This window comes from Fibrobacter sp., assembly GCA_024399065.1.
Taxonomy (GTDB): Bacteria; Fibrobacterota; Fibrobacteria; order Fibrobacterales; family Fibrobacteraceae; genus Fibrobacter.
Genome location: JAKSIB010000019.1, coordinates 1 through 57,671 on the forward strand (window position 1 = coordinate 1; position 57,671 = coordinate 57,671).

At 47.0% G+C, this 57,671-nt stretch carries 42 protein-coding genes (1 of these 42 running past the window's edge); 19 read left to right on the forward strand and 23 right to left on the reverse strand.

Annotated features, from left to right (window positions below; genetic code table 11):
* Positions 1-183: 183 nt before the first annotated feature.
* Entirely contained in the window at positions 184-1,845 is a 1,662-nt protein-coding gene (locus tag MJZ25_10175; protein ID MCQ2124538.1) for a glutamine--tRNA ligase/YqeY domain fusion protein, read from the reverse strand.
* A 109-nt stretch (positions 1,846-1,954) separates the two neighbouring features.
* On the reverse strand, positions 1,955-2,875 hold the full coding sequence (gene cysK / locus MJZ25_10180; protein MCQ2124539.1) for a cysteine synthase A: 921 nt from the start codon (positions 2,873-2,875) through the stop codon (positions 1,955-1,957).
* Between the two features lie 77 nt (positions 2,876-2,952).
* Here cysK and MJZ25_10185 point away from each other — a divergent pair, with 77 nt between their 5' ends.
* From MJZ25_10185 to MJZ25_10220, 8 genes are all read left to right on the forward strand, one after another.
* Positions 2,953-4,689: an AAA family ATPase gene (locus tag MJZ25_10185; protein ID MCQ2124540.1), complete on the forward strand. Its 1,737-nt coding sequence runs from the start codon at positions 2,953-2,955 to the stop codon at positions 4,687-4,689.
* Positions 4,690-4,718: 29 nt separating this feature from the next.
* Positions 4,719-6,089 carry a hypothetical protein gene (locus MJZ25_10190; protein MCQ2124541.1) on the forward strand — a complete coding sequence of 457 codons (1,371 nt, stop codon included), beginning with the start codon at positions 4,719-4,721 and terminating at the stop codon, positions 6,087-6,089.
* A 31-nt stretch (positions 6,090-6,120) separates the two neighbouring features.
* Positions 6,121-7,290, forward strand: coding sequence for a LysM peptidoglycan-binding domain-containing protein (locus tag MJZ25_10195; GenBank protein MCQ2124542.1), 1,170 nt, complete (start codon positions 6,121-6,123; stop codon positions 7,288-7,290).
* A 179-nt stretch (positions 7,291-7,469) separates the two neighbouring features.
* Entirely contained in the window at positions 7,470-9,470 is a 2,001-nt protein-coding gene (locus tag MJZ25_10200; protein ID MCQ2124543.1) for a HAMP domain-containing histidine kinase, read from the forward strand.
* Between the two features lies 1 nt (position 9,471).
* A complete protein-coding gene (locus tag MJZ25_10205; GenBank protein MCQ2124544.1) occupies positions 9,472-10,185 on the forward strand; it encodes a response regulator transcription factor in 714 nt (237 codons plus the stop codon).
* A gap of 40 nt (positions 10,186-10,225) precedes the next feature.
* Entirely contained in the window at positions 10,226-12,703 is a 2,478-nt protein-coding gene (locus MJZ25_10210; GenBank protein MCQ2124545.1) for a hypothetical protein, read from the forward strand.
* Positions 12,704-12,913: 210 nt separating this feature from the next.
* Positions 12,914-14,584 (forward strand): ABC transporter substrate-binding protein, encoded by a 1,671-nt coding sequence (locus MJZ25_10215; protein MCQ2124546.1) that lies wholly within the window; start codon positions 12,914-12,916, stop codon positions 14,582-14,584.
* A gap of 111 nt (positions 14,585-14,695) precedes the next feature.
* The gene (locus tag MJZ25_10220; GenBank protein MCQ2124547.1) at positions 14,696-15,502 is read left to right on the forward strand and encodes a CDP-alcohol phosphatidyltransferase family protein; all 807 of its coding nucleotides are present in this window, start codon (positions 14,696-14,698) and stop codon (positions 15,500-15,502) included.
* 87 nt (positions 15,503-15,589) lie between these two features.
* Here MJZ25_10220 and mpaA read toward each other — a convergent pair whose 3' ends face one another.
* Genes mpaA through ruvC form a run of 3 tightly spaced genes read right to left on the reverse strand, consistent with a single transcriptional unit; the run spans position 15,590 to position 17,569 of the window.
* Positions 15,590-16,294 carry a murein tripeptide amidase MpaA gene (gene mpaA, locus MJZ25_10225; protein ID MCQ2124548.1) on the reverse strand — a complete coding sequence of 235 codons (705 nt, stop codon included), beginning with the start codon at positions 16,292-16,294 and terminating at the stop codon, positions 15,590-15,592.
* A 7-nt stretch (positions 16,295-16,301) separates the two neighbouring features.
* Positions 16,302-16,985: a M15 family metallopeptidase gene (locus MJZ25_10230; GenBank protein MCQ2124549.1), complete on the reverse strand. Its 684-nt coding sequence runs from the start codon at positions 16,983-16,985 to the stop codon at positions 16,302-16,304.
* Positions 16,982-17,569 (reverse strand): crossover junction endodeoxyribonuclease RuvC, encoded by a 588-nt coding sequence (gene ruvC / locus MJZ25_10235; protein MCQ2124550.1) that lies wholly within the window; start codon positions 17,567-17,569, stop codon positions 16,982-16,984. The genes MJZ25_10230 and ruvC overlap by 4 nt, the downstream gene beginning before the upstream one ends.
* A 53-nt stretch (positions 17,570-17,622) precedes the next feature.
* Between ruvC and MJZ25_10240 the strand changes: the two genes are divergently transcribed.
* Genes MJZ25_10240 through MJZ25_10250 form a run of 3 tightly spaced genes read left to right on the forward strand, consistent with a single transcriptional unit; the run spans position 17,623 to position 21,038 of the window.
* Entirely contained in the window at positions 17,623-19,509 is a 1,887-nt protein-coding gene (locus MJZ25_10240; protein MCQ2124551.1) for a CHC2 zinc finger domain-containing protein, read from the forward strand.
* A gap of 24 nt (positions 19,510-19,533) precedes the next feature.
* Positions 19,534-20,718 carry a glycosyltransferase gene (locus MJZ25_10245; protein ID MCQ2124552.1) on the forward strand — a complete coding sequence of 395 codons (1,185 nt, stop codon included), beginning with the start codon at positions 19,534-19,536 and terminating at the stop codon, positions 20,716-20,718.
* A gap of 2 nt (positions 20,719-20,720) precedes the next feature.
* Positions 20,721-21,038, forward strand: coding sequence for a Dabb family protein (locus tag MJZ25_10250; protein ID MCQ2124553.1), 318 nt, complete (start codon positions 20,721-20,723; stop codon positions 21,036-21,038).
* A 117-nt stretch (positions 21,039-21,155) separates the two neighbouring features.
* Here the strand turns inward: MJZ25_10250 and MJZ25_10255 are convergent, their stop codons facing one another.
* From MJZ25_10255 to MJZ25_10280, 6 genes are all read right to left on the reverse strand, one after another.
* Positions 21,156-23,744, reverse strand: coding sequence for an MMPL family transporter (locus MJZ25_10255; GenBank protein ID MCQ2124554.1), 2,589 nt, complete (start codon positions 23,742-23,744; stop codon positions 21,156-21,158).
* Between the two features lie 4 nt (positions 23,745-23,748).
* Positions 23,749-24,906: a glycosyltransferase gene (locus MJZ25_10260; protein MCQ2124555.1), complete on the reverse strand. Its 1,158-nt coding sequence runs from the start codon at positions 24,904-24,906 to the stop codon at positions 23,749-23,751.
* Positions 24,903-25,910: a hypothetical protein gene (locus MJZ25_10265; protein ID MCQ2124556.1), complete on the reverse strand. Its 1,008-nt coding sequence runs from the start codon at positions 25,908-25,910 to the stop codon at positions 24,903-24,905. Before MJZ25_10265 ends, MJZ25_10260 begins: the two co-directional genes overlap by 4 nt.
* Before the next feature lie 8 nt (positions 25,911-25,918).
* Positions 25,919-26,722, reverse strand: coding sequence for a LicD family protein (locus MJZ25_10270; GenBank protein ID MCQ2124557.1), 804 nt, complete (start codon positions 26,720-26,722; stop codon positions 25,919-25,921).
* Positions 26,719-27,153, reverse strand: coding sequence for an adenylyltransferase/cytidyltransferase family protein (locus tag MJZ25_10275; protein MCQ2124558.1), 435 nt, complete (start codon positions 27,151-27,153; stop codon positions 26,719-26,721). Before MJZ25_10275 ends, MJZ25_10270 begins: the two co-directional genes overlap by 4 nt.
* A 119-nt stretch (positions 27,154-27,272) precedes the next feature.
* Entirely contained in the window at positions 27,273-28,709 is a 1,437-nt protein-coding gene (locus MJZ25_10280; GenBank protein ID MCQ2124559.1) for a polysaccharide biosynthesis protein, read from the reverse strand.
* A gap of 114 nt (positions 28,710-28,823) precedes the next feature.
* On the opposite strand from MJZ25_10280, the gene MJZ25_10285 reads away from it, so the two are divergent.
* Genes MJZ25_10285 through MJZ25_10295 form a run of 3 tightly spaced genes read left to right on the forward strand, consistent with a single transcriptional unit; the run spans position 28,824 to position 32,779 of the window.
* A complete protein-coding gene (locus MJZ25_10285; protein ID MCQ2124560.1) occupies positions 28,824-29,243 on the forward strand; it encodes a hypothetical protein in 420 nt (139 codons plus the stop codon).
* Between the two features lie 24 nt (positions 29,244-29,267).
* Positions 29,268-31,136: a UbiD family decarboxylase gene (locus MJZ25_10290; GenBank protein MCQ2124561.1), complete on the forward strand. Its 1,869-nt coding sequence runs from the start codon at positions 29,268-29,270 to the stop codon at positions 31,134-31,136.
* A 2-nt stretch (positions 31,137-31,138) separates the two neighbouring features.
* Positions 31,139-32,779 (forward strand): hypothetical protein, encoded by a 1,641-nt coding sequence (locus MJZ25_10295; GenBank protein MCQ2124562.1) that lies wholly within the window; start codon positions 31,139-31,141, stop codon positions 32,777-32,779.
* A gap of 8 nt (positions 32,780-32,787) precedes the next feature.
* Here MJZ25_10295 and MJZ25_10300 read toward each other — a convergent pair whose 3' ends face one another.
* Genes MJZ25_10300 through MJZ25_10315 form a run of 4 tightly spaced genes read right to left on the reverse strand, consistent with a single transcriptional unit; the run spans position 32,788 to position 38,314 of the window.
* Entirely contained in the window at positions 32,788-34,389 is a 1,602-nt protein-coding gene (locus MJZ25_10300) for a DUF1957 domain-containing protein (GenBank protein ID MCQ2124563.1), read from the reverse strand.
* 9 nt (positions 34,390-34,398) lie between these two features.
* The gene (locus MJZ25_10305) at positions 34,399-35,664 is read right to left on the reverse strand and encodes a DUF4912 domain-containing protein (protein ID MCQ2124564.1); all 1,266 of its coding nucleotides are present in this window, start codon (positions 35,662-35,664) and stop codon (positions 34,399-34,401) included.
* A 23-nt stretch (positions 35,665-35,687) separates the two neighbouring features.
* Positions 35,688-36,923: a hypothetical protein gene (locus tag MJZ25_10310; GenBank protein MCQ2124565.1), complete on the reverse strand. Its 1,236-nt coding sequence runs from the start codon at positions 36,921-36,923 to the stop codon at positions 35,688-35,690.
* Entirely contained in the window at positions 36,923-38,314 is a 1,392-nt protein-coding gene (locus tag MJZ25_10315; protein ID MCQ2124566.1) for a hypothetical protein, read from the reverse strand. Before MJZ25_10315 ends, MJZ25_10310 begins: the two co-directional genes overlap by 1 nt.
* A 237-nt stretch (positions 38,315-38,551) precedes the next feature.
* Here MJZ25_10315 and thrC point away from each other — a divergent pair, with 237 nt between their 5' ends.
* Complete coding sequence (thrC, locus tag MJZ25_10320) at positions 38,552-39,892, forward strand: threonine synthase (protein MCQ2124567.1); 1,341 nt, start codon at positions 38,552-38,554, stop codon at positions 39,890-39,892.
* Between the two features lie 110 nt (positions 39,893-40,002).
* Here the strand turns inward: thrC and MJZ25_10325 are convergent, their stop codons facing one another.
* A complete protein-coding gene (locus MJZ25_10325) occupies positions 40,003-40,650 on the reverse strand; it encodes a hypothetical protein (GenBank protein ID MCQ2124568.1) in 648 nt (215 codons plus the stop codon).
* A 294-nt stretch (positions 40,651-40,944) separates the two neighbouring features.
* A complete protein-coding gene (locus MJZ25_10330) occupies positions 40,945-42,219 on the reverse strand; it encodes a hypothetical protein (protein MCQ2124569.1) in 1,275 nt (424 codons plus the stop codon).
* A 132-nt stretch (positions 42,220-42,351) separates the two neighbouring features.
* On the opposite strand from MJZ25_10330, the gene mutL reads away from it, so the two are divergent.
* Complete coding sequence (gene mutL / locus MJZ25_10335; GenBank protein ID MCQ2124570.1) at positions 42,352-44,262, forward strand: DNA mismatch repair endonuclease MutL; 1,911 nt, start codon at positions 42,352-42,354, stop codon at positions 44,260-44,262.
* On the opposite strand, the gene MJZ25_10340 is transcribed toward mutL, so the two are convergent.
* The 3 genes from MJZ25_10340 to MJZ25_10350 all read right to left on the reverse strand — a co-directional run bounded on the left by MJZ25_10340 (position 44,230) and on the right by MJZ25_10350 (position 50,885).
* Entirely contained in the window at positions 44,230-45,399 is a 1,170-nt protein-coding gene (locus MJZ25_10340) for a lipid-A-disaccharide synthase (GenBank protein MCQ2124571.1), read from the reverse strand. The two genes, mutL and MJZ25_10340, sit on opposite strands and share 33 nt — an antisense overlap.
* On the reverse strand, positions 45,386-49,249 hold the full coding sequence (dnaE, locus tag MJZ25_10345) for a DNA polymerase III subunit alpha (GenBank protein ID MCQ2124572.1): 3,864 nt from the start codon (positions 49,247-49,249) through the stop codon (positions 45,386-45,388). Before dnaE ends, MJZ25_10340 begins: the two co-directional genes overlap by 14 nt.
* 112 nt (positions 49,250-49,361) lie before the next feature.
* Positions 49,362-50,885: a LamG domain-containing protein gene (locus tag MJZ25_10350; protein MCQ2124573.1), complete on the reverse strand. Its 1,524-nt coding sequence runs from the start codon at positions 50,883-50,885 to the stop codon at positions 49,362-49,364.
* Between the two features lie 186 nt (positions 50,886-51,071).
* Here MJZ25_10350 and MJZ25_10355 point away from each other — a divergent pair, with 186 nt between their 5' ends.
* Together MJZ25_10355 and MJZ25_10360 are read left to right on the forward strand one after the other, a co-directional pair.
* Positions 51,072-52,124 carry a glycosyltransferase family 4 protein gene (locus MJZ25_10355; protein ID MCQ2124574.1) on the forward strand — a complete coding sequence of 351 codons (1,053 nt, stop codon included), beginning with the start codon at positions 51,072-51,074 and terminating at the stop codon, positions 52,122-52,124.
* 3 nt (positions 52,125-52,127) lie between these two features.
* Positions 52,128-53,069, forward strand: a complete 942-nt coding sequence (locus tag MJZ25_10360) for a flippase-like domain-containing protein (protein ID MCQ2124575.1) — start codon at positions 52,128-52,130, stop codon at positions 53,067-53,069.
* An 81-nt stretch (positions 53,070-53,150) separates the two neighbouring features.
* Here MJZ25_10360 and MJZ25_10365 read toward each other — a convergent pair whose 3' ends face one another.
* From MJZ25_10365 to der, 3 genes are all read right to left on the reverse strand, one after another.
* Positions 53,151-54,164, reverse strand: a complete 1,014-nt coding sequence (locus tag MJZ25_10365; protein MCQ2124576.1) for an NAD(P)-dependent glycerol-3-phosphate dehydrogenase — start codon at positions 54,162-54,164, stop codon at positions 53,151-53,153.
* Between the two features lie 63 nt (positions 54,165-54,227).
* Positions 54,228-54,908, reverse strand: a complete 681-nt coding sequence (gene plsY / locus MJZ25_10370) for a glycerol-3-phosphate 1-O-acyltransferase PlsY (protein MCQ2124577.1) — start codon at positions 54,906-54,908, stop codon at positions 54,228-54,230.
* Positions 54,847-56,283, reverse strand: a complete 1,437-nt coding sequence (der, locus tag MJZ25_10375; protein ID MCQ2124578.1) for a ribosome biogenesis GTPase Der — start codon at positions 56,281-56,283, stop codon at positions 54,847-54,849. The genes plsY and der overlap by 62 nt, the downstream gene beginning before the upstream one ends.
* Before the next feature lie 319 nt (positions 56,284-56,602).
* Between der and MJZ25_10380 the strand changes: the two genes are divergently transcribed.
* Positions 56,603-57,671: the start of a hypothetical protein gene (locus MJZ25_10380; protein MCQ2124579.1), read on the forward strand. Its footprint extends 1,304 nt past the window's final position; 1,069 of the gene's 2,373 nt are visible here — the first part of the coding sequence; its start codon is at positions 56,603-56,605; its stop codon lies beyond the right edge, outside the window.

The following is a 57,671-nucleotide window of genomic DNA, read 5'->3' on the forward strand; positions in this document are numbered from 1 at the left end:
AATGGAAAAATGTTGTCTAAATAAATTCTACACATAATCCCAAAAACAAAAAAAGTTCCCTGGAGAAATCCAGGGAACCTTTTTTAATTTCAAGCACGTTCGCTAATTACTCGTGGCGCAAGCGCCAAGACCATCGCCTCACCTATGCAGGAGTGCAAACACTCCTGCGCAGGCTTCGGCTCGTTACTTGTTGAAGGAGTCCTTCAGGCCGACGGTGCGGTTGAACACCAGGTGGCCCGGCTTGGAATCGTCGGAATCCAGGCAGAAGTAGCCGAGACGCAGGAACTGGAAGCGGTCTTCCATCTTGGCGTCAGCCAGGCTGGGTTCCAGCTTAGCCTGCTTGATGACCATGGATTCAGGATTCAGGTAGCTGTGCCAATCTTCGCCTTCGGGAACATTGGACGGATCTTCCAGTGTGAACAAATTATCGATGAGGCGGACTTCGGCGTCCACAGCGTGAGCGGCGCTCACCCAATGGATGGTTCCCTTGACCTTGCGGCCATCCGGAGATTCACCACCCTTGGAAGCGGGATCGTATTCGCAGTGGATTACAGTCACCTTGCCGTCAGCATCCTTTTCAACGCTCTTGCAGGTAACGAAATATGCGCCCTTCAAACGGACTTCGCCTTCCGGCTTCAAGCGGAAGTATTTCTTGGGAGGTTCTTCCATGAAGTCGTCAGCTTCAATGTAGAGTTCCTTGCCAAACGGTACCATGCGGGTGCCGGCATTGGGATCGTTGGGGTTGTTTTCAACTTCAACCATTTCCACCTTGCCATCTTCCCAGTTGTCGATGACAACCTTCACCGGATCGATGACAGCCATAACGCGCTTAGCGCTCTGGTTCAATTCTTCACGGATGCAGAAGTAGAGCAAGTTGACGTCCACCATGGATTCAGCCTTGGAGACACCGATACGGCTGCAGAATTCGCGGATGGAGCTAGGAGTAAAGCCACGACGACGGAAGCCGCAGACCGTAGGCATACGGGGGTCATTCCAACCAAGAACAGCCTTGGTTTCCACCAATTCAAGAAGCTTACGCTTACTCATCATGGTGTAGGTCAAGTTCAGGCGGGAGAATTCAATCTGCTGCGGGCGGTTTTCCAAACCAAGTTCGATGAGGAACCAGTCGTACAGCGGACGATGAGCTTCAAATTCCAAAGTACAGATGGAATGGGTAATACCTTCAATCCAGTCGCTAATGGGATGAGCGAAGTCGTACATCGGGTAGATGCACCACTTGTCGCCAGTGCGATGGTGAGCGCAGTGCTTGGTACGGTAGATCACCGGGTCGCGCATGTTCATGTTGGGGCTAGCCAAATCAACTTTTGCACGGAGGCACTTTTCACCGTCAGCATACTTGCCGTCACGCATTTCGCGGAACAGCTTCATATTTTCTTCAACGCTACGATCGCGATACGGAGACGGCTTGGATGGCTTACCAGCGTCGTTACCACGGTATTCCTGCATTTCGTCACGGGTCAGGTCTTCAACGTAAGCCTTGCCCATTTCGATCATCTTTTCTGCAAATGCGTAAATTTGATCGTAGTAGTCGCTAGCGAAGAATTCTTCCTTCCACTGGAAGCCGAGCCACTTCACATCTTCACGGATGGAGTCAACGTATTCAACGTCTTCCTTAGTGGGATTGGTATCATCGAAGCGGAGGTTGGTAAAACCACCAAACTTCTGGGCGGTACCGAAGTTCAGGCAGATAGACTTGGCATGGCCGATGTGGATGTAACCGTTCGGTTCCGGCGGGAAACGAGTAAGCACCTTGTTGCGCTTGCCGGTCTGCAAGTCGTTCACGATAATGTCTTGAATAAAATTCGAAGATTCAGGAATATCCATTTTTTAACCTTTGGCTTTCGGCCTTAATTTTACGCAAGAAATGTAGAAAAATCCCAAATAAAAAGGCCTCCGACGTTCATCGGAGGCCAGCAAAAAGTCTGTTTGCGGACTATTCGTTCCAGAGCCAGGTACTGAGGTAACGTTCTCCTGTATCCGGAAGCAGGGCTACAATACGTTTGCCCTTGTTTTCGGGACGCTTTGCCACGGTAAGCGCACACTCCAAAGCAGCACCGGAAGAAATACCCACAAAAATTCCTTCTTCCGCAGCAGCGGCACGAGCGGCAGTTCCTGCCTTTTCCGTGCTGGTCAGGTAGACTTCATCAATGACCTTCGGATCGTAAATCTTCGGGACAAAGTTTGCACCAATGCCCTGGATCTTATGGGGGCCAGAAACGCCCTTGGAAATCATGGGAGAGTCGTCCGGTTCAATAGCGATTACATACAAATTAGGGTTCTTTTCCTTCAAGTATTTTGCAGTTCCGCTAACGGTGCCGCCAGTACCTGCTGTAGCAATGAAAATATCCACCTTACCATCGGTATCACGCCAAATTTCAGGGCCTGTGGTCTTGTAGTGTGCTTCAGGATTTGCAGGATTCTCAAACTGCTGTGGAATAAAGCTACCCGGATTTGCAGCGGCGATTTCATTAGCCTTTTCAATGCAGCCTGCCATGCCCTTTGCGCCTTCAGTAAGTACAACTTCTGCACCCAGAGACTTAAGCAACATACGACGTTCCATGCTCATGGAGTCCGGCATGGTAAGCACCACCTTGTACCCCTTAACGGCGCCAACATAGGCAAGACCAACACCGGTGTTTCCGCTGGTGGGTTCGATAATCAGGGCGCCAGGTTTCAGCTTACCTTCTTTTTCTGCAGATTCAATCATTTCAAGGGCAACACGATCCTTGGCGCTGCCCAGCGGATTGAACATTTCCAATTTGACATAAACTTCAGCATCACTCTTGTTCATCTTATTGATGCGAACAAGAGGGGTATTTCCAATAGTTTCAAGAATGTTATTATAAATCGGCATAAAAAGTCCTCTGAGGGAAAAATAATAACAATAAATAAGCTACATTACAGGGGTATAAGCTAGGAAGGGATTATTCCATGGAAAGTGCAAGAAAAACAATTAACCAGTTTCTAAAGAATAGCTACACCGAAAAGGAATTGAAATCCGAACTTTTCAAAGCCGGTGTTGCCGCTATGGAAGAAGGCTGGACCTTCATGGACGCAAGTTTCCAACTTGGTGGAAAAGCCAAAGACGAAGGTATGGATCCGGACGAAGTCGAACAGACTCTTCGTCGTGCTTTCGCAGCAGAAAAACGTTCTGAAAGACCTGAACCCGCACCTTCCGCTGCTCCAGCACAGCAGCCCGCAGCCCAACAGCAGGCCGAAGCCCCCACAATAGCCATGCCGGTCATTTCCCCGCTTTCCGCCGGAATGATTTCCATGGAACAAATGTTGGCTCTTGGTCTGGATACCCAGTCCCTGGAATTGTTGCAGAACTTCAAGATTGACCCGGAAGCTCTTTCCATTCCTTGGCCCGCCGCAGACTGGCGTAAGGACTTGGCAAAGCTCCTGGAAGCCACCTTCGAACCAGATGAAACCATCGAATTCAAGGTTTCCAACACCCCCACTAGCACAGAAGAACTTGTTTCCAACATCGTCGGACAGGATGACTCCATCAAGAAGATCATGAAGAGCCTGGATAGTCCCGAAGGCGCTCTTCTCTGCATCAACGCTACCAAGGGTGGCGAAGAAGCAACCGACGAAAGCTGGCATTACCGTTACGTCGTTATCGACAACCCCAAGATGTCCTTGGCCAAGCAGTTGGCTTACTACAAGGCATTGAACCTCCCCTGCGCCGCCTTGGTGAACACCGGTGCAAACTCCGTGCAGGCCTGGGTCAAGATTCTCGCCAGCGACGAAGAAGAATACAACGAACGCGTTGACTTCCTTTTCAAGACCTTGGATTCCCAGGGTTTCAAGGTGGACTCCTCCAACCGCAATCCGCACATGATGGTCCGTATGCCGGGCGTGCTCCGCGGTGGTAAGCAGCAATACCTGATTGGCCTCGAACAAGGCGCCAAGAACTTCAAGGAATGGCAGGAATGGGTTGAATACTCCCTGGATGGCAAGCCGCTGATTGAACTGGCTAGCGATACGGAAGAAGCCCCGAAGAAAGACCAGTCCATCGTGGAAAACATGCTGCGTACAGGGGAATTCTTCCTGCTCACAGCACCCCCGAAGAGCGGTAAGTCCTTAGCACTCATGGACTTGGGCCTTTCCATCTGCTACGGCGAAGACTGGTTCGGAAACGCAACTTCTTCTAACGACGTCTTGTTCATCAACTTTGAACTTACCAAGTCCGTGTTCCTGAACCGCCTCTACATGCTGGGCGCAAAGAGAGACCTTAACGCAAGTACTCCGAAGTTCGGTTTCTTGAACCTCCGCGGTACGGCACTCTCCCCCATCGAAACCGCCCAGCTTATCGCAAAGAGAATTCAAGGTGCGAAGCGTCTGGAAAACCACGACTACCGCGTAGTGGTCATTGACCCGATTTCCGCAGTGCTCCACAACCCCAAGTCCACCCGACTGAACGGCGCTCCCCACCAGATCTTGATGCAGATGATCGACACAATCATCGCACTCACCGGCTGCGCCGTGGTTTCCACTTGCAACCTGGACGAATACCCGTACCTCGAAGCTCGCGCCGACAGCGTCATGAAGTTGACCCCGGTTGAAGGTAGCTTGAACCAGTACCAGATCAACGGCACCTTCCGTGAATTCCCGAAGATGCTGGCCCGTGAATGTTCCTGGATCTACCCGAGATTCCTGGTCTAATCCCCTAGGCAAACAAATCAGTAGTTTATATGTACAAACAGCCTAAAAAGAATTTTTCTAGTCGTCCTGTAAAATACGACAGACTAAACAGCAGCCGCGGCTCTCTCGGCCGTAATCTCAGCCGTCTTAACGAAGGCAAAGTCGTTGACAATCAACGAGATAAAGAAGTTCAACCTAAGCCGACAGTCCGTGCTAAGTTGACCTTCGAAGACCTTAAGCAGCAACTCACTGCTTGGGTCTCCACCGAAAAAATCCCTGGAAAAATTCAGGCTTGGTACACCGCCGACGCACAGGCAGAAAACGCCGATTGGCGCATCCTCAAGACCGTTCAAGGCGAACACGAAAAGCTTTCCATTGAAGCTCCTAGCCACGAAATGGAAGCTCCGGAAATCGTCACCAAGATTCTTGAACAGTTGAAGAAGGACCACCTCCGCATTTTCAGCAAGGCTCTTCGTCAGATTTGGTTCCGCGCTGCAGGAAATGGAAGCTACGCACTCCTCGTCCAGGTAAACCTGAAAGGCCGAAACTCCGCACACGGTTACAAAACTTTCATTGACTTCCTGGAACGTAATTGCCCTGAAGTCTGCAGTTGCCATCATATCCAGTGCCTTCCCGACTATTTGTTCGATCCCGCAAGCACCCAGGCCATGAAGGTTGAAGCCAAGGCCGCATTCGGCAACGATTTCATTTCCATCGGTAATTCCGGTTCTTACATGCATGTGCTGGACTGGGCTCCACGAATTCGCGATGTCTGGTATGGCCTCCCCCTCCGCATCGAAAACGCAATCCACCCCAATCCGGAAGACTGTTTCTTTGAATTCTATTCCGGCAGTGGCTACGTCAGCTCCATGCTTGCAAACCAATTCAAGCGAGTGGACGCCATGGATTGCCGCGAATACGCCATGCTTTCTTCCCGAAAGAACGCCCGCGGCCTCATCAGCGAAAACATGCACTTCCATCGCGGCCACGTCGAAGCAGACTTTTTCCCGAAGTTCTTTAACAAGAAGGAAAACGAAGGACGTTGGACTTTCTACTTCAATTTGCCCAATGATGAGACTCTCGCTCCCAGCGTAGAACAGGCCGCAGCACAGGCTCGTCCGGAAAGAATCCTCTTGCAGACCTCCAACCTGGAAGTCGCTGCCAAGGAAATCAAGAGATTCCGTCGTGAAAGCTACATGCTTCGCAAGAGCATCCCCCTCTATCTGGAACCGGGAAGCAACAAGTTTGATATGTTGTTCATCTTTGTGCCCGACAGAGCCGGTATTTTGGGTCAAAATCCCGCTATGATGGCAAAATCCCGCAATGTTCAGCGCCCGCAAGAACGAGTTTCCCGTTCAAATCGCCAAGAACAGCCCCATTTTGCCACTGAAGTACCAACATTTAAGCAAAGAAAAGGTTAAATTTTTTACGAATTAGCCTGTAAGGATTATTATGCGATTTTTCAAAAGTGCTTCCATCTGCCTCGGTTTGACAGCCTTGTTGGCTTCAGCCTATGTCGTCAAGCAGGGTGACACCCTTTGGGACTTGAGTGATGAATTCCTCAAGGATCCGTTCGCATGGCCGGACCTTTGGGAAAACAACCGCCACATTAAGGATCCGCACTGGATTTATCCGGGCGACTCCATCTATCTTGGCGACAGCATTAAGCACGAAGCCGTCTTGCAGGTCGATCCGTCTCGTAAAAAGTATCCTTGCGACGCTGCAGTAGCAGATTCCAACCTTCCGAAGGGCATTACCGCAGCCGGCTGCGATGATGACGGGCGTGACAACGCTTTTGAATCCATGCTCGGTGGTTTGCGCGACATGGACAAAAAAGACAAGAAGAAGAAGCGCGAAGACGACCAGTACAATTATTCCCAGCGTCCCGCTCCGAAGATTTTCAACGGCTACTATCAGATTCTCGCTCCGGAAATCTACACCTTGGATTCTTTGAAGAACGATTCCAACTTTATTTCCATCCGTTCTGCAGAAAAGAAGCAGCCCATCATCCATATGCCGGAACATGAGGTTCTCGTCGGTCTCGGTAAAAAGACCCACACCAATCTCAAGAAGGGCGACCTCATCGAAATTCTTGATGCACAAGCCATTGACGTTCCTGCGAACGGAAACAGAAGTGTAGACAAATACGCTTTGCTCCGTCTTTCTGGTATTGCAAAGATCACCGCAATCGGCGACACTCTTTCTCGTGCTCAGATCGTCCAGAGTTTCCGCGAAATCAAGATTGCACAGTCCAAGGCTCGAGTCAAGATGCCGTTGAATACCATCAACGTTTCTGGCTATACCCAGGAAAAAGCTGTCATGATGGACTCCCTGGCCATGATTAGATACGCAATGGACCCCATGCTTATCATCGGCTCCTATTCCTATGTTTTGATCGACATGGGTGCAGAACAGGGTTATAACACAGGTGACGCAATTGCCGTGTGGGAAGAAGACAAGTCTGATGCAACTATTCCGCCCCACCTTCTCGGCCGAGGAATCATCACAAGATCTGCAAAGAACGAAGCTGCAATCTTGATTATGGAAGTCTATTCCAACAATCGTCGTATCGCAACTGGCCATCGAGTTTCCGTAACCCACCGAGCAAACATCGTCCAGTGATTAGACAACTTTCGATTATTGCAGTCGCAGCATTAGCCTTGCTAATGCTTCTTATGGCAGGGAACCTTGTCATACTGCAATTTCCGCAGTTATCCATCCGAATTCCGTTATAAAGGATAGGCATGCAGGTTTCACGCAACAATCTGCTGTTTATACTTTTGTTTGCGGGGGGCATTATTTTGCCTACCGCAATTTTGGCGTATCTTAGCTTTAGAAACATTCAGAACGAGGTCTATCTAGCACAAAAGAATTTCGACGAAAGTCGAACCGCATTCCAGACAGAGCTTGAAGACGCCGTTTCTAAAGAACAAAAAAAAATATACCAAGAAGCCAAAGGCGCTTCGTTATTCCTGTACGAACAACCACGAGGCCTGCTAGATTTCGGTAACGCGACAGAATTCAAGTCTGTTGACGGAATTGAAGCCATATTCCTTTTCAACAACGGCAATCTCGTTTATCCGGATATTTCATCACGAAACTTTTCAAGTTCCCGAGGATTTCCCTCTAGTATTCCGTCAACTCGAGAACGTAGTTTCTTCCAAGAAGAACAGGAAAATCCGGGCAGCCAGGACAAAATATACCAAAGCAGAGTCGCAAGGACATTCCACCCGTCATCCATCTTTTTCGATTCAAAGGACGACCAGGTACAAAACCTCCTGGGTATGATCCGCTACAACTACCAAAACAAGAAATATGACAGAGCATTGGAACTGCTGGAAATTCTCGAAAAACAGCCACACCAGCAAGGCTACTTGCACATCGACTTAACTCGTTCAGCGAACCTACTTCATTTTGAAATCCTTGTTGCACAAAAAAAGCATCAAGAAGCCCAAGATTACTGTCTACAAATACTTAATCAATTCCTTGAAGACAAAAACATCAAGGACCTGTCCTCATCTAGATTTTTCTTTGAATCCGCATTCACGCAGATTCTTTCCTTTGAAAAGCTTTCCCAAGATAAGCGAGAAGCGTTCTGGAACCTGCGCGAAAACTTCAATCGTCAGCTTGGATACATGGACATTCTTTTCAAACACAAGAATATGTTTGAAGAAATTCTTGAGGATGAAAGATCTGCAAAAGACGGAATTCTGTATAAGCAAGAAGACGACATAACCCTTCTCAAAATGTCTTACCCTTATTTATCGGGTGATCAGAAGGTCATCGCCAAGATTGACACCAAGGCTTACAAGGATCGTCTTCTAAACAAAATGAAAGTTGTTGCTCAGAGTTGGAAAAACATTCCTTTCTCTGTTGTTGACCAGAACGATAATCTCATTTTGGGTAGCATTCCTGACAGTTCTACAATCGTCAGCCAGAATTCATTGACAGACGCAATGAATTGGGAATTTACTCTGTACGAAAAGGACATGCAAGATATCAAGAAAGAATCTCGCCATCGCATGTTCTTGATGTACGGTTTAATGCTTTTCGCCCTCATCGCCGTTATTTTCGGATCAGTCTTTATGTTCCGGTTCATCACACAGGAACGTAGGCTCCTGTCCATGAAAACAAACTTCTTGTCCAGCGTTTCCCACGAACTGAAGACCCCTTTGACATCCATCAAGATGTTTGCGGAAATGATGGCTCGCGGCCGTGTCCAAAAAGTTGAAAAGGTCCAGGAGTATTCAAACCTCATTGGAAAGGAAGCCACTCGACTTGAAAATCTGATTGGAGCCATTCTGAATTACACCCGAATGGAAAACGGAACTACAGCATTTAAATGGGAAAAATTGGACTTTTCCGCCTGTGCCAAAAAAGTATTTGATGCCGTAGAAAGTATCGGTATAGAAAAAGGTCTTGAATTTAGAGCCCATTTTGAGCCTTGCGCATTCGTCATGGGCGACTACACAGCACTTTACAGTTTGTGCCAAAACCTCATCGAAAACGCTATTAAGTATACAAACGCTCCTGGAGAAATAACTATAGACGTTCTCATCGTGGACAATTATGTTGTATTTTCCGTGACAGACACCGGCGTCGGTATTCCGCCTGCTGAACAAAAAAATATATTTAATGATTTTTATAGAGTCGGCGACGAAATGACTAGAAGCACGAAAGGCTCCGGACTGGGTTTGGCAATTGTAAAAAGAGTTGCCAAGACTCATCGCGCCACAATTTCTTTAATCAGCAAACCAGGAAAAGGCTCCACCTTTACTGTACAATTTAAAAAGGCAGAATAGTATGGCAGAGAACTACAAAATTCTGATTGTCGAAGATGAAGAAATCATTCGATTTGGTTTGCAAGACAACTTCGAAATGGAAAACTACACCGTCGAAACTGCGGTCGACGGAGAAGAAGCCATCGAAAAGGCAGACACATTCCTGCCCCATTTGATTCTTTTGGACTTAATGATTCCCAAAAAGAGTGGCTTTGAAGTTTGCCGATACATCAGGAAGAAACATCCCGAATGTCTCATCATCATGCTTACCGCAAAAACAGAAGAAACTAGCAAGGTCGCAGGCCTTGAAATGGGTGCGGACGACTATGTTACAAAGCCGTTCTCCATTCTGGAACTTTTGGCTCGAGTCAAGGCTTTCCTCCGTCGTTATTCGTCTCAACAGATTCCTGCAGAACCGGTACAGTTGCCGGAATGCCTAGACTTCTTCGATATCCATATTGATATCAAAAAATTTGAAGCGACAAAGAATGGCGTTCCTCTAGACTTGACAAACCGTGAATTTCAGGTTATCAAGTACTTCTGGAACCACAAGGGTGAAGTAATCACTCGTGAAGAACTCCTTAAAGAAATTTGGGGCTTCACAGATGAAAACATGCCGTCTACAAGAACAATTGACAACCACATCGTCACTCTGCGTAAAAAGATCGAGGACGACCAGACAAATCCCAAAATCATCATTTCTGTAAGAGGAGCAGGTTACAAACTCGATGTGTAATTCAAAGAACAATTTTTGGATTACAAGAGCCATTTTCACAATGGCGGTTTTCTGCGCATTCTTTACACCGCAAGCAGCGGCAAGCATTATGGAGTCCTCCATTCAAGAGGCCCTCTACCTGTTTGAAATGAAAGGGGAAAAATCCGAAGCTATTCGAATTCTGGAAAAAGTCGCAAATAACGGCGATAACGAAGACAAAGAACAAGCCTATTTCTATCTCGGAAAAATTCAGGAACTGGCAGGCAACAAGACCTCTTCTAGTTTTTACTACCAGCAAAGTCTCTCCAGAACCACTGATGTGGCAAAAGCATATTGGCTCTCGGAACGAGAAGCTGCCATCAACCCGCAACCGGAAAATTTGCAAAAGAAGAGCCTTCCAATAAAAGGCGGAATTGTTGCAATTTACGGAACAAATCCCGCCATCATCCAATTCAAGGACGGCAGCATTCATAAAATTGAAGACGACAAGTTCGTTTCAATTCAGGTTCCACTTCCAAGCGGCGCAAACATTCTTGGAATTAACGCAAAAGGAATTTGGTATCAAAGCGAATTTCAGGACTCCCTCTTCTTCATGTCACTTTTTTCTGGAAAAATTCTTCGCAATTATGCCGTTTCCGCAATTTCCAGTTTCACAGAAAATGGAGACGAAGCTGCAGCAATCTCAGCAAACAGTCTTTTCTTATTCAGCAAGAAAAATTCTGTTTTGCAAATATCCGACAAATATGATCGTTGTCGTCTTGCAGGGCTCTTTCAAGCAACCAACGAATACGTTCTAGACTGTACGGACAACGCCCTTCATTTTGTCTCGACAGAAGACGGATCCGAAACTAAAATCATCGCACAATTCGACATCATACAAAAAATTCTTTTCGACAAGCAGTTCTTATTCCTAACATCGGCAAATAATCTTTATTGTTACATGCCCAAAATTAGTTCGGCTCCGCTTTGGAAAATCCCTGTCAACAACGTAGAAAGCATACAATCCTTTGAAAACAACGTTGCCGTTCTTGAAGCATCCGGAAAAGTAATGCTAGTTGACAAACCCACAGGTTTCGTAAAGTCATCCGTACGAAGTGACGCATCTGCATTGCATCCCTTAGCCCAAGGAACTTTGGGAATGTTCTCCAGCGAAGGATCCATCATTGCCGTAGACACCCTATTGCGCCCCATCTGGAATTTCAATTTTGCAAAGCCGTTAGTGTTTCCTCCTATTCACACAAATGGTAACATATACCTTTATTTTGGAGAAAACAAACTTAGAGCAATCGCACCTCAGTACTATGGAAAAAAAATTCTCTTGTCCGAGGCTCTGGTAAAAAACGTTGCTCAATTAATTGAAGAAGAACAATGGGAAGACATTCCCCAGCAACTGGACACTTTGTTCACTCTTGAACCAGGTAACGCAGAAGCCTGGTTCTACAAAGCTCTGTACTTGGAAAAAAACAAAGGGTCAAACAAGGACAAGCAAAAAGCGTGGTCCGAAGCAGTTCGCCTGTCGGCCAGCAACCCTCAAATTACGCAATACATTCTCAATCGTTATGGAAAAGCTATTGGTGCAAAGTTTGTAAGCTTGTTGCCGATTTCTCCCAAAACAAAATACCCTCAGTTCTTTAGCAACAAAAAGAACTTGTTCACAATAGACCCCGCAGCAAATAAACTGCTGTGCGTAAATATTGACAACGGAGAACTCCGCTGGGCTCGAAACCTTGGCAAACTCGAAGAATCCCCCGTAGTCGCAAGCAGCGAAAACACACTTATTATCGCTTCCGGCTATGTGATGTCCATTTACGACTTGTCTCGTGACGGAACACCATCCACAATTCAGTTGCCGGGAAAAGCCTTCGAAGTAAAAGCTATCGATGGATCAATCTACGTTTCCACTTGGAACGGTTTTCTTCTAAAAATCAATGGAAACGAAGGCAAGATTGTTTGGTCAAGAAAGATATTCTCTGTACCATTCCTTATGGCAAAAAACAACAGTCTGCTTCACTTGAGCAATCTGGAAGGCGACTTAGTTGACGTTGACGATGAACTCGGACAAGTAAAGGAAGGATCAACCAGAAAGGTTTCCGGCTCAGTAACCCATATAGCAAGTTCTGATTCCGTTCTCGCCATAGCAACGGGAGCCAATAAAATTCACTTGTTCAACATCAAGCATAGCGATAGAAGCTCTACACAGATTCTCTTAGAGTCTTCCGTAACATCCATGTCCATGATTAATGATAAAAATGAACAAAAGTTCATTATCGGTTTAGCGGACCAATCCATTTTGCTATACACGACCACTGGAGCACCTATTTGGAAATTCCAGGGCAAGAATTCCATCTTCACAAAACCTTACGTAAAAGACAGTGAAGCATGGATTGACCAGGGTAACGAAGTCGTATCAATTTCCCTTGCCGATGGCAAAATCGTACGAAAATTTAGCACACCAGGTGGTGCCGGATCCCCGTTTGTAACAAACCATACTTTGTTCAGCGCCTCACCCAAACGTCTTCTTTACGGTTTTTCTCTGTAATATCATAAAAAGACGTGCTTTTTCGCATATTTTTCATGAAGTGTAAAGAAAAATTGGTGGTTTTTTTCATAAAAACACACTAAATTTCATATTAAGTATACATATGGAAAAAAGATGAGCTTTACGAAGTTTTTTAATACGTTGTCTTTAGGGACCATCGCTTTCGGAGCCCTTTTCCTCGTTGCTTGCAATGAGGAGAAAAAAGAGGTCGTGGAAAACGAAGATTCCGAGTACCCCCGCAAAGAAACCCTGTATGTCGGTGGTTTCGACTGGGCACCTCCATCCTCTTTTAACCCGTTGGACTACGATCCAAACTTCCCCACCGACGGCAACTGCCGTTTGAGCTATGAGGCCTTGTTGGCCTACAACCAGCTTTCTGGTGAACTGGAACCCATGCTTGCTGACAGCTATGCAGTTAAGGATTCCCTTATTTCCGTGCATCTCGATCCTAGAGCCAAGTGGAGCAACGGCCAACCGGTTACCGTGGATGACGTTGTCTACACATTCCATATCGACTCTATTCTTCCGACTTCTCGCCATGGAAACTGGAAGTTTCTCAGCAAAGTTACCGCAGATAACGACAACAATGTTTATTTCCACTTTAGCCAAATCAAGAATCCGCTCATCATCTTGAACGCTATTGCGGAAACATCCATCCTGCCGAAGTCCGTCTTTGAACCGCTGATCCAGAGTGCCAAGTCCGGCAAGGGCTATGACATGAACAAGATCACCGAGTTCAAGAACGACTCTGTCCAGGTAATCTCCGGTCCTTACAACTTAAAGACCTATTCCCCTGAACAGATTGTCTTGGAACGTAATGACAACTACTGGGGCAACGCCAAGTACAATGGAAAAAAGCCCGCTCCCAAGTACATCATTCATTCTCTTTACACAGGCAACAACCATTTCAATAGCGCGATGAGCAAGGGTAACCTTGACATTTCCGCAGTGTTCCTGCCCCGCATCTGGGACAAGGCTAGAGACAGCATCCGCGCCTGGAGCCGTAACGAGCCTTACCATCAGCCGGGTTCTATCACAACTCTCTTTATCGAACACCAGAGGGAACCGTTCAATGACGTGGCAATCCGCCGCGCAATGATGCACTCCATCAACTTCGAAAAAATCAAATCTCGCGCAGTATCCAACTACACCCCCGCAATCCAGTCCGGTTTCATTCTGCCATTCGGCAACGAAGCCAAGTACTTTGTTAAGGAAGATGCTGACAAGTACGGTTACAGCTATGATACCGAAAAGGCTAAGGCAATCCTTACTGAAGCAGGCTATAGCTGGAACGCAGACGGCAAGTTGTTAGATAAGAAGGGCACTCCGGTTCGCAAGTTCGCCATCGAATGTCCGCAAGGTTGGACCGACTGGGAAGACGCAATCAAGGTCGTCGTTGAATCCTTCAAGGAAATCGGCCTCTCCGCCGAAGAAAAGTTCGTAGACTACGCTGTATGGGACAAGGATCTTCGTCTCGGCACATTTGACCTTGCCATGAAGACCCAGACTGCAGAACTTTCTGCAGCAACTCCCTGGAACCGCTTTGAACAAGTTATGGGCAGCAGTTCCTACAAGCCTGTTGGTGAAGAAACCTTCTCTAACCAGGGACGTTACCAGAACGTGGCAGCAGACAAGCTCATTCTCGAAATTCCGAGTATCACCGACGAAAAGAAGTTGGCGGAAGCTTATCGTGAATTGAACAAGATCTTTATGGAAACCATTCCGGTTCTGCCGGTGATGTACCGTCCTACGCAGTACTACCAGTTCTCTACTAAGCACTGGACCAACTTCCCCACCGAAGAAAATCCCTATGCTCCGCCACAGATTCTCATCGTGGCAGCAGGAGTCAAGGCTCTTTGGGGAATCAAGCCCACCAAGTAGAGCAAATCTTAATTTTTCTTTTCAAAAAACGCCCTTACGGGGCGTTTTTTTTGCTTTTCCGCCTAAAAATATCTATTTTTCGCACAGCACTATTTATAGTGGAGGATTTGAATGGGTAAGACACGTTTTATTTTGCCGAATGCATTTACCAGCATGAATTTTTTGCTTGGTGTATTCGCAATCTGCTGGGTGACTGGCGCTTTCAGTTCTTTTACAAGTTCCGACCCGATTCGCATGGGCGCTTATTTCATCGTTCTTTGTGCACTTCTCGACAAGCTTGATGGTTTTGCAGCCCGTTTGGTTCACGCAAGTTCCGAATTCGGCGCACAATTCGATAGCCTTGCTGATTTGATCGCTTTTGGTGTCGCTCCGGCATTTACCGTATTCTTCACCTACAAGACCATCGCCCCGGAATCTTGGTTCCAGGCCAACGGTGTTCTTTTGATTGTGGTGTTCGCAATCTACGTGCTTTGCGCAGCAATGCGTTTGGCAAAGTACAACGCCTGCGACTCCGACACCTACCACCACCATTTCTCCGGCCTTCCGTCCACCTTCGCAGGTGCAATCAACGCCGTGCTGGTAGTCTATCTCAAGTCCAAGGGAGTCTTCACCGCAGACAGTGCCTTGATCTTCGTCCCGCTTTTCGTAATGCTGATTACCGGTCTCCTCATGGTGAGCCCGTTGTTCTTGCCTAAGCTTCAGCCCCGCAAGAACGCAGCATTCAATACATTCCAGGCTGTCATGATTGTCATTACCTACATCTGCGGTTTCACATTCGTTTCCGAAGGCATCCCCTTCGTTACCGAATACATCTTGCTCCTGATGGCCAGCTACATTGTCATCGGCTTTGGCATCGGCATTGCAAAGCGCAAGGAAATCATTGCAGAAGCAGAAGCTGAAGCTGCCCAGAAGAAGTAAGTCTTCCGAGAATTTAAAAGAGGCTCCTGGTAAAACCAGGGGCTTTTTTTTCAACGACTTTGGATTGCAACAGGGCGCGATGTTTTATCACAAAGTTTGAAGAAGTTCCGCAAAAGATTCGCCAAAGCGATCAAACAAAGCTTCAAGGGACATTCTAGGTAATTCGAGAGTTACGCATTCTAGAGGCGTCCCCGAGGCGGAACGTTCCTTGCTCCAGGTACCTAGACTTCCGGGCGTAGGATAGCCTATATCAGCCAGCCAAGGCAAGTTGAAGCATTCACACAGACGTTCCACCAAAGCAGTCCTTTCCGAGGCGTCTACGCAAGCAATTGGAGCATGCATCGACAAGATGGACTTGGGCTGAAGTTTTTGGATTAAATCTACGAGAGCACGGGTTTCCGGCTCACTGCCGGCTGCAGAACCTGCCGACAAAAGCGTATCTCTTTGAGCCTCTAAAACGGAACGGGAGGAAACCGCATTTGGCGACCAACTTGACGTAGGGAAATTGCGATTGAGGTCCACCCCATTGGCATTACCGCGGGTCCCTAAGGTCATTCCATCGGGATTTGCACAAAGGACAAAGGCAACATTTTCCAAAGGTATTGTAAAGGCACGGAGGGCGCGGCTCAAAAGGAACGTCGTTTCCGGCTCTTCGCCATGAATGCCCGCAACCACAAGGATGCGGCATTCACCAGAACAAGGAACATAATGCAATGGAGCGCCAAGAACGGAACGGCCATATTCCTTTAGAGGCAAACGTAAGTGTCCACGATTTTCAGGATCAAGCATCATTCACAACCTAGATGAAATACGGGTAGATGTAGTCTTCTGCCAGACGATTCAAATTGTCCAGCAAAGCAGATTTGCATGCGATATCAGTGCGTTCGTAGACGCGACGGAGCTCCGCCAGAGAGAAGTTTTCCAAGCGTTTTCTAGACGTGGGCAAATGAGCGATATGCCACAGCTCCGGCTGAATTTTTCCGCGACCCGGAACAAAGACTCGACTAAAACCAAAGGCTCCCCCAGCATCCATCAACTGCGTCAGCCTCTGATGGAAGGTCGCGAACATGCCGTTGCATTCCGCAGGAGTCAACTGCACTTCATAATCTTCGGGACAAGCGTTACCATCCACTACATCCAAGTCGGAACCAAGATGATGACGGCTAGCCCCAGGAAGAGCGGACCATGTAAGAATGGCGTACATCAACTTTTCTTCGTCGGCAGGACGTTCCATAGGAACCCCGTTAGCATCCAGCAACTTCAATTCACCGGAAGCCTTGCGGTTCCAAATACTCAACTGACGTTCAAAGGGCCTATAACCAGATTCCAGGCGAAGAGCGAAGCCATCTTCGGCCAATCGTTCTTTTAATTTGTTATAAAAAGGAAGAACTTCTTTGTCAACAAAGTAACCATCTACATTGACAAAATCAGAAGATTCTACACTTCTGAATCCGAAACAATCCATCATTGCATTATCGGTCATTGTATAGTTCCTCCCATTTTTTCAATCAAGTCCATCCACTGCTTTGTCGTAGCCTTTTTCTTACGGGAAGCCACTTTGGACTTCTTCTTTGTTGTGCCCGCCAATGCAGCCGCCATGGGAGCAGGATTTGCGTGAGTCCACGCAATGGCCAAGGCATCAGACGCATCAAGAGGCAAGTCTCCCCGTTCAATTCCAAGACGGGCAAAAATCATATTGGCCACTTGTTCCTTCGGGGCGTTACCCGTGCCTGTTACAGCTTGTTTTACGACTGTGGGAGGATATTCATTGTAGGTCATCCCTCGGCGCCTGCATGCCACCAGCACTGCACCACGGATATGTCCCAGCACCAAGGCACTTTTAGGATTCTTGTAGAAGAATACTCCTTCCATACTGAGCGCCTCGGGGCGGTACTTATCCAGCAGTTTTTCCAGTTCCGTAATGATATGCAACAAGCGGTCTTCCAACGGCTTAGATTCTGAAGCATGAAGAACGCCATACTCCAGAACTTTCGGGCTATTTTCACCCGTATCTAAAAAAGCATACCCCGTTGTGATGGAACCAGGGTCAATTCCGAGGATAATCATGCTTGAAAAATAAAAAATAAACTAGATTTCAAAGAGTAAGAAAGGAATCCGTTATGCTTATAGATCAAGAACATGCCGGTATTATCATGCGTGCAAAGACCCACCCGCGTCAGTTGGGAATTCCTCTGAGCCGTTGGGGTCGTAACCTTATCGCTTGCTGCCCGTTCCACTCTCCTGAAGAAACGTCCCTGTTCTTCTACGATGCCCTGGGATACTGGCGCTACCGTTGCTTGCAGTGCGGCAGCGAAGGCGACTTGGTTGAATTCGTGATGCGTAGCCGTTTCAATGGAATGGAAGAACCGGCAGCTCGCGCAGAAGCTTTGGATTTCCTCGGAACTTTGGAACAGGAACACGAACCGAAACAGGATGAACATCCTTGGATCAAGGAAATCGGCGGCGAGAAATCCAAGGTCCTTGAAAACTTTGTCCGTTACTGCCATTGGGCCGCTTGCAAGAGCCCCTCTTCCGCAGAATTCCTGCAGTCCCGTGGATGGAGCATTGGTCAGGCCCAGCTCTACGGTATTGGCTACTACAGCGGCGATCCGGAGCCGTTCGTCAGCTACTGTATGCTTTCCGGCATCGAACGCCACCAGATCAGTTTCTATCTGGATAACCTTGAAGCATATCGTGAACCGCGCATTACTATTCCGGCCCGCAACTCCAAGGGTTTGATTCACTCCGTGTACGGTCGTGTTCTCGATGACAGCGACAGTAACCACACCTACGTTTCCTACGCTTCCGGTCCCAGCGACATCCCGTTCAACATCCAGGCTGAAAATGCAAAGCCTATTATTGTTGAAGGTTTCTTTGACGCTTTGACCGCAGATCTGGCCGGCATTCCGGGCGTAGTTTCCACCATGTACCAGGAACTATCCCTCAGCCACTTGTACAAGCTGAAGGCCTGTGGTGCAGATTCCGTTACTGTGATCCTCCGCCGCGAACAGGACCGTCGCGAGCAGGAATACCGCATTCAGAAGTATTTGAAGATGGCGGAAGAATTGGATTTGAAGTTCAAGTCCATCGTCCTCCCCAAGGAAGAAACCGTTGACCTGGTGGTTCGTAAGAATGGCGCAGACCAATTGCTGAATCTTATCCAGCAGACAGAAGAAGACACCGTTCACACCCACCGTCGTTCCATGCTTTTGCAGGACATCAAGGAAAACTTCGACATTGCCATGGGCTGCCCCCCGGATGTTCGTGTCGGCTATTCCTTAAATACCTTCCCCAAGTTGACCAAGACTATTGACGGCATCCAGTCCGGCTGTTTCTACGTATCTTCCAAGCCCTTCGGCCTCAAGACCACATTGATGTCCAGTATGGCCCTGGATTTGCTCCAGAGCAACCCCAAGCTGAAGCTGATCTATATCGCACTAGAAACGCCCCGCCGTCAGATTTTCGATCGTCTTGTAGCAATGCTCATCGGCGAATCTGTTCTTACCGTTCGTAAGCAGAGCGAAGACGAAGCCATGAATCAGAAGATTCTAGAAGCTACCCGCGAACTGATGGGATTTGTCCGTAGTAACCGTCTTGAAATTTGGGACGACCAGCCCGAATTCGACAACATGGAATTTATCGCCACCCTCAAGGAAGAAGCCAAGGAACATCCGAACCTGGTTGTATTCATTGATGGCATCGACCACTTGAAGATTACCGACTACTTTGATTTGACTGATATTCACGAACGTCGTTCTTCCGTGATTCTTGACCTGTACAAGGCTCTGGACATTCCGCTGTTCATTGGTGGCGAATTAGTTGACTCCGAACACGGTCTCGTTGGCCCCCGCGCGTACCTCCGCGATTCCGACGCCATCTACTGGTTGGAATCCAAGGGTGGCAATTTGTTCCTGACAGTGAATTCCAAGCGTTTGGGCAGCAGCCAAGTGTACCAAGGCAACTTGTCCATCGACCCGCTTTCTAACAAGATGCAGGAAGAAACCTAAAGGGTTTCAAGGCCGTCAACAACAATGTTCACTATCGTTGATTTCAATAATTTCTGGAGCCCGTCGGGAGGCGGTGTTCGTCGATACCATCTGCAGAAAATGGCATTCTACGAGCAGCAAAACGAAGTCCTTTCCGTCTTCGTGATGCCAGACTCCAAGACATTCACAGAAAAGAAAAGCGACGGCTTAATTATTGAGCACGTGGAAGCATTCCGCTTTCCGGGAAACTGGGAGTACCGTTTTATCTGGAAGCAATCCCAGATCCGACCCATTCTTAAAAAGTACATGCCGGACATGATCGAAGTAGGTTCGCCCTACATTCTTCCGTCCGTCATTCGTTGCGCCGCAAAAAAGATTTGCCCCCAGGCAGCACTCCTAAGCTTTTGGCACGCCGACTTCCCTATCACCTATGTGGAACGTCCCGTCACCAACAAACTGGGATCAACCCTCGGCGCCCTTTGCAAGAAAATTGCATTCTGGTACGCCCGTCAGGAATTCAAGAAGTACGACGGCGTCCAGGTTTCCTGCAAGGAAGTTCTAGACCGCTGCGATGCAAATGGTTTGCCCAAGTCCCATTGGATTCCCCTGGGTTGCGACATACAGATGTTCTCTCCCGAAAAGCGAGACGAAGAACTTGTCCAGAAGCTGAAGGACGGCGACCCCGAACGTTTGACCATATTCTTCCCCCATCGTTTCTGCGAAGAGAAAGGTATAGAACTTCTGCTTGGTGCATACGATATTCTTTCTGCCAAGCTGAAGAGTGAGCCAGCCCTTGTGTTGGCCGGCACTGGTCCCTACCTCCCCCAGGTTCAGGAGGCCGTGCAGAAGCACCCGCGCATCCAATACGCAGGTTTTATCAAGTCTATTGACGAAATGGCAAGGCACTACGCTAGCGTAGATCTCGGTTTGGCCCTTTCCGGTTGGGAAACATTCGGTCTCTCCATTCTTGAAAGCATGGCTTGCGGAAACGCCCAGATTGGCGCCAGCACTGGGGCTGCAGCAGAGCATGTCAAGGAATCCAATGCTGGAGCAATCCTTGAGAACCGCACTGCAGAATCCTTGGCAAACGCCATCATCGAACTTTATCATTCTGACTTATCTCAGAAGAAACTTAACGCACGCAGCTACGCAGAGAAGTTCAGTTGGAACGACTGCTTCAAACGTCAGCTCAACCTTTACAAAGAAATTTCACAACAAAAAAGGAAATAATCATGATCAGACACATTGTTTGGTGGAAGTTGAAGGCAGAAGCCGAAGGCGCTACCGCAAAGGAAAATGGAGAAAAGCTGGTTGCTGCATTCCATGCTTTGGAAGGCAAGATTCCGGGACTCGTTAGCATCGAATCCGGTTTAAATTTCAACAAGTCCGAACTGGGCAATGGCGACGTCGAATACGATATCGCTCTCGACACCACCTTCCGCACCAAGGAAGCTCTGGACTTCTACCAGGGTCACCCGGATCACCAGGCTATCGTCGGCTTCGTGAAGAAGGTCGTGGTGGAACGCCGCGCCGTCGACTTCGAATACTAATGGAGATCCCGGGTCCAAGCCCAGGATGACAAAAAATCTTGGGTCCAAGCCCGGATAACAAAAAGCTCCCTCATCATTTTGATGGGGAGCCTTTTTTAATGTTTTTCGCGACTACTCTTACTTGTTCTTTTTCAACCAAGTGCTGCAAAGGAACATGGAGAAAATAACGCTAGCCACAAGGAATACGGAAATACCAATGCAAGCCAAGTCACCAATACCCTTCAAGCCGCGATGGCTCGTAAAGAGGAATCCTACGAAGCCCGCCACCGTAGTCAAGGAGCTTGCAATCACGTTACGTCCAGTTGTATCCATCAACTGACGCAAAGTCATATCCTTGCTGGAGGACCAGGAAGTAATGAAGTGGATTGTTGCGTCAATGCCTATGCCCAGCGTCATCGGAATCACAATCACGTTGTAGATACTGATTTTACCGTACTCAAAGAAATGAGTCAGGAATCCCAGCAAACCAAGAGTGAGCAAGGTGCCCATACCAAAGGCAATGCAACCGCTAACAAAAAGCTTGGGCTTGCGGAAAGAAATGGCCAAGGTTGCAAAGATTACGAGAATAATGGCGAGGGCCAATCTAAAGCTGTCCTGCTTCACAGATTCAATCACATCAGAAAGAATGAATTGAGAGGAGAAGGTGCGAAGATTTTCGCCATCGAAGTTCCAATGACCATAACGTTCCTGGAAGTCATGCAAGGCGTTGGCATCCCAGCTGGGGAAGTTACCGTAGATAAAGCCGATCTTACCATAGGAGCCATCCTTTTCGCGAAGAATGTCCAAAGTCCAGCTAGGAATGTCTTCGGCAGAGAAAGTATTTTCCACAGCGGCCATCTGGCGGAGATTTGCAATGTTTGTAGAATCTTCACCTTCGGCGCGATCAAAGACGCGGGCTTCCACCAGGTCACGAATTTCTTCGATAACTTCCAAGCGAATCTTCTGGGAATCCTCAGGCGGAACAAAGCTTCTCAAGGTAAGGAAGCTGCCCAGTACCGTATCTTTGTCCACGTTAAGGCGATACATCAAAGTATCGTGCAATTTATCCAGCTGTTCCTGCTTGGAACCCATCACTGCCGCCGGAGTCGAAGTCACAGCCTTATAGCTGTTTCTTGTAACCTTAGTAGAAATCTTGTTCTTCTTGGTGGTTTCCACCGTAGAAACTCGGCGCAGATTCTTCAGGTTGTGTTCAAAGTCCACATTCGGCGCATAGTAAAGAGCTCCAAGGCCAAAGATCAAACCAACAACGGCAGCACCCTTGAAGAACTTGGCAATTTGAGCTTCGCTCCAAGACTTGGGCAAAAGACTATTCTGAGGCGCAGCAGGAATACCACCCATGCACTTGATAAGCACCGGCAGGAACAACACGGAAGTCATCATACTGAACAGCACACCCACAGAAGCAACCACACCAAATTCGTAGAAGCCCTTGAAGTGAGCTGCAAGCAAAGTCAAGAAAGCGGCGATAGTGGTAAAGCTAGCCAGAATAAAAGGCTTCAGCATTTTCTTCTGGGCTTCTTCCAGAACTTCTTCCAAAGTTGCAAACTTATGGAGCATCTTCTGTGCGGTACCCAGAATATGGATGGAGTAGTCAATACCAATACCCAAAATAATAGACGCCACAAACACGGTGAAAGGACTCAACTTACCGTAGAAGATTGCGGTGAAAGCAAATGTAGGCACGCAAGCGTAAAGTACAGAGCAGGTCACCAGAATGGGGCCCTTGAAACTGCGGAAGAAGAAAGTTGTCAAGAAGAAAATCAGAATCAAGCTAATGCCAAAGGAGAAGATACTGTCATTAGCAACTTCGTCCACTTCCTTCAAGCCTTCGTAAGTGCCTTCCACGGTAAAGCGGGTAGGAACATCAAACTTCTTTCCGTTGAAATGAGTAAGCAAGGTATCAGTACGAGCAAGAATGCGAGTTACGAATTCGTAGTCGGTAGAAGGCTTGATCAGCTTAGCATTCACAACACCGTTGAAAAGAATCTTGCCAGTGCTATCAGGCTTGGGACAACCCATCAAACGAGTTCTTAAGTGTGCAGGAACAGGATCCTTGGGATGCCATTCATCGGCAGCCTTTTCTGCTTTCGTTGTATCCTTGGACTTCTTAAGGAAAGAGGCGAAAGCACCGATGGCTTCGTCGGGCAAGCCCAATTCCTGAGGAAGGTTGGCATCGAACCAAATACGTTCCTTTTTTTCTTCTACTTCGGCAGCGCCATCACCCAGAAGGTCCACAACCAAGGGGCCATTCTTACGACCGATTTCCAGCTGCAGGTCTTCGAGATTGTCACGGATTCGTTCCAGATGGGTCACCGGAAGATAAAGAAGAGCATTGTCCTTGAAGAACTGATTGTTGTCATCTATCTGGATAGAGACAAAGTCATCCTTCCAGTTCTCACGAATGTAGGCGCTAATGGAGTCCTGCATTGCTGCAACAATCTCGGGGTCTTCACTTTGGATTGCGATGGTAAAACGGTCTGCGCTACCAAAGCGAGTGTAGGACTCCTGAAGGGCAATGACACTGGGAGTGTCTTCAGGAAGAAGATGAGAAAGGTCGGCATCCAATTTCAAGCCTGGCTTAACCAGAATCGGATAAGCACAAAGCAGGGCAAGGATCAAATAAAAAGCTAGAGCCTTGTACTTGTGCTTACAAATTAGCGGAATATACCACTTGGAAAATCTTTCTTGAAGAGAGGGTTTCGACATAACTTTAACCTACAATAAAATCAACAGTTTTGACAAGATCGTCCTTTTGGCGGCGACGGACTTCTTCATAACGAGTCTTTGCACGGACGGCGTACATCTTATAAATTGACGGATCCAAAAGCTGAATCATTCGGTTTTTCATTTCACTGACCGAGTAGGGATCAAAATAGATGGCCGCATTTTCACAAACTTCAGGAATAGAAGTAGAACCGCTTGCTGCGACAGGAACTCCGTAACGCATCGACTGCACAGGAGGATAGCCAAAGCCCTCGTTTAACGACGGGAAAATAAAGGCATAGGCATTCTGGTGCAGGAATTCAAGTTCATTGGATTCAACATAATTCAACAATACAAAGCAATCTCGATTACGAACACTTTTCAGATAAACTCTGGAATTTGTCGCTCCGGTAATAACCATCTTATAATCAAAGGCCTTACCACAAGATCTGTATTGCGTCACCAATTCATCAAAGGCCTTTGCCGCACGAAGGTTGTTCTTTTCCCAACGGGCACCACTCGTCAAAAGGAAATACTTCTTTGGTTGCACCCCAGGAGGCAGGAATCCCTCCGGTTCGTATTCCGTCATGGGACTATAGAACACCGGGATTTCCTTATCCATCAATTCCGGAAAAAAGGACATGATGGAAGCACGGCTATGCTCGCTCACCGTAATGGTTTCTGCACGGCCATCGGCAATGCGCTTTGCCAAGTCCTGGTATTTCGGCTTGTAGAAATACTTCTTCCAGGATTCACGATAGCGGACCAGGGCTTCAGTTTTTTGCGCAAGCTTCTTGGCAAAGGAAATACCCTGACTGCTATACTGCATTTCAAGAGCACGAACACCATGCCAGGTAAACACAAAACGCTTTACGTCAATCTGCCATTTCTTTTCAAGGGAGTAGAGCGGCGTGTAAAAAGCATCAATGTTGTTTTCATCAATTATCTGCTGCGGAGTCTTCTCGCTAACATCAAAAAGAGGAATTCCTTTTTCCTTACAGGCGTCTACAATCTTTGGATCCAAATACTTTCTGCTGTCGTAGGCACAACTAAACTTTGCCTGACGTTCCACCAAGGCCCAGAAGACAACCTCTCCATAGGAGCCTCCCCCATGGAACTTGGCACTATGAATGGGCTGGACTGCCACCAGGTTAAAAAGCATCATATTATTTTACCAATCAAGGAAAGAAGCGGCAACACAAAGGGAAGTTTCTTGTACACGTAACCCAAGGATTTCGCAAAGGCATAGGAACGGATAATGTCTGCACCAAACTTACCAGCATGTTTTGTCTGGTAAAGGAAAGTTTCCTTGGCATGGGCAATGACATCGTCATAATATTCGTTAATGGTTATGGACTTATCCGCATTAACCTTCACAGGAATTTCCTTAAGGTTGGTATAGAAATCCTTGCGGAGAATTTTGGGAAGGAAAAGATCCATGCTATCAGGAACCTTGCGACCGCAGGTATTGATGATACGTGAACCAAAGAAATGGAACACCTTTCCATTAGGAATAAAGTCCCTTGCATAAGCCATTTGGCAGTTCCATTCTCCAGGCATTTTCTGGGTAATATAATTGAACTTAAAGTTGGCTTCGGCCAAGGATGCCATGTCATAGGGGAAATTCTTGGAAACGCAATACAGCCACAGTTCATGCCACTTTTCAAAGAACGCACGAGCCTCGGGTGTATCGCTGGCGAACATCACACCACCATTGAAAATTTCATCATTCAAGATGGGAGAAAAGCCTAACATCTTGGCATTGTTCAAGATTTTCTTACGGTTGATGGCCTTGGACAAGTTGGTATGGAAATCCAGAACGGCATAGATGCCGTTCCATTCCTTAGGAATACTTAGGTCACCAACAATGGCGATGTCGGAATCCATGTAAAGGAAATCGCCGTCAATCACATTGCGCATAACTGTCTTAAGGTAACGAGAGCGGAGCATTGGAGAAAGATTTTCATCCAATTCCAGCACCTTCAGCTCATCAACAGCATCTTTCAAGGCAGCGCGATTGCCGGTAAGGGTCGCTGCAGTCTTGTCGTCGGTCAATACAGTTACAAAAGCACCAGGATTGTGGACACGCAAAGATGCAATGGCCACCAAAGTCTGTTCACAAAAGAAATCCTTAGGAGAACTAGTCAGAACAAATAAATACTTAGTCATAAAGCACCCTACTTCCAGTAGGCCTCAAAGGCATGGGTAATCTGTTTTTCCTTCGGCGGCAATTTCATGTAATCACCATACATTCGTTTTAGGTAATAATCGTAGTCGGCATAACCTTCATATTCACGATCTTCAAAAGGATAAACAGACACCTGTAACAGGCGTTCCTTATCCATCATGGAACGAGTGCCGTTATTGGTAAATAAATTGGCTATGTACTTTGAATCCGCAGCCTTGTAACGTTTGAAGATCCATTCATGAATGCGACAAACACGTTTCTTTCCGATGATATGTGCCAACGTGTAAAACAGACGCTTGTAAAACCAGTCAAAGCCAATCTTCATCTTGGAGAAGTTTGCATCCATGGCTAATACTACCACGCGCATAAACGCACAAAGTCCCATATGGAACTTTGACTTCATGGGAGATTCAGTTACACCATCCAACGGGAAAATATCCACCCAAATACCGTGCTTGTTGGTATGGCGTTCCATGTTAACTTCGGTGCGGTTATCCACAATCTTTGCAAACGGATAAAAATAACCTTCAGACCTGTTGTCAATCAAGGAAAGGTGGCTATACTTTTCACCTAAACCATTCTTTACGATTTGCAGGAACTTTTCGTACTCTTCACGAACCATGCAAATATCAATATCATCGTCCCAAGGGATATAACCCTTATGACGGACAGCCCCCAACAAGGAACCAAATGCCAAATAATACTGCAGGTTGTATTCCTTGCAAATGGTGGCAATATCATCAAGAACATCCATCTGGACTTTTCTGATGTCTTCCTGGCTCATCATCTTCATTTTGAAGCCTCTTTCATCTTATCCTTGAGATCGGAAGTAGAAACACCCTTGGTGTAGGGCAAATATTCAATGCTTACGCCAAGTTCAGCAAACTGCTTTTCAGTGCGATTGTATCGTTCGGAACCTTTCCAGTCATCGCCAGAAAAAAGCACATCAAAATGAAACCTTTTCAAGGCTAGCATCTTGTCATCAATTTCTTCAAGGGTAATGGTCGAAACTTCATCTACGCACTTTAAGGCACCTACAATACGAATTCGATCGTTTTCCGGAACCACGGGAGTCTTGTGTTTTACCTGGGTCACATAGTCGTCGCCACATACGGCAACAATCAAGTGATCGCACTGAGCCTTGCAGCGTTCCAGCAAATTTAAATGTCCCACATGGAACAAGTCAAAGACTCCAGTAGTAAAACCAACTTTATACTTTTTCATACATTCCTCTCCACATAAAAATAGACAATTTTCAATGAAGGAATGTTGTTTTTTTCCATATAAGCCGACGAATCAACAAAAACGGCTCTTGAGATGTATCCAAAGGGAAAATTGCAAGACTAACGCTTAGCAGAAGCCTTGTCTTTTTCCAGTCTTTTTTTCTGAAGCATCCATTGCAAGCCAAGTGCCGCAAGGATCAACACGTAAATACAAATCTTCTCTGGAATCGAGGGAGTGAACACATCCAGGTTCAAAAGGATATAGAATGCGACAAGTCCGACAATCCAGATCATCTGGGAAATCAATCTTGACGAATAAGGCCACAAGCCAAGTTTAGCCAGATACGCATTGTTCCACACCATTGCTATTACGTTGTACGTAAGCATAGAAAGGGCGGCCCCCACAAGACCATAAGCAGGAACAAGGAAATAACCAGAAATAAGAGCTACCGCCAGAGAGAAAATATTCATTTTCAAAGTATAGAGACTCTTGCCGATTCCGTTCATAATTACAATGGCCATACCCCAGAAACCGGCCAACAGATGGACCAGCAAAAGGATGCCCAAAGTTTCCGGCTGGACAATAAACTCCTTACCAGCAATGCTTAGTATTTCACCCGGGAATAGAATGATAAAGAAGCCCACGATAAGCTGGATGTAGGTCACCATAGAAACACAATAGGAATAGACCGGCTTCAAATCCGTCTTGAGGCGATCACGGTCCATCCCTGCAATGACGGGGGTTAGAATGGGAGTGAAACCAACGCGGATGGTCTGCAAAGCATTGGAAACCGTCACCATGATGCCGTAGGCACCAGCCATTTCAGGGCCCAAGAACATCATCACCATCCACAATCCAGAACGAATCAGGAACGAGGATACAAACTCGTTAAAGCCTAGGGGAAGCGAGTAAATCAAAAGCTGCTTGGAAACCCGGAAAACAGGGTTTAAAGGCATCTCAGGGAACTGCCTGCGCACTAATGTAAAATGGACCGCAAAACCGCCCAGCTGGCCCACCAGAAGGCCCAAAGGCAAAGCATGGGGGATGCCCAGGAAATGCATGGCTATGGAAGAAGCCGGAGCAAGAACCGCTACCAAAAAAGAGTTGATAAAAATGGCATTTTGGGGTTTTCGATTGCTTTCAGAGGTATTACTCAAGACATAGCACGCTGCGTAAAACACCAAAGACAAGCCGTACCACGGCATCTCCTTTGAAATCAATGGCGTAAAGGAACCTACAAAGATAACGAGAGTACAGAGGAAAGCAACAGCAACGGCAATCCAGAAAGAGCCCATGATACCGTCATAGGACGGACGATTCTGCAACTTGTTCTGGGGGAGGTACCAGTACAAGCCCTTATCCAGCCCCAAAGTCGACGATCTGGAAATGGTCAAAAGCAAGGTTTGTGTAGAAACAAATACACCAAATTCCGCAGGACCAAAAATACGAGCGAGCAAAATGGTCAACATAGGACCACACACTTTCAGGATGGTACCAATAATATTTACCACCACGCTCTTTTTTAGATATTTACTGTCAGCATCAAGTTTATCCATTACATTAAAAAATAGTTTTTTTACTATGTTTGTAGCAGTATGGTACAATTAAGTCAAACATCGTGGCAAGAATATTCCCTTCTAAATGTGATGGAAACCTTGCAGTATGCCCCGATGAATTTACAGATTGGAAAGAACCCTATTTTGCACTACACATTCCCCAAGGAATTGGTAGCAGGTTCCAGTGTGAACTACTACATCCAGTGCGGGTTCAAATCCATCAAGTGGACTGGCATCATCAGTTCGGTGAACGAAAACAAGGTCACCGTCCGTCTTGGTGAAGGCCCGTTCCGCGGTTTTACCGCAAGCCATCAGTTTGTTTCTGAAGATTCCATGACCGCAATTTACGACGAGTTCTCCTTCCAGGGTTTCACAACTATCCCTGAAGAAGCCTTCGCCGCAATCATCAGCAAGACAGGTGTTGTGCACGCAATCAACGCTCGCAAGGATGCTCGCAACATTATCTTGGCAATGGAAAGCCAGAAGAAGACCCAGGCCTTCGAAGCCTTGGATCAAAGCGCTACCGCAGGCTAAATCTTTCCAGGGGCGCTGGATTCTATGTACAAAAACCTTGAACAGGCTCTGCTAGACTTAGAAAAAGCAGGCATGCTTAAGCGTGTCCAGCAGGAAGTAGATCCTTATCTGGAAATGGCAGAAATAGCCCGACAAACCTTCGAAGCCGGAGGTCCCGCGCTGCTGTTTGAAAAGGTCAAGGGAAGCAAATTCCGCGCCGTTTGTAACATCTTCGGCACGGAAGAGAGACTGCAGTTTCTCTTTCGAAAAAGCCTGACTGCCACCCAAACTGCGGTGCAGTTCAAGTCCAATCCGATTGAATTTTTCAAGAAGATTCAGCCCGTTCAATGGTTGAAAGCCGCAAGCGCCGGCGTTTGTGCTTTACCCCGCAAGAGCGGCAACATCAGAGATTTCGAGGAATGTTCCTTGCAAGATCTGCCCCAGTTGGTCAGCTGGCCGAACGACGGAGGAGCCTTCATTACATTGCCCCAGGTTGCCACAAGGCCTGGTGAAAAAGCAAGTGTCATGACCACAAATGTAGGCATGTACCGCGTGCAGATTTCCGGTAACGAATACCGCCCTGGCGAAGAATGCGGGCTCCACTACCAGATCATGCGTGACATCGCAAGGCACCACCAGAAGGCCATTGAGGAAAATCGCCCACTGAAGGTAAGCGTTTTCATCGGCGGACCACCAGCACATACGGTCGCCGCAGTAATGCCTATGCCGGAGAATCTGTCCGAATTGGTTTTCGCAGGTATGCTAGGCGGAAAGCGTTTCCGTTACTTTGTTCATGACGGTTACCTCGTTTCCAGCGATGCTGATTTTTGCATCCTTGGAGAAATGCAACCTGAATTAAAACCGGAAGGTCCATTCGGGGATCACATCGGCTACTATTCCGACAAGCACAACTTCCCCTGCCTCAAGGTAAAGAAAGTTCTCTGCAAGAAGAACGCCATTTACCCCTTCACTGTCGTGGGGCGCCCGCCTCAGGAAGACACCTTGTTCGGTAGCTTCATCCATCAGGTCACAAAACCGATGGTTCCCGCATCCGTTCCTGGCCTCCATGCGATTCACGCCGTAGACGCCGCCGGCGTTCATCCCCTTTGCTTGGCACTTGCCAGCGAACGCTTCCTGCCCTATGCCAAGCCCGAAGACCGCGAGCCCCTTGAACTCCTCAAGACCGCAAGCGCACTTCTCGGCTTTAATCAGGCTAGCCTCAGCAAATACCTTTTGATTGCCGCCAAGGAAGACGAAAAAGAAAAGGGTTCCAACATTGATGTCAACGATGTGACTGCATTCTTCGGCCACATTCTGGAACGCATCAACTTCAAACGGGATTTGCATTTCCAGACTTCCACCTCCATTGATACTCTGGATTACACCGGTTCCAGCCTTAATCACGGTTCCAAACTGATTATGGCCGCAACTGGTATCAAGCGCCGCGAACTTCGCAACGATAAAAGCGATCTTGAAAGCCTCACGCTTCCCGAAGGTTTCCGCAAAGATGCAATTCAGATTCCCATGCCAGGCGTTCTTGTAATCCAGGCTCCAGCCTATTCGAGCGAAGGTTCCTGCGCCTCCGAGGAAATCGTAAAGCAATTTGAAAAAAATCTTGAAAATTGGCCTTACAGAGATAATTACCCGTGGATCAGTTTTGTAGATTACAGCTCGGAATTCGACGGTTCCAAACTTGCCGATTTCTTGTGGCTTACATTTACCCGTTCTGACCCTGCTCAGGATTTGTATGGTTTCCATTCAGAAATCATAAACAAGCATTGGGGTTGCAATGCTCCAATCTTTGTTGACGCAAGAATCAAGCCACATCATCAAAAGGCGCTTGAAGTATCCGCAGACGTCAAAAACAAAGCACGAGAAATTTTGCTAAACGAAAGAATTTTAGAAGCGAAGTAACCATGGTAAGAATCACTTTAGCTGTACTCACCCTGTTTTTTTGCATAAACAGCAGCTTCGCCCGTAATAGCCATTGCGGAACAATCCAATTCTTTCAACAAAAAAACGAACTTCGCACAAATCCTTCTTCTGGAATTCTTGCAAGAACTACTATTGCAGATAACGAATGCACTGCAGATGATTACTACGATTCCGTCTACACAAGAAAAACAGAGCATTTCCAGTTTTTCTACACGCTGAATGGTCCTCACAAAACCACGAAAGCCTACATCGATTCCCTAGAAGTCATCGCCGAGTACGCCTGGAATTTCCATACAAAAAACATGGGCATGTTGGCCCCAAAGGGATCAAAGCAAACTCTTCATTACCAGCAAGAAGTTAGCGATGGACTCTACCCCATTGAAGTTCTTGATATAGAGAATTTTCGTTATTCAAGTTTCCGCTGCCGAGGTTGTTATGGGGTAACCTTTCCCGATGATTATCAAGCAGGAGCAAGCAATCTTGTCCTCGATAACGACTTCCTGTTCACCCCGTCATTCAATAGAGAAAAGTCATCCGTAAATTTCAATGGAAAGACCTGTTCTTACACAAAAGCCTCCGAGGATCTAAGAAACGATTTACATGACTACTCTTACGCGGAACAATGGAGCAAGGCCTTACGCGTCACTGTCATCCACGAATTATATCATTCAGTACAGCTCCGTTACGTAGAACTGAACCATTACAATCTTTTTTGGTTTGAAGCCTCCGCTTCTGGCATGGAAGAGCTTGCCGCTCCCGACATAGACGATTACTATTCCTATTTGCCAAATATGTTCAGCCTTATGGGATCCGCTCTAGACGGCATGTTAGAACACTATGGCGTCGGCATTTTCTTTTTGTATCTGTACAATCATCTTGATAAACAATCCGACAAAATCATTTGGGAAAATTTCGGCAAGCAGCCCGATCAAAATTTTAGGCATCATTTAAACGAATTAGGGAAAAAGAAAAAAATCTCAGTAGATTCCTTGTTCCATGACTTTTCGAAACGACTCGCTTTCGCAGGAAAGAAATCTCAGTTCCTAGATTCAAAAAAATGGATTACAAGCGATCAATACCTGTGGCCAGACTTTAACTATATCGCACCTAGAAAATCCAATGACGACTTTATTCCTAATGCAACCGAATTTGCATATGAGTTCTACATCAACGGTCACCCCAATCTAGAAGAATTCAAGGGCAAGGCAAGTATCGTTCTCTTCAAGAACGACAAAGTTGAAATACAAGACATTTCCTCCATCGAGCATTTGGAAAGCGCCTACATGGGCGCTTCCGCAAATCCAAGCGTGGATTCTGTCGGTTGGATATTCAGCAATCTGACTAGTGCAAATTACATGCCTTTGGGCGAAACAAAGGACTATCCTCTCCACGCCTATCCAACCCCGTGGCGTTCAGGAAATCTCTGTTTCACACCGCTTCCAGAGAACAGCAATTTCATTGAAATAAGAAATCGCCGTGGCGACTTGATTTTCAAGGAATCCTATTACAGCAGAACCCATTGCATAGACGAAACCACAGTCAGAAACCTCATGGTTCCTGGCGTGTATCGATTCCGTGCAGGGAATTCAGGAAAACTCAAAGATTTCCTGATTATCTATTAGCTTTAAAATTAAAGCCAACTAAAGATATTGTTGGCCTGTTCCAACTTCGGCAGAACAGAAGATGCTACCGGTTTGTCAGAATTTCTAAGAACAGCTTTACATGCTTCAGCAAAAAGCATATGACCGTTGTTATAATGATCATCCAAACGACGGCGTGCATAGCCGTCTGCAGAATGATTGTGAATCATGAAAGCCCAGTCAGAAGCTTGGAACAGCAGCAATTCACGTTCCATCTGCTTGATGTAACGGGCAATAAGTTTCGCAGCCTTCGATGTTTTTGAATCCATTCTTTCAACAATCGTTTTAAGATGTTGAATCATGGCACGCAAACGATAGGACTGAGGATAATACTTGTCTGTTTCACCGTTAATCCAGACAGAACCAAAACCACCTTCACCCCAACTGGAGAATGGCGGTTCGTGAGTTTCAGGATCTGCAGATTCTGTCATCACTTGATCTGCGCCAGCAAATTCTATAACAGCAGAAGAAGCTGCATATTCAAGCATGGATTCCAGGAACAACGGACCTTCAAACCACCAATGGCCAAACAATTCCGCATCGTAGGGGCAAAGCAAGGCAGCCTTGTTGCCGTCCATATTTACCAGCAATTCGGAAATTGTGGTTTCGCGGTTTACCACGAACAAACGGGCATGGTCGCCAGCCAATCGCATAGCATTCCAAGGGCGATAAATTTCTTTCTGTTCTGAACCTGTAATGCGGTTGTACTTGAAACCCGTATCAATGGGAGTTTCACCAGAGAAGAAGTAATCGCCAAGATAATCACGAGGCCGTTCAGAAGCGATGTCCTTAAAGAACTCACGGTATTCAGGATGGCCCGGATAACCTGTACGACGGCTCCAAACTTCCATGGAACTTTTCTGTTCACGACCCATAAAGAATAAACCGTTCTTTGTACGGAGCGGAGTAAACACGCCGTACTTGGGTGGAGGAGACGCAAGCAATGCACCATGGGTTTCCAGGAAGAAATACTGAAGATTAAATTCTGCCAAGTATTTATCAAGGCCCGGGAAATAACCACATTCCGGAAGCCACACGCCCTTAGGCTTACGGCCAAAGGCGCGTTCAAAGCAACGAACGGAAACATCCAGCTGCATGCGGATTGATTCAGGGTCACTCTGATAAGCTGGCAGGAACGGATGTGTTCCTACGCAAGTGAGCAAATTCAATTTGCCAGCCTTTTCCAGGCGCAGGAATTCAGCCAATAAATTTCGATGGATTCTATTTTCCCAAGTATCGATTAAGGTTCGCTGACGTTCCTGATAGAACTTGGAAAGAGTTTCCAAAGGAGAGCCCGCATTGCGCTGAACTTCCTTTTCAATAAGTTCCAGCTGGCGGGACAAATGAACGGAGAACTTCTTAAGGAGATGTTCATCCGAAAGCATTTCAATAAGAGGAGCAGAAACACTAAGGTTCAATGTTCCCGGCACGCCCTTTTCAAGCAAACGCTGCAACGCCTGCACAAGAGGCAGGTAGGTTTCAGACATTGCCTCAAAGAGCCAATTCTCTTCAAAGAATCGGTCATATTCCGGATGACGCACAAACGGAAGGTGTGCGTGCATCAGGAATACAATTCTACCGGGAGCTCCCATCCTAAGTGATTACTCCGTACGCTTCACAACGATCGGGACGATTGTTGTCGGGAAATCGCCATCCTTGTCAGTTGCAAAGACAGGGATAACCTTGGTGCAATCCGGAAGATCTTCTTCAAAGCTGAAGGTGCCATCCGGATTCAGCGGGAAGTCTTCGCCACGAACCTGAAGGTGTGCATCCGGACGAGTTCCACCGTAAACGATGAGACGAGTCTTAACCCACAGGAAGAAATCCTTACCGTAGTTCACAGAATCCTTGGATGCGGCAGCGAGAGCGGCATTGCTCTGGAGAGCGGCACTGGAAAGGGCGCCAGAGAACATGGATTCAGAAGAGCTACCGAAGTTTTCGCTGAGGGACTTGAGCCAAGATTCAGCAGTCTGGCTAGAGAAACCAGAGCTCATGAAGTTGCCCAAGGTATTGCCACCAAGGGAAGCCTTTGCGAAAGCATCGTCTGCAGCGGGAGCTGCGGCAGACTTATCAAATACAGCAACCGGAGCAGATTCAACGATAGGCATGAAGTTCTTGCCCTGAACCGCACCGAGAACAGCAACAACTGCCTGACCAGCAGTGTTTTCTACGTACCAGCTACGAGCGTTTGCCGGAACTTCAACATCACGGAACTTACGTTTCTTGCTACGCTGGACGGTCAAGTCAGATGCGATATCAAACAAACGAAGAACGAGCTTCCCCTTGCCTTTCTTAGCCTGCTGAACACGCTTTTCAGAAACTTCCCAGAATGCATGCATCCAGTTCGGATCTTTCTGCATCAAGACCAAATATTCTGCATCAAAAGACTGGGCGAGAGTAGCGACAGCGTCTTCGCCCTTTACAGCCTTGGATTCAGCCTTGGCAGCCTTTGCTTCAGCGACTTCAGCAACCTTTGCAGCAGCCTTGGAAGCAGCCTTTGTTGCAGTAGCCTTGGCTGCGGTCTTTGCTGCAGTAGCCTTGGTAGCAACCTTCTTCACGGCAGTTTTTGCAGCGGTCTTGGTTGCAGTCTTTGCAGCCTTAACCTTAGCAACGACCTTTTCAGCCTTTGCTTCAGCTTCCTTCAAGGAATCAACAGTAGCCTTTGCAGATTTCTTCACTGCAGTTTTCTTTGCGGCAACAGTTTCAGACACCTTAGCCTTGGCAGTCTTTACTTCGCCTTCAACAGACTTAGCTGCAGTCTTAGTAGCAGTCTTTGCTTTCTTTACTGTTTCTACAGTCTTTTCAGCAACGCTCTTAGCAGCAGCCTTGATTTTGGACTTTGCGTCCGTTTCTTTTTTAGTAGCCATTATCAGGTCTCCTTCATAAACACTTATCGACGGCTCTGGCCCCAAGTTCCGATACCGGTCAAACCAATACGAATTGCGAAGAATGTTTCTTCCCATTCGGATTTGACATCAGAGAAACGCTTACCAGCCTGGAGTGCCAAATCCACGGTCGTTCCTTTACGGCCCATGGGGAATCCTGCACCAACAGATCCGCCAATTTCAAACACATCCTTTACATACCAATTCTTGTACCAAGCACCGGCACGATAATTAATCCGTTTCCAGTAGTCATCGTAGAACAATGGGCTACCATCACACTGATAACCAACAGAAGCCATAAAGTCGCTCTGGGTTTCAGTCACTTCAGGCATCGCCCAGCTTCCGCCAATATTTTCAATGTCTTCGTCCCATGCACGCCACTGCAAATCAAGCATGATGTTGTGGCGCTTGAGCAAACGCATATTCATACCCGTAGCAAGCATTGCCGGCACCTTTATTTCACGTGTATAGGAAGAAGGAGCCAAGGTATCCGTTTCGCTAAATCTGAAATCGTAGTTAATATCGTTCTTCAGGGTATAGCCTGTTGTATAGGAGAAGAAGAAGGACGCCTGACGACCACGATATTGCAATGCTGCAGAGTAATAAGCAGGATGATTCTTAAGATCCCAGATACCATCAGCGTATTCGGAAATCAAGGTATTCCTAGTACCCCAAAGGTCTTCGTCTTCAACATTCTCGTTATTCGGACCTACAGTCAAGCTTCTGCTGGAGTTGCCCAAAATAACGTGAGCAGATGCGCCTAAAGAGAAGGAACGCAAATACGGCAAGCGAACCGCATATGTCGGAACCAATTCAAAAATACTTCCAGAATATTCAATCTTTGCGGACTTTGTAGAGTCATCAAAGGATTCACTGAAATTGGACATGTAGTGCTGCCACAGAGAAGCACCCATGGCACCAAAATCACCCATAGGGAATGAAATATTAAAAGACGGCATCCCCATAGAATTGCTCAACAAGTGATGGCCCTTCTTAGATGCAGCATCCATTTCCAACAGGAAATTCAAATTAAACACAACGTTCTTATCAAAGGCTAGGCGAGCTGGGTTCACAACGGAAATACCTTCAGAGTCACCAGTCTTTGCGTTGCCTGCGTAGCCACGGCCAGCAGCGGAAGCCGTACCACCAAGAACTTGTTCTTCACCAAGAGCGTCAATACCGATGGAGGAACCAAAAGACAAACTTGCGAAAACGCACAGGAAGGCAGCAAACTTTTTCATTACTTATCGATCCTCTTGGAAGACATCCAAAGTTTAAGGCTCATAGGATTTTCTACCGCCTTGGTAAAGTCATATCGGGCATAATCAAAATTGCCTAGGAATATGCGAATCGTATTACCATCATCATCGATGCGATCATAGTAAAGGGTATCTCGTTCCTGCAGCATCGGGTAACCCATCTTCAGAACAATTCTCAAGGGGTTTTTATCGCTAGCCTTGTTAACCAATTCACGAACACCTTGACTTATCTGCAAAGACAAAGAATCAGATTCATGGAAGACCAAATTCGGATGGCCGTCTTCAACGATGACATTCTTGTTGAGACGATACTGTTCCATTCGACGGATTTCTGTTCCTAAGCTATCAATGAAGGAACCAACGACCACCTGAATAGGCAGACCGAATTCGCTTTCACTTTCACCATCATTGCTAGCCATAGTCAGCTGAGCAAGGGAAACCGTTTGACGAACATCGTAGCCATCACCCTTATTTTCAAGGGGACTATCCTTATAAGCTTCCTGAACCGCATCCAGAATTTTTTCTGAAGGGAATACAAGGACCAAGGAATCACGACCACCGCCATGGATCACCGGGCAATCCTCGCAATCTTCGTTGATTTCCATGATATTGGCAGCACGGGCTGTATTGAACGTATGGAAAGAAGAGTCTCCTGCGAACAAGTACATATACGGCTGGCGCTTCGTACCCGGCCCATAGAAACGATAAAGTTTTTCCAGCTTAGGAGTAGAAAGACGAAGTTGCAAATAAACACCATAGGTAGCCTTCTTCAATTCCTCAACCAAGGCAGAAGGCAAATCCAACCCAACAACGGAAGTATCCTTCTTTGTATAGGACACTTCAAAGGTGGTATCAGCAGAACCATCAGCTTCCCAATATTGCAAAGAATCCAGCCACACAGAATCGGCAACACTCGCCATTTTGATCAACTGGTTCTTTGTTTTAGCATAGCGAATTTTCCAGCTAAGATTTACATCAACGACTTCCTTGCCCGGAACTGAATCGGACGGAAATCCGGCTGTCTTATAAAGGTTCTGGAACCAGCAGAAAGACAAGGCTGCAGACAAAGAATCTGATTTCAACTTGGCAAGTTTTTTGTCAGTCAGATTGAAATAGAATTCCATAACCATATCTTGAGATACATTAGACGTTCTTCCCAAAAGGAAGGCCAAACTGTCCGCCTTGCGAGGCACAAGGTTTTGTCCAAGAATCACAGAGTCTGGTTTAAGATTGTCAATAGTCAGCACTTGAACCTTGTAACTATCGGGCATGCCATGACTAGACAACCAACTACTTACACCAGAGTCGTCTGTGTCAAAAAGACACGATGTAAAAAGTGCTGCAACAGCAAACAATAAGCCTAATTTTTTCACTCAGAACTCCTAAGTTCTATCCATGTAAATTTCCACATAGAATATAGAAAGTTTCAATATGGCAAACCAAGAAAATGCCCCAAAGAAACAGGCTTTTATAGCCGGAGATTACACTACACAAAAGAACACCATTTATTCGTGTTTTTATTTTAAAAACAAACCTTTTTCCATAACAATCCAAAGACATAAACTCTCTAGTTTTTCTAAATTTCAGCCCGTAAAATTTTAGAGGAAACTATGACTAAGTTCAACGCTCATTTTAGAAACATCAACGGCGACGATACCTACCCGGTAACCGACGTCATTTATCGTTCCAAGGTCGACAACAGCCTCCTAGAAGTGGAACACGACCGTAAGGCTCTGGCTGAACGCAGTCCGGAAGAATGGAAGAAGCTGTTTGCCGAACGCCGCATGAGCTTTGAACCGGCTGACCAGAGTGGTATCTGGAGCAAGCGCGAAATGGTTCTCCCGGATATGCCGGTGGAAGACATCGTCACCATGCGCGAAGGTTGGAGCCCGCTGTTCGACGCAGCTCCCATCGCCAAGGAACTTGGCATCAAGAGCCTGAAGGTGAAGCTTTGCGGTAACTCCCATACCGGTTCCTTCAAGGATCTGGGCATGACCGTTCTCGTGAGCCAGGTGAACCACATCATCAAGAAGAACATTCACCCGATCGACGCCGTAGCTTGCGCCTCTACTGGCGACACCTCTGCAGCCCTTTCCGCTTACTGCGCTAAGGCAGGCATCCCGTCCATCGTGTTCCTGCCCGCCGGCAAGACCAGCGTTGCTCAGCTGATCCAGCCCATCTCTAACGGCAGCATCGTTCTCGCCTTGGACACCGACTTCGACGGTTGCATGAAGATCGTTCAGGAAGTCACCAAGGACAACCGCATTTATCTCGCCAATTCCATGAACAGCCTCCGCGTAGAAGGCCAGAAGACTATCTCTCCGGAAATCTGCCAGGAACTTGGTTGGAAGGTTCCCGACACCGTGATTATTCCGGGCGGCAACCTGGGTAACGTTTCCGCTCTCGCCAAGGGTTTCGAAGACTGCAAGGCTATGGGCCTCATCGACCGCATTCCTCGCATCATCGTGGCTCAGGCCGAAAACGCAAATCCGTTCTACCAGGCTTACGAACGCGGCTTCGACCAGCTGGTTCCCATGCAGGCCAAGAAGACTCTCGCTTCTGCAATCCAGATTGGTAACCCGGTCAGCTATCCCAAGGCTGTTCGCGCCATCCAGAGCACCAACGGCATGGTGGTCAGCGTCTCCGAAGAAGAACTGGCAAACGCAGCACACCGCGGCGACCGCATCGGTCTCTACTGCTGCCCCCACACTGGTGTGGCTCTCGGCGCTCTCGAAAAGCTGGTTGCCGCAGGCAAGATCGACAAGGACGAAGAAGTGGTTGTCATCAGCACCGCTCACGGCCTCAAATTCACCGAATTCAAGGTGGGCTATCACGAACAGAAGCTGGAAGGCATTGCTAGCAAGTACGCCAACCCCGTGTTCAAGGCTCCCGCAGAAATCGGCCCCGTCATGGACATCCTGAAGAAGGAAATGGCTGCTCGCCGCAGATAATCGCTGCGCAAGTTCGTCGCGCGGGCAAACGCCCCGCAACCTACAAATTAAAGAAGCCTCGGGTAAAACCGAGGCTTTTTCTTTATTTGCAACCACCCGCCAAAACCGACTTATTTTCCGTTATACTGAACGTGAAGGTGTTCAGCCGCCTTGCCAGGAGACTCCAGCAAAACAACATACCGCTCATCAAGTTTCGCCCTTACTTTATCCGCAATCAACTTACGGTTTTCCATAGAAATCTTTGAATCCTTGGTTCGAAAATCAAGGGCAGAATTCTTATAATGCTTGGAATTGCTCATATGACCGGCATAGTCATTCCCACTGGTAACCACCGGGACATAATCGTTTCCAAGTACCTCCCAATAGACACCTACTACAACGACAAGAGCTGAGTCCATCTGGGGTTTTAGACGTTTCACATTAACGCTATTGTCCTTCAATTTGACTTGAGATAAAGCCTCCTTATGCATGGGGGTTGTATTGATCATATCGTATTCAGTAAGTCTTGCGCCATTCAAAATAATGAAACGTTTAACTTGCTCAGCTGACTCCCCCACAATGCTTTTCAAAGCCTTTGTTACATCTGGAGATTTTTCTTTCACGACGGAAGCTACACCATCTACAGCATCCATTCCCGTCTTTATGACTTTTTCGGCTGCAGGGGAAATTTTCACCTCGTTGCGCCAATTGGGATAGATTAGATAAAAAGCGGCGATGGTAATCAGGACACCAAGGATTAGAGCACAACCAAACTTCATATAAGTAATGATACTAAAAAAACGAGGCGCTGAGCCTGCTTTTTTGATGGGGCCTTGAGCCCCTTCAAAAAAGAAAGGGCCCTCCAAAGAGGACCCTTTCCTAAGAAGGAGAAAATATGAGCGGTTTCGGGACCCTTGAGCAAACCAGATGGGGAGCAACGGTTCAACTCAAAAGAGTTTCATCCATTCACCGATCACGACACGTAATATATGCTTTCTTTTTCAGCGAAGAACTACCATTTTGCTTACATTTTTGTGAAAGCAATCGTTTTTCGCTTCCTTCCAGCAGAGTCGTTACTCTTCGCGGAAGATGATCTTGCACTTCGGAACGAAACGGAAGCCACCGCGGCGATGACGTTCGATTTCGAAGAACTTCTTAACGCCCTCAGTAGGACGAGAAGGATCATCAGAACCGTTAATATGAGCAATCACGCGATTCAAGCGGCTTTCAAAGTTAGGACGCAGCGGATCCATGCAAATGGCCGGGTCACGTTTAAATTCACGGTTTTCGTATTCTTCACGACCAGAAGCGGTGTACTCACGAAGCAAGTTACGGAGGATTCGAGCCGGAACGTTACGCATCAAGTGTTTGTTGTTCACGGAAATGGAATCGTCGCTCTTGTAGTAAACGATGGTAACAGAGTCGTTCATGGCTTCGAGGAGCTGTTCCTGAGCCTTCTGGATCGGAGCCCAGGAATCAAATTCCTGCTTAACCACAGCACTCATCAACTTATTGAACGGTTCCGGAGCAGTGATGTTTGCCTTGTAGTCGAGATAAACGATACCTGCCGGAGCGCCATAGTAACAGTCCTTATGAATCAAGACTGTACCAGTCTTTTCATCGACAACGTCTTCAAGAGCCTTAACACAGGACATCTTCTTTTCAGCCTCGACGTCCCATTCCAGTCCGTTTTCAGCAAGGCAGTCACCGAAAGTCGCATACACAGCAACCTTACGGCCATTAACGTAAACACATTCATCATCGCGCTTTTCTGCAGTAGCACGATTTTCCAAAGCTTCAACAAAAGAGGTCTGGGAAGCTCTAAATTCCATGTATTCGTACGGCGGGGTGTTCAAAAGGATGGGGCCAATCTGCACCAAGCCCTTGAACCAGCGCATGGGGTTCGTGACCAATGCACCCGGAGTATCAAAGCGGAACGAGAAGAATTCCTTGCGATTTCCGTCGATCAACTCACGACGAAGGAACTTGGAATCCTTAAGCAGAGTATAACGTTTCGGAATAATATCCAGGCAAAGCTGACGTACATCTTCTGTTGCATAGAACTGAGAAATGTAAGGCAGATAGGAACGAAGCACGCTACGAGCAGGAATAGCTTCGAAGGTTGCGCAACGGTCAATAATACGCTGCATGAATGCATCCGGGCTTTCACCGCGTTCGTACAACCAGGAAACGACGCTATTCATCATCAAGCGATGAGAACTTTCATCCACGAAAGAGTCTTCAAAATAAATATCATTCAACATCTTTACGTCGATTCGAGAATCGCGCTTTACCAAGGTCAAAATATCCTTGATCGGGTACGATATCAGCAGTTCGATATGAGTCAATTGAAGAAATAGATTTGAAAGCACTTTTTTACCTCTCATTCCATGACCTGGATTTATTGAACTCAGGCCACACTTTTATCCTAATTTAGCAAAATAAATCTTTAGTGCAAAACAATTGTCTATATTTTACCCATGAATTCGGCTAAAATCCACTTACTCTCAGATGAAATCATCAATAAAATCGCAGCAGGCGAAGTTATTGAGCGACCGGCATCCGCCGTCAAGGAACTGGTAGAGAACGCTATTGACGCTGGAGCAACCCGAATTCAGGTATCCATCGAGCAGGGTGGCAAGAAAAAGATTCAGGTAACCGATAACGGCAAAGGAATGAACGCCGCAGACTTGGATCTCTGCTACCTCAGGCATACCACATCAAAGCTTTTTGATGCCGACGATCTTTTCCACCTCCACACAAATGGTTTCCGTGGCGAAGCCGTGGCATCCATTGCAGCCGTTTCAAAACTGACAATTACCAGCGCCACCGACGAAGGAGACAGCGGACGCATCATCCTTAATGGCGGAAATGTCGTTGAAAAACAGGACATTCAAGCTTGCCGAGGAACAACGTTCCTTGTTGAAGACTTGTTCTTCAACACCCCTGTCCGCAGAACCTTCTTAAGCAGCGAAACCGCAGAAGGCACCCGCATTTTTGAGGTAATCCTCAAAACAGCCATTGCACATCCCGAAATTCGTTTCGACTACAAAGTCGGTGACAAGACTGTTTTCACAGGTGTTCCAGGAGAGCTCCGCAGCCGTATTGCAGAAGCCATCGGTTCCAAGATCGCAAAAGCTCTCCTCCCCGTCGATTATACAGAAGCCGGCATCCACGTTTGGGGCTTTGTCTCCCCCACAACCGAAACCAACGGCAAACGCAACCATCAATTCCTTTTCATCCGTAATCGTCCCATCGAAAGCAAGATGGTCAGCAAAGCGGTGACTCAGGCTTACGAGCCCTACGGCGCACAATGCAAGCCCGTATCCGTCTTGTTCCTAGACATGCCGGATATGGAATTCGATGTCAACGTCCATCCTGCCAAAAGAGAAGTCCGTTTCGCCAACGGCAACCTGGTATTCCTTGTGGTGTCCCACGCCATTCGCGAAACATTCAAGCAAGACATGGAAGCTAACGCACCCTTCATCGATCTTGCAGAAGAACTGGGAAAAGAACAGGACGAAGTTGTCCCCAATTGGTTGAGTGATGTAAAGCCAGCGCAAAGCTACGGATTTTCCGAGCCTGTAAAAACAGCACAAACATCCGGCACAACCAGCGAGACATCCAAAGATTTCAGAGAGGAACCAAGTTTCGGCGCCATGCCGCGTCCAGAAACACGCCCCGTTTTCACTCCGGTAAAGTCAAGTAAGCCCATCAGCGACGTTGCACAGGATTTGTTTAGCCAGCCCGAAGCCGGCAAAATCATTTCTCTTGAAAACGAACCTGTAAAGCAGCCCGTCCAAGATCCCATTTGGAATCCGCCAACATTCTTCCAAATAGCAAACACATACATTGCTGGTGAAGACGCAAACGGATTGCTGGTTATCGATCAACATGCAGCCCATTCCAGAGTTCTCTACGAGCAGGCTCTCGACATTCTGCGCAACGGATCCGCATTGGACAGCCAAGAACTTCTCTTCCCTGAACTTCTTGAACTTTCCAAGATTGAAATTGAAGTTTTAAAGTCTGTTGCTGACCAATTCGAACGCTTAGGTTTCTTCATTGAACCCTTTGGCGGCGACACCTACCAGATTCGAGCCATTCCCAGCGCATTGCCCTTATCTCGGGCAATCAAGGCCGTAAAGGACTTCTTAGATAGCATTGGCGATCGTAACGACGGTAGCGGCGACATGGTCAAAGTGCAGGACGTTATAGCAAAGGCCTGGGCAAAAACAAATGCCTACCAGGCCGGGGATAAGCTGAAGTCCGAAGAAATGGCATCTCTGGTAGGGCAATTAATGGCTACAGAAGAACCGTTAAAGTCTCCCTACGGAACACCAACCTTGATGCGTTTGACTCTAGACGAGCTTAGCAAAAAATTCAGACATTAATTTTTCAGAATTGTAATCAGCTTGTAAATTCTGCAACAAATCTCTTGAAAATGACGGTGTCACAGCCGTCATTTTTTTTACGGTGTCCGCAACAGCATTTAACGTCTGCAAATCAAATTTTCTCGAAATAAATTCTGGGAAAACATTCTCTTGAAGAATGATATTCGGCAGAGCAAAAAATTTTGTTTTCACGGAACGTTTAGCCACGGCCATAGTCAAAAAATCCGGTTTCGTACACACCACCGTTGGACAATTGGACAAGGCAAGTTCCAGAGTCGCCGTGCCAGGTGCAGAAACGGCCATACAGGCAGATCGGTACAATTTCACACGCTCTTCTGCTAATTTAGGAGACACACAAACGGAGACCTTCCGTTCCAATGCTGAGCAAAACTTGGTCAAAGCCTTTTCGAAAACAGGAACAAGAGAATCCCTTGCAGCTAGCAAAACTACTTCCTTGCTCTGCAAAATAGCATTCTGTTCACACTTTCTTATAACATCAAGAAATACCTGAATGTTTCTCAAGGCTTGACTTTTTCTGCTTCCCGGCAACAAAAGAATTTTACCGCCATCATCAGCAGGAGAAGCGAAACACTCCGCATCAGCTTGCAAAACCGATCTTGCAAAAGGGTGAATCATTTTCACCACGTTGCAATTAGCACTCTTGTACGCCTCACGTTCAAAATCAAAAAATACAGCCAAAGAAATTCTATCACAATTGGCAAACAACTTCGCACGATGCGATTTCCATGCCCAAATCTGAGGTGGCGCAACGTACAGCACCGGCTTTCCTAATTTCTTTGCCAGAGCCACCAGTTTCATATTGAAGCCCGGATAGTCAATGGACACCAAGCCTTTGCAGTCCTCGGATTTCAGCGCAGTTTCTAGGGCCTTGTAATTTTTACGAAGCTGAAAATATTTCGGAAGAACATCTCCAAAACCAGAAACCGGCAGGGCATCGAAATTAATCAGCGGAAGCAAACCCGCTTCTTGCATACGGACTCCGCCAGCACCACAAGCCATGTAATCTTTTTGATTGCAGCGACTGGCAACAGCAACTTGCTTTACAAGTTCCTCGCCAAGGCAGTCCCCGGAATCTTCGCCAGCACAAAAAAGTATGTACGGTTTACCGCTTTGCACGGTTAGATACCCAGACCTTCAACGATCCCAAATCCTTACGGAGATACTGGAACAATTCCGGAGTATAGACAACTTTCTTTTTCTTCAGGGAAAGAATATGTGAATAGCCAGATTCGGTTTCTACGTGGCAGACAATTTCACAGGCATGTTCACTTTCATCGAAGGGTTCGTAGCGGTCCATAACATCTTTCAGTTTCTCAATAAATTCCTCAGTCACCATTGAAGAATAAATTGACATGTGTATGTAGCTAACCATGCTAGAACGCACACGATCCAGCTGAACAACTTCTTCGACAATCACTTGTTTTTCTTCACGATCGCGCTGCTGTTCCAGGACGCCCTTCACAAGAACGCGGTCATCCAAAGCCACAGAATCACGAAGCTGCTCCCAAGTATCCTTCTTGAAGAAAATACCAACATCACCGTGGAAGTCCTGAATATTGCCAGAACCCAAAGTGTCACCACGCTTAGTTTCAAAAGACTTCAAGGAAGTGATGACGCCGCCAACAATAACAGTGTCACCAAGATGCTTACTCAATTCATCATCCGCCAAGGAGCAGCTGGTAAAGCCCTGCAATTCCGGACGGAATTCATCAAGAGGATGTCCGGAAAGGAACAAGCCAAGAACATCACGTTCCTTGTTCAGCATTTCCATAGCAGTCCATTCTTCAGCTTCTTCCAACACCTCTGCGGAGCTATCCATTGCCGGAGCCGCGCCACCCAAGTCAAACAAGGAAATCTGACCACGGTCGCGATCTTCCTGACAACGGGCAGCCACTTCCAAGGCGCGATCTACAGAAGCCATCAACACGGCTCGGCTTCCAGGGAACTCATCCAAGGCGCCAGCCATAATCAAGCTTTCTACAAAGCGTTTGTTCATGGGAGCGCGTTTTTCCTTCTGCTCGCCTTGGTATTCAGCCACACGCTTGGTAAAGTCAAACAAATCCTTAAACTTGCCACGTCGTTCACGTTCAGCTACGATATCATCAACGACACCAATACCCACACCACGAATACCGGCAAGGCCAAAGAGAATCTGATGTTCCTTATTTGCCGTAAACACACCCATGGAGGCATTGATATTAGGAGAAACCACTTCAATATCAAGACGCTTACATTCCAGGATGATGGTCACGATATCTTCAGTCTTACCCATCTTGGATGTCATGGAGGCAGCCATGTATTCCGGACCATAATGGGTCTTCAGATAAGCAGTCTGATAAGCAACGTATGCGTAAGCAGCAGCATGACTCTTGTTAAATGCGTAACCGCAGAACGGAAGCACCGCATCCCACACCTTCTTAATCAATTCGTGGGAATAGCCTCGGGCTTCGCACTTGGCAAAGAATTCCGGAGTCAGCTTTTCCATCTTTTCAGGCATTTTCTTAGCCATGATACGACGGATGTTATCAGCGCCACCTAGAGAATAACCACCAAGAATCTGGGCCAGCTTCATCACCTGTTCCTGGTACACGATAACACCATAGGTTTCACCAAGAACCTGTTCCAAGTCCGGATGGTAGCAGTCCACTTCTTCAGTGCCCAACTTTCGTGCAATAAAGTGCGGAATCTGATCAATCGGGCCCGGACGATACAGGGCGTTCATAGCGATCAAGTCTGTGATACGGGTCGGTTTCAGTTCACGCAGGTATTTCTGCATACCCGGAGATTCGAACTGGAACACCGTAGTGGTCATACCCTTACTCAGAAGTCCAAAGGTTTCCTTGTCATCCAAAGGAATATGGGCCATGTCCACTTCGATATCACGGTTTTTCTTAACCATGTTCACCGTGTCTTGAATGATGGACAAGTTGATGAGACCCAAGAAGTCCATTTTCAGAAGGCCGATATCTTCTGCGTAATGCTTATCGTACATCACCACCGGAGTATCTTCAGCGGCAGCACGATACAAGGGAGCCAAGTTGTAAATAGGAGTCGGGGTAATCACCACACCACAGGCATGAACACCCGTCTGGCGCGGAAGATCTTCCAGAGACAAAGCCACGTTCCAAAGGTTCTGGTAGGAAGCGCGGCTGTTGATCATTGCCTGCAACGGTTCCGGGCTATAGCCATCTTCCAAGGGATTGCCCTTCTTGTCCTTACCCGTCCAAGCCTGCTTCAAGCTGAAATTCAATGTACGCTGGGGGAACAACTTGGTAATGACCTTTGCTTCGCCCGGGGCAAAACCAAGTACGCGAGCCACGTCTGTAATCACAGCCTTGGACTTAAGCATGCCGTATGTAATAATCTGGCCTACGCATTCCTTGCCGTACTTTTGGGTCACGTAATCAATCACACGACCACGGTCACGGTCCGCAAAGTCCGTATCAATATCAGGCATGGACACACGTTCCGGATTCAAGAAACGTTCGAAGAGCAAGTCAAACTTCAGCGGGTCAATGTCCGTAATACCGATGATATAGGTAACAAGAGAGCCTGCTGCAGAACCACGGCCCGGGCCCACGGGAATACCATTATTACGAGCCCAGTTAATGAAGTCCCACACAATAAGCAGGTAACCCGCAACGTTCATGTTTCGGATACAGTTCAGTTCCTTATACATGCGTTTGCCAACGTCAGTCTCATGTTCCGGGAACTTAAAGTTCTCTTCCGGGAAACGCCACTTCAAGAAACCATTGCAAAGATGGATGATGTAGATATCAGAATCCGACCCTGGTTTACACCAGCGATGGACAGCCTTTTCCCAAGCCTTATGGTCATCTTCATTGAATAATTCAGGAGAAGCCAGGCGATCGATTTCAGCTTTGTCCTCGTCAGTCAAGGCATCTGGTTCGATACCTTTCTCTTCGCAAATCTTGGCCTGAAGTTTTTTCTTTTTATCCTTGATGACGCCGCCCAGTTCTCTTTCCTTGACAACCGGGTACTCAGCATCATATTCGGCCTTCATAATGGCCTTGATTTTCTGATATTCTTCACCCGCCAAGAAATCATCTGGGATTTTGAATCGGGGCCAGAATTCATCACCGATACCGGTTTTCACGATATAGTTGCAACGTTCTGCAATCTTAACCGTATTTTCGATGGCTCCAGGAATATGACCAAACAGTTCGCGCATTTCTGCTTCGGACTTGTAGTAAAAGCCTTCTGTAGGAAAGCGTTTGTCCTGAGAATCGTTCAACGTTGTCTTTGTGGAAATACAACGGAGGATTCTATGTGCCTGGGCATCTTCTTTTTTGATGTAATGGATGTCACCGACAGCCACAACTTCACGGCCCAATTCATTGGCCAACTGAACAGTATAATCGTTCACCAGTTTCTGCGGAGCAAAGCCATTATCGCAAACAGAGAAATACAAGTGATCGTGATCGAAAATCTTGTCCAGGCGTTCCATGTATTCGCGGGCAACAGAATTTCGGCCTGCTGCAACGCTGGTACCATACTTACTGAAAAAGTCACCTGCAATGGCAATAATGCCTTCCTTGAACTGTTCAACCGTTTCCAGGGGAACAGACGGAATTTCAGCCCAACGATCGCCATCTTCGTAACGGTAGCTGACAATACGAAGTAGGTTATAGTAGCCCTTTTCGTTTTCAACAAGCAGGGTCAAACGTTCGTATGTTGTAGTATCCTTGGGAGTGGCACTGGGTGTATCCACATAGATGTGGCATCCGTGAACAGTCTTTACTGGTGGAAGGCCCTTTTCCTTTCGCTTCTTGTTCAACCCCTGTCCGCGAGTCTGGATTTCCAAAATACCAAACATGGCGCCATGGTCTGTAAGAGCCACGGCGGGAGCATTATCATCGGCAGCTGCAGCCAAAATATCATCCAATCGAGCGGACGACTGCAAAACAGAAAATTCAGAATGTGTCTGGAGATGAACAAAAGCCATAATTACAATTTAAAAATTCCCAAATAAAAAGACGACTTACCATCAGGTAAATCGCCTTTAAATGAAGATTTGTCAAAAAAAATTAGAATCAGCAGGATCTTGATCAGTCGAACTATTCTGCGATCGTGAAACTATTCACGACAATGTTATCAAAGGTTCCAGAACCATAATGAATGTTAGTCGTCACCTCACTCATGCAGCATTCATCCTTATAGCCAATCATAATCTTGTCATAGTTATAAATGTCGGTTCTGTATGACGGCATAAAGCCAAAATCGCTTTCTGCAGAAGCAATCAAGGTTCCATTGACATAAAGAGACATAGATCCTTCCAGCCATTCTGCACGAATCTTATTCCAACCGTCATTAAACTTCACCGGACCAAAGACATAGCGTTGTTCATCCTCCCCGTTCTTGAAGAAGTAAAGATTCTGATTCAAAACGAGGAAACTCATACGGCCTTCGTTAGAGCCAAGCAAAGCACTATTTTTGTAATTAAAAGCTGAATCCGGCTTGAAATCGAATTCTGCATAACCATAGGGAATTTCCATATCAAAGCTAAAAGGCAAAACAACCTTTTCACCGGACTTAATAGACAAAGCCTTTCCACTAACACCTTCTACATAGGAAACTTCACCAAGGTCTGTTCCCATGTCAAAGTTTTCGGAATAAATGGGAGTGGAAGATTCAATATGCTTCTTGGCAGGAGCAGCCGTATCTGCAGTAATAACAGTATCAACAACTGTGGTATCGATCACATCCGGCAAGTTCTTGTAGCGAAGGGTTCTGGAAATACGGAACTGGTCGAAGGAGCCCGATGTTGTCATGCCATGGTGCTGACCGGTAGGTTCCATACAGCAGTAGCTCTTGTAGCCAATAACCAAAAGATTGCCGAACTTTTTACCACGGGTCGACGGCTCATAGCCCAGAGTATGTTCCATGCGGGCAACGAGAGAGTCATTTACCCACAGGCTTAAATAGCCATCGCCCCATTGACCGCCAATCTTAGTCCAACCAGAACCAAAATCAACAGGAGCCTTCACGAAGAAATGCTGATCCGCATGATTTTTCTGGAAAATCAATTCGCCGTCTTTCACAAAGAAATGAAGTCTTGCTTCGTCATTGCCAAGCAAGGTACGAGCAGGCTTGTCAAAGAAATCTTCGCCGGGACGGAACCAGAATTCTACGGTACCCTGAGACATGGGGCGAGTCAAGTTAATGCCCAACGGAGCAACCTGGCCATCCTTAAGATTCAAAGCCAAGCCACAAACACCCTTAACCAAAAAACCTTCCTGGAAAATGTATTCCAGTTCATCGAGATTTTCCGTAAGTGCATCCATCATGAGTGCGGGGAACTTACATCCAAGGTCATCAAGCAAATTTGTATTAAGGGGTGCCTTACCAGAAGCATTTTCCAAGGAATCAAAATATTCCGGAACACCAAAAAGGTTCCAAGAGCGCCACAGGGTAGCTTCGCTTGAGCCCATTGCAACAACATTCTCATTGTTATCGGGAACATTGGGGCTGGAAACGTCTTCGGAATTAGATCCTTCCGAGCAAGCAATCAAGGACGCTCCCAAAAGACAGGACCCCATCAAAAGGGCGCCTATACTAAACTTTTTGCTGAAAAATTTCATAAATTCCTCCCTATAGTTTTTCATATAGCAACTGAATTCAATATATGAAAAAATCACTTCCTTTGCAAGAAAGTGACCGAACGAGGGTCCTTTTTGCATTAGAAAATCAAAAAAGTTCTATTATTTATATAAAAGGACAAAGCCAAGACTATGAAACAGTTTCCAAAAATAGCGATTGATGCACGCATGGTGCGCAAATCCGGTATCGGGACCTGTATACAGCATTGGCTAAAAGATGTGGGTTACCGCATTGCCTTGGGCAATCCCTCCGAACTTGACGAGTTCAAGGAATTTGTTCCTACGCAGATTCCCTTTATCAGCAGAATTTACGGATACGAAGAGCAATTAAAGTTTCCTTATAGCAAACTGCGCAGGGAACACCCCGATATTTTACATGTTCCCCACTGCAACATTCCTCTGTTCTACCGAGGAAAGATGATTGCAACCGTCCATGACTTGACCCATTTGGTCTATCCGGAATTTTTACCGTTCAAATTGGTCCATCTCTATTTCAAATTCATCTTTTGGTTTGTTTGCAAACGAGCCAACCACATTATGGTGGTTTCGGAAAGCACCAAGAGAGACTTGCTGCGTTTCTACAAAGTTGACGAAAACAAAGTTACCGTCGTTCCCCTTGGTGCAGGCTCTGAATTCATACGAAAGCAAAAAACAGATATTGAATACCTTTACGACAAGTACAATATTCCGCGTGACAAGAAGACCGTTCTTTACGTAGGCAACTTCCTTCCCCACAAGAATTTGAACGGACTTCTGGAAGGTTTCGCCCAGATGAACGGCAAGGAAAACTGCAGACTTGTTCTCGTAGGAAAAGCGTTCGACGGTCGAACCAAGGCCACCAAGGAAGCTGAACTCGGGATTCAGGATTTGACAATCCACGCAGGAATGGTAAGCCAGGAAGACTTGGTCAACTTGTACAACTTGGCAGACCTATTCGTCCTACCCTCCTTGTACGAAGGCTTTGGTCTGCCCATTTTGGAAGCGATGGCTTGCGGCACGCCCGTTGCCTGCTCCAACACATCATCCATGCCCGAAGTCGGAGGCGGCCTGGCAACCTACTTCAATCCCAAGGATTCGTCAAGCATTGCTCGCGCACTAGAAGCGGCTATCGACACCAAGGGGCTTCACGATGCAGAAATAGAAGTCTGGGTCCACAAGTTTTCCTGGGAAAACTGCGCAAAGCAGATCCAAGACATTGCAATTAAAGTTGCAGAGCAGTAATCCATGAATCAGCGCTTAAAGAAAATCCTTTCCAACCTGCTGAAGATCGCCATTAGCGTTGGCGGTCTTGCATACATTTTCTGGAAGGTCCCTTTTGGCGAGGTCAGCAACCACTGGACAACGCATGCGCTTCCCTGGATTGGACTCATCCTGCTTTGCACCGTTTTTAGCATGTGCATTCAAGCAATCCGTTGGCGTGGTTTGCTGCTCGAAGAAGGCAAGAAAGTTCCCTTCAAGACATTTTATTCCTACATCGCCCTAGGCTACTTCTTCAACAATCTTCTGCCCAGCGGTTTTGGTGGTGACGCCGTTAAGACAATCGCCTTCGGAAAGAAATTCGGCAATACGGCCAATTCTGTTGCTGCGGTTGCCATCTCAAGAGTCATGGGACTTTTGGCAATGTTCATTTGTTTCTTTGCCATGTTGCCCTTCGTGATTTCCCGCTACGACATTCCACCTCTTTACACAGGTGCGGTAAGCGTTGTCGCCTTGATTTGCATATTCATTATCATTGGCGGCCTGTTCTCCGATAAAATTAAACTGCCGGAAGCCATTACAAAGCGCGTTCCCTTCTTGCTGAAATTGCAGAATGCCTTTTCCATCTACCGCAATTATCCCAAGGCATTTTTCCTTTCTGGCCTGGATTCCATCTGGTTGCAGATTTCCTCCATCGTAATTCATTACTCCTATTTCCAAGCTGTCGGCGTTCCGGTGGATTTGGCAACCATCACCGTATTCATGACCATCACGATTACCATCACAATGCTTCCCATTTCTATTAACGGCATTGGTCTTCGTGAAAATCTGAACGTAAGTCTTTTCACTGGTCTCCTGGGAATCCCCGCCGACATCGTTCTAGCAGCAGCCCTTATCGGATACATTCCTATGTTGTTCCAGGCCGTGCAGGGCGCCTTTGCTTTTGCCCTATTGAAAGGCAAGAAATAAGTTCAATCGAAACCCACAAAAATTTTGAAAAAAAAGTCTCAGCACAAAGCCGAGACTTTTAAATTTTGATGTCGAGAAAGATTATTCCCAGTTTTCAGCCTTGAGCTCGCGACCCCAGATTTCATCGAAGACATCCTTAACAGTCTTGCCACCATAGAGCAATGCGTACACGCCGTTAACGATAGGCATATCCACACCAAGTTTATCAGCCAAAGCCTTAGTGCTGCGGCAGGTCGGAACGCCTTCTGCGATCATCTTCATGCCACCAAGAACCTGATCAATGGTTTCGCCCTTACCGATGTGTTCACCCACATAGCGGTTACGGCTGTGCTGAGAAAGGCAGGTCACAATCAAGTCACCCATACCGGCAAGGCCAGCGAAGGTTTCGGGATTGGCGCCCATAGCCTTACCCAAGCGGCACATTTCTGCCTGACCACGAGTGAGGAGAGCTGCACGGGTATTATCGCCAGCGCCGATGCCGTAGAGAACGCCGGAAGCAATTGCAATCACGTTCTTCACGGAACCGCAAAGTTCAACACCGATAATATCGGTAGAAGTATAGACGCGGAGGTAGGAGCAGCTCATTGCCTGCTGGACAAGCTTTGCAGAGTCCTCGTTAGTAGAGGCTGCAACGATAGCGGTCAACACATGACGGCTAACTTCTTCAGCATGGGAAGGACCACTAAAGGCAACCATCTTGTCGTCGGTGAGCCAAGGAACCTTTTCAAGGAGAACTTCGCTCATGAGCTGGTTGGTACCTTCGAGAATACCCTTGGTAGCGCAAACCACAACCGGTTCCTTACCCTTTTCCGGAGTCCACTTACCAAGATTTTCGGCAACACCACCCATGAACTGGGACGGCACCACGATCATGACCATTTCAGCACCATCGAGAGCTGCGTTCATATCGGTGGTATACTTGAAATCGGCCGGGAAAATCACACCAGGAAGCTTATCCTTGTACTGGTGTTCGGTAGAGAGCAAGTCTACTTCAGCCTGAGAGTTTGTCCAAAATGTAATGTCGTTCTTATTTTCGTAAATCACCTGACCCAGGGTAAGACCCCAGCCACCAGTACCCAAAACTGTAACTTTCATTGTGAAAACCTCTTTTTTGTAATCTACATAATTAATGAGAAATAAAGTACTTTCAGCGTATTTTTATGCTTTCGGTGCCTCGGATTCATTTGTTTGAGCAATTTCAGCACCCTTCGGGGTCTTGCGCTTGCTACCAAAGCCATTTTCGGTACCATTCATCAAACGCTTGATGTTACCACGATGCTTGATGATAATGAAAATGCCGATCAAGGAAGTAACAATTGCCAGAGGCAAGGTGAAGTGGTCGTACACCGGATAAGGCGCGCCGCAGTAGCCCATGACAGACAGGACCACCAACATAGCGCAGGCACCAATGCTACCCACAGACACATACTTGGTGGAAACCGTAAGAACAATCCACACAGCGAACGCAGTAAGTGCGGTAACCGGGCAGAGGCAAAGGAACACACCGAGAGCAGCGAGAACGCCCTTACCACCACGGAAGCCGGCAAAGCAAGTGTAGCTGTGGCCCAAGATTACCAGGAGGCCGGCAACCAGGGGAACCCAGTAAGTGTAATCGGCACCGCCGGCTGCAACCTGGGCTTCACACATCTTCATGGCGATGAAAGGACCAAAGAAGCCCTTCAGCAAATCCATGAAGACTACGGGAAGAGCGGGCTTCCAACCAAGCACACGGAAGGTGTTGGTCAAGCCGGCATTCTTGGAACCGTAGTCACGGATATCAAAGTTTTTTCCTTTCGCGAGTTTTGCGATCCAGATTGCGCTGGGGATCGCCCCCAACACGTATGCTATTGGAAGACTCAGTAAACTGTTCAAGTTCTTCATCCTTTCTAAGGGTTAATTTCATATCGAAGTTCAAGCGGAGGGGAGCACCCTGCAGCTGGAATTCTTCGTAAAACTTTTTCATGAGGTAGCGCTTGTAGGATTCTGCCACAAGATCCGGAGTACGGGTTTCGATGGCGATCACAGGCGGTTCCACCATAATCTGGCAAGCGCGGGTCAGCTGCACAACACGGGCGTTCTGGCTGGGCACCGGATTTTCTTCAATGAACTTTGCAAAGGCGGCGGCAACATTATCGCGACCAAGCACACGGCGGCAGTTTGCATAAACTGTCTGGATTGCCTGGATAACACGGCTTACGCGCTGACCTTCCTTGGCGCTGATGCTGAGGATGGGAACATATTCCAACATAGGTTCACGTTCCAACATTTCCTTGACCATATGGTCGAAAGATTTTTCAGTCTTGTCCGGAAGAATGTCCCACTTGTTAAGCACAAGCACAAGACCCTTACCAGCCTTACGGATATCGGTAATAATGCGGAAATCCTGGACTTCAAGACCGCGGGTGCAATCCACCATCAAAACGGAAACGTCGGATCGGCGGATACTTTCCAAAGTACGCATGTTACTGAAGATTTCAACTTCATCATCCACCTTGGCCTTCTTGCGGAGACCTGCGGTATCAGTAACAACAAACTTCTTGCCATCCACCACGAAATCGCAGTCGATGGAATCGCGAGTCGTGCCCGGAATATCGCTAACAACTGCACGGTCTTCATTAAGAAGACGATTCAGCAATGTGCTCTTACCTGCATTGGGGCGGCCAAGAATGGCAAAGCGAATGGGACGTTCTTCCTTGCGTTCTCCGCGTACCGGAGTAGGCAACACGGCAATGACTTCATCAAGAAGAGAAAGGCAGGCATAACCAGTCAAGGCACTGATAGTGCGAGGCTGACCAAAGCCAAGTTTCAGGAATTCATAGCTTTCCTGACGGTCCTGACCATTCTCGCTCTTGTTTGCAACAAGAATAACCTTCTTATCCAACTTACGGATAAGACGAGCGAACTGCTGGTCCAGCTTGGTAATACCCACACGGACATCCACCATGAAAAGAACCAAGTCGGATTCTTCAACGGCGTTGAAAATCTGGGTGCGAACGCTGTCGGCCAAGACATCGATGGTATCATCGGGCAAGAATCCGCCAGTATCCACCACCGTAAATTCATGTCCCTTAAAATTTGCAACCTGGTAATGACGGTCGCGGGTAACGCCATCGCGGTCACTGACCACGGCGGCTCGACGACCGAGGATTCGGTTGAAAAGGGAGGACTTACCCACGTTGGGGCGTCCAATGATACATACAATAGGTAACTTCATTGGCTCTAAATATAGAAAAAGACAAGAACCGAGAAAAAAACGCCCTTATTTAAAAAGATTTTTTGACCTCAAATCACAGTTTTTTGCAACTTTAAATTTTTTCGCCGTTTTGTATCATAAACCTATTGACACGTGATACAAAAGAACTTATATTCCTTTACGGGTTAGGAGGTATTCAATGCTATCTTAAAAATTTTTCAAATCTATCCTCGTTCATCTCTCCTGAAAAAAAGGACTCGCCAAGAGTTCCTTAACGGGTATTCTTGGCGAGAAAATTTTCAAACATACACACATAATTTCAATAAAACTTGGGGGTTTTATGAAGGTCTCAAAACTTGCATTGGGATTAGTTTCTCCAATGTTGCTCACCGCTTGTAGCGAAATGATGGACAACGAAGTCGTCGCTTCCACCCTGTCAAACGCTGCTGCAGTTTGCAATGCTGATAACAACAACGACGTTTGGTTTTCCTCAAAGGACAACGCCTATTTCTCTTGTCAAAATGGTTCCTGGCACAAAACAGAAGTGGTAGCCTCTGTTCGTACTCCGGAAGAAGCTTCGGGCAAGATTGAAGTACCCAACGCTGAAAAGAACTACGCAGAAATGCCGCAAATTCCTATGAGTTGCGACATTGATGGCGATAAGTACAAAATCACAAAGGATTGGAGCGTATACCAGTGCCAATACGGCCTTTGGGTATTGGTCGCCGAAGACTGGGATGTGGGCCCAGTCATGAGTAGCAGCAGTAGCTACAATCCGAATCATGGCAACCACCTCTATCTGCCAAACGCCATGTGGCGCGGTGACGAAAGCATCTATCAAATTGAAACCGGAATGGACAACGGCTCCGAAACTTCTGGCTACTGGTTCTCTTTCAGCGATGACGCAGACGGAGGCATGTCCCAAATTATTTGGCCCGTAAACATCGGAAACGATTACAGTGAATTCGCATTAGATCCTATCATCGACTACTGCGAAGGTCTTTGCGGCACCTACGAACTCAATAAGGGGACCTTAACCTTCGCCCCCTTTGCAGGTGTTGGCTTCAACGTTGCGGGAGAAGATGATTACGGAATGCCCGTCAGCGCCGACATTTCTTCCTGGGGCGGCATTTGCGTCACATACAGCGCAGACATTCCTGTTAAATTGGAATTGGTCATGGACGATCCCCACGAAGCTGAACTCGATTTCGACCACCCTATCGTACTGATGCCCAAGGCAACAACAGATGCTCAGAAATGTTACGATTGGTCTAGATTCAAGCAAGAAGGTTGGGGTTCCGGAAAGATTACCGGTGAAGATGCTAGCCAAAAGACAGCATCCATTCGATTCTCCTTCGCGGGACCTAGCGGTTCTAAGGGCAAATTCAACATCCTTTCTATTGGACGTT

Bases quoted from the DNA above. Each gene is read 5' to 3' on its own strand.
- MJZ25_10175 (MCQ2124538.1), bottom strand. From the start codon at position 1,845: ATGGATATTCCTGAATCTTCGAATTTTATTCAAGACATTATCGTGAAC.
- cysK (MCQ2124539.1), bottom strand. From the start codon at position 2,875: ATGCCGATTTATAATAACATTCTTGAAACTATTGGAAATACCCCTCTT.
- MJZ25_10185 (MCQ2124540.1), top strand. From the start codon at position 2,953: ATGGAAAGTGCAAGAAAAACAATTAACCAGTTTCTAAAGAATAGCTAC.
- MJZ25_10190 (MCQ2124541.1), top strand. From the start codon at position 4,719: ATGTACAAACAGCCTAAAAAGAATTTTTCTAGTCGTCCTGTAAAATAC.
- MJZ25_10195 (MCQ2124542.1), top strand. From the start codon at position 6,121: ATGCGATTTTTCAAAAGTGCTTCCATCTGCCTCGGTTTGACAGCCTTG.
- MJZ25_10205 (MCQ2124544.1), top strand. From the start codon at position 9,472: ATGGCAGAGAACTACAAAATTCTGATTGTCGAAGATGAAGAAATCATT.
- MJZ25_10210 (MCQ2124545.1), top strand. From the start codon at position 10,226: ATGGCGGTTTTCTGCGCATTCTTTACACCGCAAGCAGCGGCAAGCATT.
- MJZ25_10220 (MCQ2124547.1), top strand. From the start codon at position 14,696: ATGGGTAAGACACGTTTTATTTTGCCGAATGCATTTACCAGCATGAAT.
- mpaA (MCQ2124548.1), bottom strand. From the start codon at position 16,294: ATGATGCTTGATCCTGAAAATCGTGGACACTTACGTTTGCCTCTAAAG.
- MJZ25_10230 (MCQ2124549.1), bottom strand. From the start codon at position 16,985: ATGACCGATAATGCAATGATGGATTGTTTCGGATTCAGAAGTGTAGAA.
- ruvC (MCQ2124550.1), bottom strand. From the start codon at position 17,569: ATGATTATCCTCGGAATTGACCCTGGTTCCATCACAACGGGGTATGCT.
- MJZ25_10240 (MCQ2124551.1), top strand. From the start codon at position 17,623: ATGCTTATAGATCAAGAACATGCCGGTATTATCATGCGTGCAAAGACC.
- MJZ25_10245 (MCQ2124552.1), top strand. From the start codon at position 19,534: ATGTTCACTATCGTTGATTTCAATAATTTCTGGAGCCCGTCGGGAGGC.
- MJZ25_10250 (MCQ2124553.1), top strand. From the start codon at position 20,721: ATGATCAGACACATTGTTTGGTGGAAGTTGAAGGCAGAAGCCGAAGGC.
- MJZ25_10255 (MCQ2124554.1), bottom strand. From the start codon at position 23,744: ATGTCGAAACCCTCTCTTCAAGAAAGATTTTCCAAGTGGTATATTCCG.
- MJZ25_10260 (MCQ2124555.1), bottom strand. From the start codon at position 24,906: ATGATGCTTTTTAACCTGGTGGCAGTCCAGCCCATTCATAGTGCCAAG.
- MJZ25_10265 (MCQ2124556.1), bottom strand. From the start codon at position 25,910: ATGACTAAGTATTTATTTGTTCTGACTAGTTCTCCTAAGGATTTCTTT.
- MJZ25_10270 (MCQ2124557.1), bottom strand. From the start codon at position 26,722: ATGAAGATGATGAGCCAGGAAGACATCAGAAAAGTCCAGATGGATGTT.
- MJZ25_10275 (MCQ2124558.1), bottom strand. From the start codon at position 27,153: ATGAAAAAGTATAAAGTTGGTTTTACTACTGGAGTCTTTGACTTGTTC.
- MJZ25_10280 (MCQ2124559.1), bottom strand. From the start codon at position 28,709: ATGGATAAACTTGATGCTGACAGTAAATATCTAAAAAAGAGCGTGGTG.
- MJZ25_10285 (MCQ2124560.1), top strand. From the start codon at position 28,824: ATGAATTTACAGATTGGAAAGAACCCTATTTTGCACTACACATTCCCC.
- MJZ25_10290 (MCQ2124561.1), top strand. From the start codon at position 29,268: ATGTACAAAAACCTTGAACAGGCTCTGCTAGACTTAGAAAAAGCAGGC.
- MJZ25_10295 (MCQ2124562.1), top strand. From the start codon at position 31,139: ATGGTAAGAATCACTTTAGCTGTACTCACCCTGTTTTTTTGCATAAAC.
- MJZ25_10300 (MCQ2124563.1), bottom strand. From the start codon at position 34,389: ATGGGAGCTCCCGGTAGAATTGTATTCCTGATGCACGCACACCTTCCG.
- MJZ25_10305 (MCQ2124564.1), bottom strand. From the start codon at position 35,664: ATGGCTACTAAAAAAGAAACGGACGCAAAGTCCAAAATCAAGGCTGCT.
- MJZ25_10310 (MCQ2124565.1), bottom strand. From the start codon at position 36,923: ATGAAAAAGTTTGCTGCCTTCCTGTGCGTTTTCGCAAGTTTGTCTTTT.
- thrC (MCQ2124567.1), top strand. From the start codon at position 38,552: ATGACTAAGTTCAACGCTCATTTTAGAAACATCAACGGCGACGATACC.
- MJZ25_10325 (MCQ2124568.1), bottom strand. From the start codon at position 40,650: ATGAAGTTTGGTTGTGCTCTAATCCTTGGTGTCCTGATTACCATCGCC.
- mutL (MCQ2124570.1), top strand. From the start codon at position 42,352: ATGAATTCGGCTAAAATCCACTTACTCTCAGATGAAATCATCAATAAA.
- dnaE (MCQ2124572.1), bottom strand. From the start codon at position 49,249: ATGGCTTTTGTTCATCTCCAGACACATTCTGAATTTTCTGTTTTGCAG.
- MJZ25_10350 (MCQ2124573.1), bottom strand. From the start codon at position 50,885: ATGAAATTTTTCAGCAAAAAGTTTAGTATAGGCGCCCTTTTGATGGGG.
- MJZ25_10355 (MCQ2124574.1), top strand. From the start codon at position 51,072: ATGGTGCGCAAATCCGGTATCGGGACCTGTATACAGCATTGGCTAAAA.
- MJZ25_10360 (MCQ2124575.1), top strand. From the start codon at position 52,128: ATGAATCAGCGCTTAAAGAAAATCCTTTCCAACCTGCTGAAGATCGCC.
- MJZ25_10365 (MCQ2124576.1), bottom strand. From the start codon at position 54,164: ATGAAAGTTACAGTTTTGGGTACTGGTGGCTGGGGTCTTACCCTGGGT.
- der (MCQ2124578.1), bottom strand. From the start codon at position 56,283: ATGAAGTTACCTATTGTATGTATCATTGGACGCCCCAACGTGGGTAAG.